The 40,576-nt window shown below is 70.7% G+C and carries 33 protein-coding genes, 1 pseudogene and 1 riboswitch; of the genes and pseudogenes, 12 read left to right on the top strand and 22 right to left on the bottom strand.

Annotated elements, in window-relative coordinates:
- The 3 genes from ND747_RS09315 to ND747_RS09305 form a co-directional block, all read right to left on the bottom strand.
- The coding region (locus ND747_RS09315; protein ID WP_374216196.1) for a hypothetical protein at nucleotides 1-3,083 on the bottom strand (3,083 nt) is incomplete at its 3' end.
- The gene (locus tag ND747_RS09310; protein WP_251733089.1) at nucleotides 3,083-3,910 is read right to left on the bottom strand and encodes an HNH endonuclease signature motif containing protein; all 828 of its coding nucleotides are present in this window, start codon (nucleotides 3,908-3,910) and stop codon (nucleotides 3,083-3,085) included. The genes ND747_RS09315 and ND747_RS09310, both read right to left, overlap by 1 nt.
- A gap of 96 nt (nucleotides 3,911-4,006) precedes the next feature.
- A complete protein-coding gene (locus tag ND747_RS09305; RefSeq protein ID WP_251733088.1) occupies nucleotides 4,007-5,911 on the bottom strand; it encodes an HNH endonuclease in 1,905 nt (634 codons plus the stop codon).
- A gap of 437 nt (nucleotides 5,912-6,348) precedes the next feature.
- Here ND747_RS09305 and ND747_RS09300 point away from each other — a divergent pair, with 437 nt between their 5' ends.
- On the top strand, nucleotides 6,349-6,801 hold the full coding sequence (locus ND747_RS09300) for a dCMP deaminase (RefSeq protein WP_251733087.1): 453 nt from the start codon (nucleotides 6,349-6,351) through the stop codon (nucleotides 6,799-6,801).
- A gap of 139 nt (nucleotides 6,802-6,940) precedes the next feature.
- On the opposite strand, the gene ND747_RS09295 is transcribed toward ND747_RS09300, so the two are convergent.
- Both ND747_RS09295 and ND747_RS09290 read right to left on the bottom strand, forming a co-directional pair.
- Nucleotides 6,941-7,210 (bottom strand): hypothetical protein, encoded by a 270-nt coding sequence (locus tag ND747_RS09295; RefSeq protein ID WP_251733086.1) that lies wholly within the window; start codon nucleotides 7,208-7,210, stop codon nucleotides 6,941-6,943.
- Nucleotides 7,207-8,148: a helix-turn-helix domain-containing protein gene (locus tag ND747_RS09290; RefSeq protein ID WP_251733085.1), complete on the bottom strand. Its 942-nt coding sequence runs from the start codon at nucleotides 8,146-8,148 to the stop codon at nucleotides 7,207-7,209. Before ND747_RS09290 ends, ND747_RS09295 begins: the two co-directional genes overlap by 4 nt.
- Nucleotides 8,149-8,278: 130 nt before the next feature.
- On the opposite strand from ND747_RS09290, the gene ND747_RS09285 reads away from it, so the two are divergent.
- The gene (locus tag ND747_RS09285) at nucleotides 8,279-9,928 is read left to right on the top strand and encodes an MFS transporter (protein ID WP_251733084.1); all 1,650 of its coding nucleotides are present in this window, start codon (nucleotides 8,279-8,281) and stop codon (nucleotides 9,926-9,928) included.
- A 7-nt stretch (nucleotides 9,929-9,935) separates the two neighbouring features.
- Here ND747_RS09285 and ND747_RS09280 read toward each other — a convergent pair whose 3' ends face one another.
- The 3 genes from ND747_RS09280 to ND747_RS09270 all read right to left on the bottom strand — a co-directional run bounded on the left by ND747_RS09280 (nucleotide 9,936) and on the right by ND747_RS09270 (nucleotide 13,152).
- Complete coding sequence (locus ND747_RS09280; RefSeq protein ID WP_251733083.1) at nucleotides 9,936-10,805, bottom strand: hypothetical protein; 870 nt, start codon at nucleotides 10,803-10,805, stop codon at nucleotides 9,936-9,938.
- Between the two features lie 113 nt (nucleotides 10,806-10,918).
- On the bottom strand, nucleotides 10,919-11,863 hold the full coding sequence (locus ND747_RS09275; protein WP_251733082.1) for a methyltransferase domain-containing protein: 945 nt from the start codon (nucleotides 11,861-11,863) through the stop codon (nucleotides 10,919-10,921).
- Between the two features lie 215 nt (nucleotides 11,864-12,078).
- Nucleotides 12,079-13,152: an alpha/beta hydrolase gene (locus tag ND747_RS09270; protein ID WP_251733081.1), complete on the bottom strand. Its 1,074-nt coding sequence runs from the start codon at nucleotides 13,150-13,152 to the stop codon at nucleotides 12,079-12,081.
- Between the two features lie 175 nt (nucleotides 13,153-13,327).
- Between ND747_RS09270 and ND747_RS09265 the strand changes: the two genes are divergently transcribed.
- Together ND747_RS09265 and ND747_RS09260 are read left to right on the top strand one after the other, a co-directional pair.
- Entirely contained in the window at nucleotides 13,328-13,969 is a 642-nt protein-coding gene (locus ND747_RS09265) for a TetR/AcrR family transcriptional regulator (protein WP_251733080.1), read from the top strand.
- A 244-nt stretch (nucleotides 13,970-14,213) separates the two neighbouring features.
- A complete protein-coding gene (locus ND747_RS09260; protein WP_251733079.1) occupies nucleotides 14,214-15,932 on the top strand; it encodes an MFS transporter in 1,719 nt (572 codons plus the stop codon).
- 717 nt (nucleotides 15,933-16,649) lie between these two features.
- On the opposite strand, the gene ND747_RS09255 is transcribed toward ND747_RS09260, so the two are convergent.
- Nucleotides 16,650-18,164, bottom strand: a complete 1,515-nt coding sequence (locus ND747_RS09255; protein ID WP_251733078.1) for an alpha/beta hydrolase domain-containing protein — start codon at nucleotides 18,162-18,164, stop codon at nucleotides 16,650-16,652.
- A 304-nt stretch (nucleotides 18,165-18,468) separates the two neighbouring features.
- On the opposite strand from ND747_RS09255, the gene ND747_RS09250 reads away from it, so the two are divergent.
- The 3 genes from ND747_RS09250 to vanX are packed head-to-tail and all read left to right on the top strand — an operon-like array spanning nucleotide 18,469 to nucleotide 21,179.
- On the top strand, nucleotides 18,469-19,533 hold the full coding sequence (locus ND747_RS09250) for an NAD(P)-dependent oxidoreductase (protein ID WP_374216195.1): 1,065 nt from the start codon (nucleotides 18,469-18,471) through the stop codon (nucleotides 19,531-19,533).
- Between the two features lies 1 nt (nucleotide 19,534).
- On the top strand, nucleotides 19,535-20,578 hold the full coding sequence (vanA, locus tag ND747_RS09245; RefSeq protein ID WP_251733077.1) for a D-alanine--(R)-lactate ligase: 1,044 nt from the start codon (nucleotides 19,535-19,537) through the stop codon (nucleotides 20,576-20,578).
- Nucleotides 20,571-21,179: a D-Ala-D-Ala dipeptidase VanX gene (gene vanX, locus ND747_RS09240; protein WP_251733076.1), complete on the top strand. Its 609-nt coding sequence runs from the start codon at nucleotides 20,571-20,573 to the stop codon at nucleotides 21,177-21,179. Before vanA ends, vanX begins: the two co-directional genes overlap by 8 nt.
- Before the next feature lie 74 nt (nucleotides 21,180-21,253).
- On the opposite strand, the gene ND747_RS09235 is transcribed toward vanX, so the two are convergent.
- From ND747_RS09235 to ND747_RS09215, 5 genes are all read right to left on the bottom strand, one after another.
- Nucleotides 21,254-22,402 (bottom strand): HAMP domain-containing sensor histidine kinase, encoded by a 1,149-nt coding sequence (locus ND747_RS09235; protein WP_251733075.1) that lies wholly within the window; start codon nucleotides 22,400-22,402, stop codon nucleotides 21,254-21,256.
- Complete coding sequence (locus ND747_RS09230; RefSeq protein WP_251733074.1) at nucleotides 22,395-23,090, bottom strand: response regulator transcription factor; 696 nt, start codon at nucleotides 23,088-23,090, stop codon at nucleotides 22,395-22,397. The genes ND747_RS09235 and ND747_RS09230 overlap by 8 nt, the downstream gene beginning before the upstream one ends.
- Before the next feature lie 181 nt (nucleotides 23,091-23,271).
- Entirely contained in the window at nucleotides 23,272-24,108 is an 837-nt protein-coding gene (locus ND747_RS09225; RefSeq protein WP_251733073.1) for an ABC transporter permease subunit, read from the bottom strand.
- Nucleotides 24,105-24,974 (bottom strand): ATP-binding cassette domain-containing protein, encoded by an 870-nt coding sequence (locus ND747_RS09220; RefSeq protein ID WP_251733072.1) that lies wholly within the window; start codon nucleotides 24,972-24,974, stop codon nucleotides 24,105-24,107. Before ND747_RS09220 ends, ND747_RS09225 begins: the two co-directional genes overlap by 4 nt.
- Nucleotides 24,971-25,411: a GntR family transcriptional regulator gene (locus tag ND747_RS09215; protein WP_251733071.1), complete on the bottom strand. Its 441-nt coding sequence runs from the start codon at nucleotides 25,409-25,411 to the stop codon at nucleotides 24,971-24,973. Before ND747_RS09215 ends, ND747_RS09220 begins: the two co-directional genes overlap by 4 nt.
- Nucleotides 25,412-25,730: 319 nt before the next feature.
- Between ND747_RS09215 and ND747_RS09210 the strand changes: the two are divergent.
- Both ND747_RS09210 and ND747_RS09205 read left to right on the top strand, forming a co-directional pair.
- Nucleotides 25,731-26,270, top strand: a pseudogene (locus ND747_RS09210) (hypothetical protein); the annotation flags it as partial.
- Between the two features lie 390 nt (nucleotides 26,271-26,660).
- Entirely contained in the window at nucleotides 26,661-27,137 is a 477-nt protein-coding gene (locus ND747_RS09205) for a MarR family transcriptional regulator (RefSeq protein WP_251733069.1), read from the top strand.
- A gap of 49 nt (nucleotides 27,138-27,186) precedes the next feature.
- On the opposite strand, the gene ND747_RS09200 is transcribed toward ND747_RS09205, so the two are convergent.
- From ND747_RS09200 to ND747_RS09185, 4 genes are all read right to left on the bottom strand, one after another.
- Nucleotides 27,187-28,323: a Fic family protein gene (locus ND747_RS09200; RefSeq protein WP_251733068.1), complete on the bottom strand. Its 1,137-nt coding sequence runs from the start codon at nucleotides 28,321-28,323 to the stop codon at nucleotides 27,187-27,189.
- Between the two features lie 116 nt (nucleotides 28,324-28,439).
- Nucleotides 28,440-29,630: a cytochrome P450 gene (locus tag ND747_RS29745; RefSeq protein WP_308204593.1), complete on the bottom strand. Its 1,191-nt coding sequence runs from the start codon at nucleotides 29,628-29,630 to the stop codon at nucleotides 28,440-28,442.
- A complete protein-coding gene (locus ND747_RS09190) occupies nucleotides 29,605-30,885 on the bottom strand; it encodes a type III polyketide synthase (RefSeq protein ID WP_285900240.1) in 1,281 nt (426 codons plus the stop codon). Before ND747_RS09190 ends, ND747_RS29745 begins: the two co-directional genes overlap by 26 nt.
- Before the next feature lie 191 nt (nucleotides 30,886-31,076).
- Nucleotides 31,077-32,744, bottom strand: a complete 1,668-nt coding sequence (locus tag ND747_RS09185; RefSeq protein ID WP_251733066.1) for an aldehyde dehydrogenase family protein — start codon at nucleotides 32,742-32,744, stop codon at nucleotides 31,077-31,079.
- 393 nt (nucleotides 32,745-33,137) lie between these two features.
- Here ND747_RS09185 and ND747_RS09180 point away from each other — a divergent pair, with 393 nt between their 5' ends.
- The gene (locus ND747_RS09180) at nucleotides 33,138-33,563 is read left to right on the top strand and encodes a nitroreductase/quinone reductase family protein (protein WP_251733065.1); all 426 of its coding nucleotides are present in this window, start codon (nucleotides 33,138-33,140) and stop codon (nucleotides 33,561-33,563) included.
- A gap of 54 nt (nucleotides 33,564-33,617) precedes the next feature.
- The gene (locus tag ND747_RS09175) at nucleotides 33,618-34,850 is read left to right on the top strand and encodes an SDR family NAD(P)-dependent oxidoreductase (RefSeq protein ID WP_374216194.1); all 1,233 of its coding nucleotides are present in this window, start codon (nucleotides 33,618-33,620) and stop codon (nucleotides 34,848-34,850) included.
- Nucleotides 34,851-35,172: 322 nt separating this feature from the next.
- On the opposite strand, the gene ND747_RS09170 is transcribed toward ND747_RS09175, so the two are convergent.
- The 3 genes from ND747_RS09170 to ND747_RS09160 form a co-directional block, all read right to left on the bottom strand.
- Entirely contained in the window at nucleotides 35,173-36,084 is a 912-nt protein-coding gene (locus tag ND747_RS09170) for a CbtA family protein (protein WP_251733064.1), read from the bottom strand.
- 17 nt (nucleotides 36,085-36,101) lie between these two features.
- Nucleotides 36,102-36,314 (bottom strand): CbtB-domain containing protein, encoded by a 213-nt coding sequence (locus ND747_RS09165; RefSeq protein WP_251733063.1) that lies wholly within the window; start codon nucleotides 36,312-36,314, stop codon nucleotides 36,102-36,104.
- A gap of 56 nt (nucleotides 36,315-36,370) precedes the next feature.
- A riboswitch (cobalamin riboswitch) is annotated at nucleotides 36,371-36,450 on the bottom strand.
- 102 nt (nucleotides 36,451-36,552) lie between these two features.
- The gene (locus ND747_RS09160) at nucleotides 36,553-37,212 is read right to left on the bottom strand and encodes an MOSC domain-containing protein (RefSeq protein ID WP_251733062.1); all 660 of its coding nucleotides are present in this window, start codon (nucleotides 37,210-37,212) and stop codon (nucleotides 36,553-36,555) included.
- A gap of 661 nt (nucleotides 37,213-37,873) precedes the next feature.
- Here ND747_RS09160 and ND747_RS09155 point away from each other — a divergent pair.
- Complete coding sequence (locus tag ND747_RS09155) at nucleotides 37,874-39,712, top strand: DUF4407 domain-containing protein (RefSeq protein WP_251733061.1); 1,839 nt, start codon at nucleotides 37,874-37,876, stop codon at nucleotides 39,710-39,712.
- Nucleotides 39,713-39,736: 24 nt separating this feature from the next.
- Here the strand turns inward: ND747_RS09155 and ND747_RS09150 are convergent.
- Nucleotides 39,737-40,576: hypothetical protein (locus ND747_RS09150; protein ID WP_374216193.1), on the bottom strand; the 840-nt coding region annotated here is incomplete at its 5' end.

The raw sequence follows: 40,576 nt of genomic DNA, 5'->3' as shown, positions 1-40,576 counted from the left end.
GCGCGGGCCAGCCGCACGGCCTCGCCGGCCGCGCCGCCGGCTGTGCCGGCCGGCGGGTCGCCGGTCGGGATGAGATCGGCGAACTGGAACTCGGCACCGGCGTCGAGCAGCAGCGCAACACCCCGCCCATCCCCCGCGGGCAGTGGCGCGACCACCACAGCCGCGCTGCCAAGCCGGGACGCCTCACCCACGAGCACCAGCGCGTCGCCGGTGAGGTCGACGTACAGCGCGCCGCGCAGGACATCGGGCGTGATGAAACCGGCCGGGACGGGAATCGCTCCCCAGGTGCCCGCGGCGGTGTATCCGTCCGCGACGGTGGCGACCGAGATCGCACTCACCGCGCTGCCGGTGCCGCCGGCTCCCGTGCCGCCGCCAGCAGTACCGGTGTCGGCGATCGTGGGGGAGACGGTCGTGGGGGAGGCGGTGGGGTCGGTGCCGATGATGGCGAGCAGTTCGGCGGTGGGACCCGTCGTGGGTGAGTCGGCCAGCCGGACGGTCGCGGAGAGCGTCGGCAGGGACGCCAGGGCAAGGATCCCGGTGACGATCAGCTCGGCCGATCGGTCGCCGCCGACCGCAGCGGCGCCCGTCGAGACGGTGCCGGCGGGAGGGGCGGTGCCGGCGGGAGGGGCGGTACCGACGGGAGGGGCGGGAGGGGCGGTGTCGGCGGGAGGGGCGGTGCTCGGGGGACGGGGGCCGACCGTCAGGCTCATCGCCAGTCCCAGCATGGTGGCGGGCCGGCCGGAGATGGTCGGGCCCCAGGTCGCCGTGCTCGCGAGCAGGGCGGTGGTGGCCAGGGACGCGGGTGCGAGCGTCACGGCCGCCGCCGTGATCGCCAGCTGGGGGAAGCCGGCGGGCAGTGGAAGTCCCGTGGCCGGCAACAGGATCGCAAGCAGCCCGGTCAGGGAGATCTGCTCGCCGTCGGCCAGCCTGAGCGAGACCCACCAGCCGTCGTCGGACGGCGCGACCGCACCGCTGTTGTCCGCGGTCAGCAGGAACCCGGCGCCGCCCAGCTCGATCTCCGCGGCCAGCCGCAGCCCGACCGAGGACGCCGGACCGCCCCCGGCGTCGGCCTGGTCGTCCGGGATATCAGGGTCATCCAGGACATCGGGGTTGTCCAGGACATCGGGGTTGTCCAGGACATCGGGGTTGTCCAGGACATCGGGGTCGTCCGGGTCGTCATCGATGTCGTCCAGGCTGCCGGCCTCTTCGTCGGCCGGGTTCTCGTCGGTGTCGGCCAGGCCGGCTGTGCCGGTTGCCGCCGGGTCGTCGGGAGCGACGGGGGTGCGGTCGAGCTCGATGTCCAGAGACAGATCGGTCACGGCGAGGACGCCGGGGATGATCGTCCAGGTGTCGTCGAGGGCCACGTCGGCCCAGACGGTGGTGATCTGGCCGGCGGCGAGGTCGTAGTCGACGTCGAAGCCGACCAGGCCGATGTCGGTGACGATGGACAGGCCCGGTGGCAGCAGTGCGTCGAGCCCGTCGTCGGGCAGGCCGACCAGGGTGAGCAGCGCGGGCAGGCCGAGTGCCGACTCGGCCGCCAGCGACACGGTGCAGACCTGAGTGCCGGCTTCGCGGGTCACCAGGAGGGCGAGCGGGGCGTCCCCGATCGTCGCCTCGACCCGCAGCTCCCCGCCGACGGTCCGGGTCGCGTCGTCCAGCGGAGACATGACCGTCACGAAAGCTGCCAGCGTCACCACCGTCAGGCCGGGCAGGAACGGGAACGTCCAGGTGGCGCCCTCGGGCAGGGCGACGGCGACCGAGGCGTCGACAAGAGCCGGGACGGCCGGGTCGACCGTCACGGTCACCTCGTCGAGCACCAGCGAGCCGAGGGTCGCGAGACTCGGCGGCAGGTAGGGCCCGAGGTCGTCGATGCCCAGCAGGTCACCGACCGCGGACGCGATGGCGCCGAGCCCCGCCAGAGCGAGCGCCGGTTGGGCGGACAGTCGCACCAGGCCGGGCCCCAGTGGCACCTCGGCCTGGACGCCCACGCCGGCCAGCGTGATCGTGCCGTTGAGGACCCCGGTGAACTGCCAGTCCGACTGGGCCGTCGAGGCGGCCACCCGTAGCCGCAGGGCGTCCAGGCTCAGGACCTCGGGCACCAGGTTCCATGCCGAGGCGGTGGCGAGCTCCACCGTGGCGGCCACCACCGAGCTGGGTGCCGCGGCCGGCGAGGCATCGGTGCCGGCGGAGCCGAGACCGGGGGCGGGGGCCACCAGGGCGTCCAGGGCGGTGAGCCGGAAACCGTCGGGGAGGCCGACGGGCAGGGCGGCGGCGAGGCCGGGGCCGACGACCGCCGCGAGCAGGCCGCCGGCGAGGTCGGCGAGGTCGATGCCGCTGCCGGCGCTGTTCGTGATCCGCCAGGGTACGAACGGTCCCGGAAAGGCGAGTGTGACGTCGAGTCCGGTCGTCGGGCTGGCAGGTCCGGCGGCCAGCCGTCCGCGGATCACCGGCTCCTGCGCCCAGCCGACCCGGCCGTCCCCGGCCAGGTGCAGGACCGTTTCGAAGCGCGCGTCCGTCAGCGTGAACGCGCCGCCCAGCGGTGCCGCGCCGGCCGGCAGCGCGGCCACCACCCGCACAGCCCGAACCGGGTCTGCCGGGTTCGCCGCGGTCTGCGGCGCCGCTGTCGGGACGGCGATGGCGAGGGGGGTGACCGTGACCGTGGGCAGGGTCAGGTCGGGCAGCGCGGTTGCCGGGACGTCCGCGCCGAGCCAACCGCGGGCGGCCAGCTCGCGCAGCATTACCGGACCGGTGGTGGCCGACAGCGCCGTCGTGGTGACCAGAGCAGCCGGCGTGGTGACCAGAGCCGGCGCCGAGCTCGGGGCGCCGGCCGGTGGAACGGTGGCTGTCACGGTGATGACGACGGTGACGACCGGCGTATCGGCGGCAGCGTCGGACCCGGTGGCAGGCAGAGCAGCACCACCACCCGCGGTGAGCGGGCCACCGGAGGCCGACGGGACGGCGGGGAGCGTGCCGGTGATGGTGACCGTGCTGGGGGTGACGGTGACGGTGGTGTCGGCCAGGCGCAGCGTGCTCGGGTCGAGGGCGGCGAGGGCGGCGAGGTCGGTCAGGGCGAGGAGGTTCATCAGGTCCGTCCGCCTGGAAGGCCGGTGTGGCCGGTGGGAATCGGGGCGAAGGCGGCCTGGTTCGCACCCCAGTAGGTGCCGGGGAAAGTCCGCACGAACAGGCGCAGGAGCAGGGCGTCGATGCTGGTCGTGAGCATGCCGGCCTGGGTGAGCCGGGCGCGGAAGACCGTCATCCACACCGACCAGAAGCCGAGGCTGGTGGCCGTCGCCACGATCTGGTCGATGAGCAGGCCGGCCAGTTCGCCGTCGTAGGCGGCGAGCGTGTTGCCGAACGAGGCCAGGTCGTTCGCGAGCCGCACGGCGACCCGCCAGGTGGTGGTGCGGTTGTCGGCGCGCCGGTCGGGGACGGCCGGATCCTGGCTGCGGTCGATGTCGAGTCCGACGAGGGCCAGCGTGTTCGCCGGGCGGTCGCCGTAGGTGGTGGGTGCGGTGGGGGAGACCCGGACCCGCGCGACCTCGTTGCCGACGCCGGCACTCGCGTCCCAGTAGTACTGGTAGGCGGACGAGCTGTCGCGGGTGATGTCGCACGGCCAGAGGTAGTCGTCGAGATCGCTGGCCTTTTCCGTCTTCGCGCCCTTGCGGGAGTTGCAGTTGACGCAGGCGAGCAGGAAGTTGTCCCACTCGGTCTCCAGTGTCGCGTCCTGCGACTTGGACATGATGTGCTCGACCGCGGCGTTTCCGGCGAGCGCGACCTCGCAGTACGAGCAGTACTCGCCGATCTGACGCAGCAGCGCCCCGCCGAGCACGTGGTACGAGTACACCGTGTAGTGAGCACGGGGCAGGACGGAGTCGAGGGCCGTTTGGGGCTCTCGGTAGACCGGTCGCATCGGGTGACGTCCCTCGGGTGGAGTCGGCGCGGGGTGAAGTCGTTGCGGGGCGAGCTCGGCGCGGCCAGACCCACAGGCGGTGGGGCCGGCAGGCGGTCAGGCGGGGAAGCGGGTGCCGGGGTAGTCGGTGCGCAGCCGCTCCCGCAGGTCGTCGCGGACGCGGACGCTCGGAGCGTCGGTGGCGGTGGCGAGCATCTTGGTGACGACGTCGCCCCACAGCGTCCAGCAGCCGGTGGCGGCCGCGGTGTCGGCGACGGCACGCAGCACCATCTGGTAGCCGGCGTCCTGGGTCAGGTCGCCGTGCGCAAGCTGGGCGGCCCGTACGGCCCGGCGGATGCTTTGGGTGGCTGTCCACCAGGTGAGGGTGCGGCGGAACACCCGCCGGTCCATGGTCCGTTCAAGGTCCTTCGCCCGGGTCGACCCGGCGTTGTCGACACGAACCCGGGGGTCGCTGTTGAGGTCGAGTAACCGGACGGTGCTCCGTCGCCGCAGGTCGAGTGCGTTGGTCAGCGCGTTGGTGGGAGTGGCGGAGAGCAGCCGCAGCTCGATCGGGGCCTCGGCGACGGCGCGGACCTCAAGGTCGATCTCCGGCTGGCCGCCGGCCAGGGGCGCGTCCCCGGCACTCAGCCGCACCCAGTAGCGATCCGTGATCGTCACGTCGTATTCGGATGGTGGGGTGCCGGCACTGTGGGGTGCCGGCACCGCCTCGATGCTCGGAAAGAAGCGATGCCCGAGCGTGGTTGTCTCGGCCGCGGCGAGCACCCCGTGGGTGACGTGCCTGCGCACCGTCCCGCCGGGGGTGGCGATGGTGTGCTCCCAGTCGGCGGTGCCGTAGGTGACGCTGGTGGACTGGGGGCCGAAGGAGAACCGGTAGGTGACGCTGTGGTCGAGCCGGAAGCGCAGGGTGGCGCCGGCGCCGGTGGGCGCCTCCGGGACGGACCAGGTCCCGAACTCCGCGATCTGCCGGCCGACCTCGCGCAGCGTGTCCGGCAGCCCGCCGACCGCCACGGACTGCGGTACCCCGCCGTTCCAGGTGGTGGCGGAGAAATCAGCGAGCCCGGTGACCTGAGCGGTCGTCAGGGCGAAACGGCTGTAGGCGGTGGCCGACGTCTCGGCCATCAGCGTGCCGTTGTCGGCCCGGCGCACGGTGAGCAGGTTCTGGCTGATCAGGGGATAGACCTCGGTGTCGCGCAGCGCCTCCTCGAAGACGAAGGTCTGGTCCAGGCGCACCACCCGGCTCAGTTCGTAGCGGAACTCGGTGCCGGCGTTGACGTAGTCGGTGTCGGCCGGGGTGCGCAGGGTCGCCACCGCCGCGGCCCGGGCGGCCTGCGCCGTGGTGGTGAACGTGGCGTTGGCGAACTCCTCGTAGGCCGGCCGGCTGCCCTTGGCCGAGTTGCACGCCGCGCAGGCCAGCAGGAAGTTCGTCCATTCGGCGCCGTACTCGGGAAACGACGACCGGGCGACGGTGTGCTCGATCGCGAGCCCCGAGGTCATCGGCATCTCGCAGTAGGAGCAGTACTGCCCGATACCGGTGATCAGCGGGCCCCGGGCCTTCGGATATCTGCGGGCGACGCGATCGGCGTGCCGCTTCATCGCGGCCTTCGCCTGGGTGCGGTAGTACGCCTCGACCGCGCTCCAGGCGGCGATCTGCGGCCGGAGCTGGGCGAGCTCCTTCGCGGTGAGCATGCCGATCGCGGCGCCGGCCGGGGTGGGCGGTTGGGTCCCGATCTTCGCCGCGAACCCGTCCAGCTGCCCGACGAGCTGGTCAAGGTTCTTGCCGTTGGCCTTTTTCAGGGCCGTCCGGCCCACCTTCCGATTGGCTTTCTTCTGCCCGGCGGTAGCCTTCGGTAGTGCACGGACGACGGACTTGTAATATTCCCGTCGCCGGGCTGTGCGGAGCAGCCGGATGTACGTCTCCTGCGCGGACTCGCACTCGTCCTGAATACCTTCCTGCACGGTGCGGTACGCATCAGGAAGAGCCGGACGGGCAACGGGACGCACAGCGTCATCCTTTCGGAACAGGGAAAGGGGCAGCATGGATCGCCGCTGCCGCCGGCGCGGACGGGCGCGTCGGATCGCGGAGCGGAATTCAGGAGAAGATGGGCGGTCGGATGTCACCCCCTGTGTCTCACCCGAACCACGGAAAACATATCGCCCACCAGGGGGCGCCGGCAAGAAGCAGTTCCTGCGGCGAGTGTTCCCGCGTCACCCGCCTCGTGCCGGTTTTCCTCCCGGCTGCCCCCGGACGGCTCGCAACGCGTCTCGCCCGCCGCCGGCTCTGGCCACGGCCGGCCACACGCGTCGCGGGATGTAATGGGACTAATTGGAAATATAGATATCAATCAGGTATTCGCCGAGGTTGGGGACGTGGTCGCCGGCTGGCAGACTGCCCCCCAGGTACGCGAGTGCGGCCAGGTGCGGGAAGGACGGGTAACGCCATGCCCCAGCTCGACGACCACGGGTGGATGACCCGGGCGATCCAACTCGCCCACCGCTGCCCACCCGCCACCGGCGCCTACTCGGTGGGGGCCGTCCTCGTCGACGAGGACGGCGAGGAGATCTCCTCCGGCTTCTCCCGCGAGGTCGACGACGCGGTGCACGCCGAGGAGTCCGCCCTCGCCAAGATCGATCCGAACGATCCGCGGCTCGCCCTGGCGACGATCTACAGCACCCTCGAACCCTGCTCCCAGCGCACCTCCCGGCCACGCAGCTGTACCCAGCTCATCCTGGCGGCGAAGATACCCCGGGTGGTCATCGCCTGGCGCGAACCCAGTCTCTTCGTCGCCGACTGTCAGGGCTACGAGCTGCTTACCGCAGCCGGTGTCACCGTCGTCGAACTGCCCGAACTCGCCGAGCAGGCCCGCGCGATGAACGCCCACCTGTGGGTCTGAGCGCCGCGAGGACGCCTGGTCTGGCTGCTGTGCGGGGAAGGGAGCCGAACCCGTCCGGTGCGGCGCCGGCCGCGAGCCGGGCTCGGGATCGAGGGTGCAGGCGGGCAGCGGACTGTGGGTCCTCAGGGTCCTCAGGTCCTCAGGTCCTCAGGTCCTCGGGCGTCCAGGCGGATGTGGCGTGGCTGGACGGCGAGCTGGTGCCCCTGTCGGACGAGTCGCGGGACGTGTCGGGACTGAGTGTGAACCCGGCGTGGGTGGCGATGCCGTCCGCCACGGCGGAGATCGACAGGGCGTCGGTGCGGAGATGGCGGGCGAACTCGGGGGCCCGCAGGGCGTCGAGGGAACGTTCGAGCTGGCGGCCGCTGTAACCGCGGGAGGTTTCTCCGCGCCGGTGGCTGCGGCGCATCATCGCGGCGCAGGCGTCGGTGCCGCTGCCGGGAAAGCCGCGGGAGCGTGGGCGGAACCCGCGGGGGTGGGGGAGGAGACGCAGTCGGTGGCGGTGGACGTGGCGGGGGCGTGCAGGCTGGCGAGCAGGGCGAGACGCTCAGCGCTCGTCGAGCCGGGTTCGGGGGTCAGCAGGGCCAGCCGCTGGCCCGGGTCGTCCTGCAGCCGCAGGATCTCCTCGGCGAGCGAGAGCTCACCGACGAGCGGGTGGCGCAACTCGCGCCGGCCGGGACCGCAGTCGCGCACCCCGTGGCGCGCCCAGGTGGACGCGAAGTCCGCGCTGTTGACGCACAGCTCGCCGATCAACGAGGTGAGCGCCGCGTCGTCGGGATGCTGCCCGCTGGCCAGCCGCAGGTAGCTGACGACGTCCTCGACCTTGCGCCGCCAGTGGACGTACAGGTCCCGGGTGTGCGCGTCGAGCAGGATCAAACGGGCCATGTTCGGCCGGGTGGCGCACTGCGACGGCGCGGCGAAGTCCAGGTGCGAGGCGATCAGCGCATGGCCGAGCCGGTTCCAGGCGAGCACGTCGGTGCGCCGGCCGATCACGAGCGCCGGAACGTCCCGCATCGTGCCGATCAGCTGCAGGACGGCGGGTCGGACCCGTTCGGGGCGGGTCGAACGTCGCGCGGCCCGGGCCGGCCGGGCGAGTGAGCGCATGTGCGCCTGCTCGTCGTCGCTGAGCAGCAGGACACGGGCCAGGGAGTCGAGTACCGCGTCCGAGGCGTTGCGGCTCTGCCCCTGCTCGAGACGGGTGTAATAGGTGACGCTGACCCCGGCGAGCTGCGCCAGCTCCTCGCGCCGTAGCCCGGGCACACGCCTGCGGTCGCCCGGCCGGCTCAGCCCGGCGTCGGCCGGGGTGAGCCGAGCGCGGCGGGAACGAAGGAACTCGCCGAGTTCGGTCATGGCGGCTATTGTCCCCGACCACCTGGCCGGACAATCCGTCCCAGGGTGACCCTGCCGTTGCCACCCTTCGCAGGGATGGCAACCGCAGGGGCGTGGCTACCATGCCGATCCGGCGGCAGTGTGCAAAGGCATGACGGAATCCTCCTTCGCCCCGCGGACGGCGGGATCCGGGTCGTCCGGCCCTGGCCCGGCCGCGCCGGCGACCGCCGGCCCGGCAGCTGGAGTGCCGGCGGCCCGGCCGCACACGGCACAGCTGCCGAGCGCCGAGCCGCGGATGACCCGACGCCAGCAGCTCGCCCTGGTTCTGCTGCTCGGTAGCCAGTTCATGCTGGCGATCGACTTCTCGATTCTGAACGTGGCGCTGCCGTCGATCGGTAGCGGCGTCGGCCTCGGCGACGGTGACCTGCAGTGGATCGCGACGGCGTTCGCACTGCCGTCCGCCGGGTTCACGTTGTTGTTCGCCCGGGTCGCGGACCTTTCCGGCCGTCGCCGGCTCTTTTTGATCGGCCTGGGCCTGCTCGTGATCGCGTCCCTGCTCGGTGGGCTGGCGCAGTCCCCGGCGGAACTGCTCGCCGCCCGGGTCGGGCAGGGGCTGGCGGCGGCGATCGCCGTTCCCTCGGCGCTGTCGCTGCTGGTCACGACCTTTCCGGACGGCCCGGTGCGCCGCCGCGCGCTGAGCCTCAACGGTGCCCTGCTGCCCGCCGGATTCACCGTCGGCGCGCTGGTCGGCGGGCTGCTCACCGGCTACCTGAGCTGGCGCTGGGCGTTTCTGGTGAACGTGCCCGTCGCCCTGGCCATCCTGGTGGCGACGCCGCGGGTCATTCCGCTCGACCGCGGTACGTCGGGGCAGCGCCTGGACATTCCGGGTGCGCTCACGGTCACCGCGGGTCTCGTCGCCTTTGTCTACGGGGTTTCCCGCGGCGGCGAGGACGGCTGGTCGGATCCGTGGGTGTGGGTCGCGATCGGCCTCGGCCTTGCCCTGCTGGTCGCCTTCTGGCGGATCGAACGGACCAGCCCGCATCCGCTGGCCTCGTTGGACGTCCTGCGGCTGCGCCATGTCGGCTGGGGCAATGCCGGCGGCTTCGGCGTGTTCGCGCTGGGCAGCTCGATCGTGTTCATCATGACGCTCTACCTGCAGCAGGTGCTCGGCTATTCGGCGGTCACCACCGGTCTCATCTTCGGGGTTCCCGGGGCCGCGGCGTTCACCGCCGGAATGGTCTCGCCCCGGCTGCTCACGGTCATCCCGTCGAAACCGCTGCTGGTGGTCGGCCTGGTCCTGCAGGGGCTGTGCGCGCTGGCGCTGGTGTTCGTCGGGCTGGACCGCGGTTCGCTGACGCTGGTTCTGATCGCGTCGGTCGTCGGCTTCTTCGGCCACGCCTGTGGCATCGTCGGCTATCTGATCACCGCCACCTCCGACCTGCGTGACGACCAGCAGGGCCTGGCCACGGGCCTGACGACGCTGACGCAGCAGGTCGCGCTCACCCTGGGCATTCCCGTCCTGTCGGCGGTCGCGAACGCCCGTACCAACACGCTGCGCGCCGACGGGGACCACTCCCCGGCCGACGCCATCCTCGGCGGTCTGCACCTGGCGCTCGGCGTGAACGCCGCTGTCACCGCCGTCGTGGCCGTCCTGGTCACCGTCTTCCTCGTACGCCCCGGTCGCCGGCGGCGCATGGACCGTGCAGACCGTGCAGATCTGACGGACCTGGCGCAGGACCGCGTGGCAGCGCCGGCACAGGGCGCCGGCCTGCCGGCAGCCGCGGGATCGTCCCCGGCGTAGGCGGCGCTCAGCTGCCGGCGGCGGTCGACGACCGCGGGCTGTCGCCGGCGGCGTCGGGATCGGTGTCCGGCCGTGCGTCCACCTCACCGGCACCGCTGGTGATCAGTACGAAGGCGGCCAGGACGGCGACGACGAAACCGGCGACCGCCAGCGGCGCGAGGCCCGCCCGGGCCCCGTCGCCCAGCAGGAGCGTGCCGGCCAGGGCAGGGAGCAGCGTCTCTCCCGCGCACTGGCCGGCCATCGCCGTGGTGACCGCCCCGCGCTGCAACGCGACGGCGAACAGGGCCAGCCCCAGCCCGCCGTAGGCCAGCAACGCCCAGGCCGCCGGGTCGCTCGCCACGTCCGACCACGGCCTGGCCTCGATCAGGCGGGCGCACAGCGCCGTCCCACCGAAGGCCAGGCCGGAGAGCAGCCCGAGCACCGCGCCCGCCCGGTGTCGTCCGGCCCGCGACGCCAGGCCGATCAGCACGACGATCACCGCCACCCCGGCGGTGATCCCCCAGGAGACGGCGGCCGAGGCCGGATGGGCCCGGCCCGGCTGCGCGGTCAGCGCCAGCAGCACCATCCCGACGCCCAGCGCCACCAGGGCGACCACCTCCCGACGGGGCGGTCGGGCACCAAGCGTGGCCATGGCCAGCACCGCCGTCACCCCGACCGAGCCGGAGAGGATGGCCTGAACCGCGAACAGGGGCAGCCCTCGCAGCGCGAGCAGCGACAGCAGCCAACCCAGCAGATCCAGCCCCAGCCCGGCCAGGTAGGGCAGCTGGACGACCAGCCGGGCCAGCGCCGAGGGGCTGAACGCCGCGACCGCCGCACCGCCCTGCGCGGACGACGGCGGCCTCGGTGCCGTCCGGGCCGCGCCGACGGACTGAAGCACCGCACCGGTTCCATAACACAGCGCACAGGCGAAGGCAGCCAGAGCGGCAGGCAACATCCCGAAGACGCTACGCCGTCACCGGCCGCCCGGCCGCGGGCCCCCTGAGTGCCGTGCTACCCGATCCGGCGGTGAACGTGGTGAATGAGCCGGGCTATGCCACGGTAGGGGTCCTGGGCGCCGGCCACCCACTCGGCGTCGACGACGGAGTCCACGTCCGGCCCCGGCGGGATGTCGCCGAGATGGTCGGTGAAGGTCCTGATGCCGTACCAGGCCAGCGACCGGGTCCCGGCGGCGGTGAGGATCCCGGCGACGTTCGCCGGATCGTCACCGGGTGGTAGCGGCAGCGCCGGCGGCCGATCGGGCCCGACGCCACCGGCACCTTGGCGGCGTCCCGTCTCCTGGACGTCCTCGGTGGCTGCGGCGGCCCAGGGATCGCCGAGCATCGCGGTGGTGTCCTGCCAGCGACCCTGCAGGCCCGCCCGCAGGGCGAGCGCCGGGCCGTTCTTGCCGACCACGGAGACGATCCCGCCGGGCCGAGTGAGTTCGACGAGGACGTTCAACAGGGGCGCCGGCTCGGGGACGAACATGATGACGCCGTGGCAGAAGGTGGCATCCCAGCCGGTCCCCACCAGGTGGACGGCATCGCGCCCGTCTCCCTCGACCAGCTCGACGCGCCGCCGGACCGACGCGGGGGCGTCGGCCAGACCGCGCCGCGCCGCGGCCAACATCCGTGGGTCGGGCTCGCAGACGGTCACGTGGTACCCGCGCCGGGCGAACTCCATGGCCTGCACGCCGTTGCCACCGCCGATGTCCAGCAGTCGCGCGGGCGCGGGCGGCAGGTGTTCGATCAGTGCACGGGTGACCAGCCGCTGGCGGACGATTCCGCGCAGGGTGGCCGTGTGCGCCACATAGTCGGCGGTGTCCGTGTAGTCGGCCGCGCCCGGGCCGTCGACGACGGCAAGCACCCGGGGCTCGCCGTCGGACGCCGACGGACGGCTCGGTGGAACGCGGTGGTCGAGAACGGGCGTGCTGAGATCGCTGGCCGAGGACGGCTGCATCAGGTGGTGCTCCTTCCGGTCCCTGAAGACATGTCCTGTTCAGCGGTGTCGCGAACCTCTTTCGCGCCGTCCCCGGCATGCTCCAGGTCACCTGCCGGACCCCGTCGCGGCGACGGCTGTTCAGGTCCGGTTCGGGCGCCGGCCATGATGGCCCCCCGGCGAGCACCGTGCCAGGTATGCCCTGAAACGGTCGCCGAGCCGGCGGGCGGACTCGGCTACGAAGCCGTCGGTGAACGGGTGGTCCGGACGAGCCGGGCGATGTCTCGTCGGGCCCGTCGGCCTTCCGCGATCAGCGGCAGAAGGGGGTAGGCATGCTGCATGCCGTCCGCCTCATGGAGCGTGACGGGCTGGTCGACCTCGTCGCACCGGTGGGCGAGCTGGTGCGCGTCGGTGTTGAGGATGTCGGCGGTGCCGGTGAACACGTCGATCGGGGCGAGACCGCGCAGGTCTGCGAGCAGGGGACTGACCCGGGCGTCGTGCGGGTCGAGTGGGCCGGCGTAGAGCCGGCCGGCCTCGGCCAGACCGTCGACTGCGAGCATGCGGTCCTGGGCGTCGATCTCGCGCTGGCGTGGTTCGGAGACGGTGATGTCGAGCCACGGGGAGATCAGCACGATGCGGGCCGGTTGCGGGTCGCCACGATCGCGTAGCTGCTGTGCGACGGCGAGGGCCAGGCCGCCACCGGCGCTGTCACCCATGAGGGTCACCGGCCCGTGGCCGGAGTGCACGAGGGTGGCGAGCAGATCCGTCATCGCGGGGACGGTGCGCTCGGCCGTCACCTGCGGGGCGAGTGGGTAGATCGGCACCTCCACCTGGGCCGGTGCCGCCAGCGCCAGACGTCGGACGAAGGCCCAGTGGGACAGGCCGATCTCGTAGATGTAGGCGCCGCCGTGCAGGTACAGCACGCGGTGCTCCACGCGGTGTGTCGGGGGCGCGACGGTGTAGACGGGAGCACCGGCGACCTGGCGAACGCTCAGGCGGATGCCCCGCGCCAGGGTGCGCGGCGGCGCGTAGGCCGTGGGGCGCAGCGCGAGCTGCTCGACGCGGGCGCGGGTGCGCTCGGCAGTGCTGAAGGATCGCTTGGCACCGGTCCGGCGGATACCCGCGTTGACGACGGCGTTGACGACAGAAGAACGAACGTTGATGACGACCTCGCTTCGGGCCTGACCGGGTGATGCGGGTGTGCGGCGGCTCCAGCTGGCGGCGCAGAAGAACCGGGTGGGCCGGTCGCGCGGAACGGGACGCCGGCGTTCGGGCCCCGGCCGGTGGTCGCGCCCCGGGTCGTCGAACACCGGCCCCTAACTTACGTTGCGTAAGTTTCATGTTTCGGCCTCGTGGCGAGCCTTGTCAAGGACGGCTGAACGAACGTGCGCCGGGCCGGGTTGACACCGTCTCCCACCTGCGAGGCAGCCCGCGAGCTGTAACGTGATCGGAGGAGGGGCCGCCGCGGATGACAGGAGACACCACGTGAGCCTGGCCGCAGCCCAGGGCGAGCGACCGCGGCGCCCGCGGTTGACCGGCTCCGCCCGGGAGCGGCAGTTGCTCGACGTGGCCGAACGGTTGTTCACCGAGCGCGGCTACGAGGGTGTCTCGATCGAGGACATCGCCCGGGCGGCGGGTGTCAGCAGGCCCGTCGTCTATCAGCACCACGGCTCCAAGGACGGCATCTTCGTCGCGTGCGTGCGGCGCGCGCGCCAGGATCTGGAGCGACGCCTGTGCGAGGCCGCCGTCCAGACCGACGACTGGGCGCAGCAGATCGAGGCCGGAGGCCGGGTCTTCTTCGAGCTGGTCGCGGCGGACCCCGAGCGGTGGGTGCTGCTGTTCACGACGTCCGCGAGCCAGAACGGTGAGTTGTCCGATCAGCTCGGGGCACTTCGCTTCCAGACGATCGCCGCGATCGCTGACCAGTTGAGGTCGCACGTCGCCGACGCGGTGGAAGAGGATCTCTTCGCCTTCGCCTATGCGGTGTCCGGGGTCGGCGAGCAGCTCGGGCGATGGTGGCTGCGGTATCCGGCCGTCTCGGTGGATCAGGTGGTCGCGCACTATCGGAGGCTGGTCTTCGGGATGGCCCAGGCGATGCTCGCGGACCAGCTCAGTTCGTCCGCCTGACTCCTGCGCCTGGCTCCTGCGCCTGGCTCCTGCGCCTGGCTCCTGCGCCTGGCTCCTGCGCCTGACCCGGGTCGCGGGTCGCGGGTCGCGGGTCGACCGAGCAGGCCGAAGCCCAATTTTGGCGAAAAATCTACACATCGTAAGTTACACGTTGTAGCCTGACGTCCCTCGCGCCGAAATATGGCGTGCGTCACATCAGGCGCTGACCCCCGAGGCGCCCGCGCAGCCACAGGAGGGTCCGCACATGCACGAAACAACGACAGTGCCGGCGGCGGTGTCCAGCCGGAGGACTCACCGCGTCCTCGACCGGCGGCTGGCGCGCTATCCCGGGCAGCACAGCCGCCTGCTCTACCTCGCGATCACCGTGGTGGTCACCGTGATGCTGTACTACGAGCTGTACGTGGGGGGCTCGGTGGCGACCCAGGTGATCGCCGAATTCGGCTTCACGTTCACCGAGTACATCCTGATCCTGGTGGTCGGCAGCGCACTCGGGGCGTGCGCGTCGTTGCTCGCCGGGCTGGCCGACCGGTGGGGCCGCGCGAACCTCATCATCGGTGGTCTCCTGCTCACCGGGTTACTTGTCGCGCTGGGTGTTCCCCACGCGCCGAACAAGCTGGTCTACGCGATCGTCTTCGCGGCACTCAGCATCGTCGAGGGGATCGTGCTGGTGGCCACCCCGGCGCTGGTCCGCGACTTCTCCCCCCAGGTGGGCCGGGGCGCCGCCATGGGGTTCTGGACCCTCGGCCCCGTTCTTGGCAGCCTGGTCGCCTCCGTCGTGTCAAGCCGCACCCTGGGCGACCACCCGGACTGGCGGTTCCAGTTTCACGTCTGCGGCATCGCCGGCCTCGTCGTCTTTGCGGTCGCTTTCGTCGGCCTGCGGGAGCTGACTCCCGGACTGCGCAACCAGCTGATGGTGAACCTCAAGGACCGGACACTCGTCGAAGCGCGCGCGGCGGGGCTCGACGCCGAGACGGCGCGCCACGGGCACTGGCGCCAGATGCTGCGGCTGGACATCGTCGGCCCCGCCCTCGCGATCGCCCTCTTCCTGGTGCTGTACTACATCGTCACCGGCTTTCAGGTGGTCTACTTCGTGACCGTCCACGGCTATACCGAGCAGAAGGCCAACGCGCTCGCCAACTGGTACTGGCTCGCCAACGCGGTCGTGCTCGTCGGCGCCGGTGTGCTGTCCGACCGACTGCGGGTACGCAAACCGCTGATGGTCGGCGGCGCTCTCGTCTGCGCCGCGAGCACCGCCGTCTTCGCCGTCGTCAGCCGCGATCTGTCCACCAGCTACTACACGTTCGCCCTGATCTTCGTGGTCGCCGCGGTCGGCGGTGGGACGGCCTACGTCGCCTGGATGGCGGCCTTCACCGAGACGGCGGAGAGGCGCAACCCGGCCGCCACCGCGACCGGCCTGGCCATCTGGGGCTGGACGGTGCGTGCGGTCGTCGCCGTCTCCTACGTGCTGCTCCTGGTGGCCGTTCCGGCCACCTCCACCCTCATCGACCACGGGCAACGAGCTCAGGAGATCCAGACGCGCTATCCGGCGCAGGTCGCGACGATCAGCGCCGTTGACCCCACCACCCTGGCGGCCCTGCAGCGCAACACCCGTGCGCCCGAACCCGCCGTCCTGTTACGGGCCGAGACCCAGATCGTCGCCGCTGGGCTGGCCCCCGACAACGCCGGAGCACTACAGCGGCTGCTGCAGCTCACCACCCAGCCGATCCCCGCGAACGACATCGAGTACCTCGGCCGGCACGGAGCCGAAGTGCGGCAGGCACTCCGTGACAACCCCAGGCAATGGGCGCGCTGGTGGTGGATCTGCTTCGCCACCCAACTGGCCTTCCTGCCCTGTGTCTTCGTCCTGACCGGCCGATGGAGCCCCCGCAAAGCCCGCCACGACGAAAGCGAGCACGAGCGCCGCGCACAGCGCGAGCTCGCCGCCCTCCAGCGGTTGGTCTGAGTCGAGACGCCCGGTCTCCGATCGGCGGACCGCCGCGCCGATGTTTCCCCGCGTCCGGCCGGGGATCCGGAGCCCCCGACGAGCCGGGACCGGAAAACCAGCAATGTGACAGTCCCTGCCTCCGCGCGTCCCTGCCTCCGCGCGTCCCTGCCTCCGCGCGTCCGTAGGTCCGCGCGTCCGTAGGTCCGCGCGTCCGTAGGTCCGTGCGTCCGTAGGTCCGTGCGCCCCCGCCTCCGTGCGTCCGTGCGTCCGTGTCCGCGTTGGCCGGCGACCATTGCGCCAAGTCACGGATTGCTGCCGAGGCGGAGTGAAGATTCCGGCCGGCCAATCCTTCACCAAGCCTCGGCAAGAACGGATCATGGCTTTCGGTCGCCTGCGGCCGAGCAGTTTTCGTCACAGGAAGTGGCGTGGTTGGCGCGGAAGGTATCGATCGGCGGGTGTCGGGGGTGGATGGGCGTGAGGGTGTGCTGGCGGGACGTCCACCGAGCCCCAGGGTGGTCACTCTCCGGCATGTCTGCGCGGAACGTGATGAGACGCCTACATTCTGACGAGCCGGGAGCACCGGTCGGCCCGGACCTGCGGACCGTGGAGTTGCCGCGGCCGACGTACGCGGCTGGAGGCCCGCCGGAGTACGGACAGGCTGGAGGTGCGCCGGAGCACGGACAGACCCGACGAGCCGGCCGGGCCGTGGGACGGTCCGGCCGGCGGTGGGCGGGGTCAGGAATGGATCAGATCCGGCTGGGCGTAGGCCAGCAGGGCGGCCTTGTCCTGCGGCAGGGCGTAACCGGCGATGATCGTCGCGGCGGTGTCGGCGGCATAGCGTGCCTGGTAGTCCGAGCGGGACGGATAGAGCGCAGCCAGCCGCTCGGGGGTGAACTGCTTGGTCGAACCAAAGAACACGCAGGTCAACGAGGTGCTCCCGGGGATACCCGACAGTGTCGCGACCGGCACGTCGACCGGTGGCGTGCGGATCCCGCCCAGGGCGATGCCGTCGGAGTTCCGCGCGAGCTGCGGCGGCGTGCTCTGGGTGAGTTCCAGGCGGGGCGCCGGGGCCGGCGGATGACCGGTGGTCACCCAGGAGGTGAGGGCCCGTAGCGCGGCCTTGACGACGATGTGCATCGCGCCGTTGTTGACCGGCGTCCCACAGTTGAACGACGAAGCGGCGGAGCCGAGCAGATGGGCGTCGGCATGGGCCGTTCCGGCGACCTCCCAGAGCCGGTAGTGGGGATTGTCGGGTTGACGGGCGGCGAAGGTGCCGGCCAGGGCGACGTCCGTCTCGGTCTGGGCGCCCAGCACCGGGGCGGCCTGGTCGGTGCGGAACAGGACCGGGCCTGCACCGAAGGTCTTGGTGGGATCCGCGTTCTCGCCGGGACCCGGAGGCGGCAGCGCACTGGTACCGCGGCTGTGCACCAGGAATCCGTCGAAGGCGTGGCTCAGCGGCTGGACCCCGTTGTAGTAGGTGACCAGCGCACTTGCCGACTGGGAGTCGCCCACCGCGATCAGGTGGCCCGGCCGCTGACCGGCCAGACCCGCACCACTGCGTATCGCCTTCGCTACCTGCGTGAAGATGTCGAACGAGAATCCGTCACCGGGATGGGACAGCGCGCCGTAGCGCGCCGGGTCGATCTCCTTGAGGCCCCGCCCGGGCGCCCCGAACAACGCCGGGCCGCCCTCGATGCCGATCCGCTGGGCAGAGACACCCACCCAGATCTCACCTTGGCGGGTGATCTCCTCCTGCGTCGACGCCCAGTCGGGATTCGTGTCGCTGCCCCCGCTGACGTTGAGCCATTCGACGACGACGACCGGCTTGACCGCGGACGTCTTCTTCGGCTGGCGTACGAGGACCCGGGTCCGGTAGGGCGCGCTCCCGTCGGGCGTGAACGTCCAGCGTCCGTCTCCGCCGACGGCACCCACGGGCTGGTAGGACGCGGCGGTGCCCGCGGCGGTGTACTCGTTCTGGACGTATCCGACCTTCGCCAGGTCCGGCGCGGTCTCGGCGAGGTAGGGGCCGTTTCCGCCGGTCAGCGGGGTCAGGGCCGCGGCCGGCCCAGCTGGGGGCGGCGGGGACGCGGACCCGCCGGGTAAGTCCGCCGCGACCGCGGTGCCCGACATTGTTGCCGCGAGTGCGAGCGCACCGAGCAGGGGAGTGGTTCGTTGCCACCAACGTCGACCCGGGAGCAGGGCGCCGCCGCCCTGTTCGTCGGCTGTGCGTCGAACCGTGGAATCTCGCATAGACCGGTCACCACCATCTGGTCGATTCCTGAGCGTCTCTGGATGTCCACATCCGGAGACGACGCATGGGCCGGGGTCGGGGGCATGTGCAGGCTAGACAGCCCTGATCGCCCACTGCCTCGTCTTGACCCCGAAAGAGGTAGGAGGAATCGGCGCGCTCCGGTGGGCCCAACGCGAGCACCGGCCACCTGTTCGGCCACGTCGTGATCGTGGTGAGCCGGCCCGTCGCCGGTCCACACCATATCGCCGGCATATCGAAACCCGCATACGTGCCGGTAACGCCAGGCCCCCTTGACTGGCGGACATGAGCCACCGTGCACCAGCACCAACAGAACCGGCCCGAACAGCGTCCCCCCGCACCCGATCAGCGGCTTCCGTACCCATCACACCTGCCACATCCGGGCCGGCACCTGGAATCACGGTCTATGGCTGCGACCGGGACGAGGCCGTGCTGTTCCGAGAACTGGCGGCCCGCTTCGGCGTGGTGGTGACCATCACCGAGGTGGCGGTGTCCGAAGCCACCGTCGGCCTGGCCGTCGGGAACCGGTGCATCAGCGTCGGACACCGGGCGCGGATCGCGCGTCCCACTCTGCTCGCCCTGGCCCGGTCCGGCGTGGAGTACATCTCTACGAGGAGCATCGGATGCAACCACGTCGATGTGGAATATGCCGAGAGTGTCGGCATCACGGTCGGCAACGTCGCCTACTCGCCCGACAGCGTGGCCGACTACACGCTGATGTTGGTGCTGATGGCGGTGCGCGATGCGAAGTCGATGGTCCGTCGCACGGACGCTCAGGACTACCGGCTCGGTGAGACACGTGGGCGGGAACTACGCGATCTGACCGTCGGAGTGCTGGGAACAGGACGCATCGGCACGGCAGTCGTCGCCAGGCTGCAGGGCTTCGGTTGTCGAACAGTGACGCATGACAGCAGCCCGGCGACCGACACCGACCAGGTTTCCCTCGACGCCCTGCTGGAGCTGAGCGATGTTGTCACGCTCCATACTCCGTTGAACGCGGACACGTACCACATCCTCAACCGTGAACGTCTGGCGCGGATGAAACCCGGCGCGTTCGTCGTCAACACCGGGCGCGGTTCACTTCTTGACACCCGAGCGCTTGTTCTGGAGCTGGAGAGCGGCCGGCTGGGCGGCGCCGCACTGGACGTCCTCGAAGGAGAGGAGGACATCTTCTATACCGACCACGGCGGCGGGCCGATCGGGAACGAACTGCTGCAGCGGCTGCAGCGGCTGCAGCGGCTGCCGAACGTGCTGGTCAGTCCGCACACCGCCTACCGTACGGACCGCGCCCTGGGCGACATCGTTCGCAACAGCCTGCTCAACTGTCTGAGCTTCGCGAGGGGAAAGTGACATGGGTAGGCTGAAGATGGGAATCGTGTTCGGTGGCTCCACCGAAGAACATCCGGTCTCCGTCCGGTCCGCACAGGAGGTCGCCCGGCACCTCGATCCCGAGAAATACGAACCGTTCTGGATCGGAATCACACGCGACGGCGCGTGGCGGCTGTGTGACAGCCCGGCCGCGGGTTGGGAAGGCGGTGCCTGCCGTCCGGCCGTGCTGACACCGGACCGAAGTATCCACGGACTGCTCGTCCTCGATCGGGGACGGTACGAAGCGGTCGCTCTGGACCTCGTGCTGCCCGTTGTGCACGGTCGGCTTGGTGAGGACGGTGCGCTGCAGGGCCTGTTGGAGCTTTCTGGCATCCCCTACGTCGGTTGTGACGTGCAGAGCTCTGCGCTGTGCATGGACAAGTCTCTTGCCTATCTCGTCGTCAGCGGTGCGGGCATCGCCACGCCGAACTTCTGGCCGGTCGCGGCGAACACGGATCCCGACCCCGACCAGGTCACCTACCCGGTCTTCGTGAAGCCGGCCCGCTCGGGGTCGTCCTTCGGTGTCAGCAAGGTGACCCGGCGGGAAGAACTCCTGCCGGCGGTGGCGACCGCGCGACAGTACGACTCGAAGGTGCTGATTGAGGAGGCCGTCGTCGGCAGTGAGGTCGGATGTGCCGTCCTGGGGGAAGGTCCGGAGCTCACCACGGGCGAGGTGGATCGAATCTCCCTGAGTCACGGCTTCTTTCGAATCCATCAGGAGAGTGAACCCGAAAGCGGTTCCGTGAACTCGACGCCAGTCGTTCCCGCTGACATTCCGGCGGAGTCGCGCCAACTTGTCCAGGAAACAGCGAAAGCCATCTACGGTGTCCTGGGATGCCGGGGCCTGTCGCGAGTGGACATGTTTCTCAGGGCGGACGGAACGGTGGTCCTCAACGAGGTCAACACGCTGCCCGGGCTGACCTCGTACAGCCGCTATCCGAGAATGATGGCAGCCGTCGGACTGTCGCTCACCGAAGTGATCGACCGAATCGTGTCGTCGGCGCTGGCCAGGAAATCCCATGGATGAAAAGCTCGTTTTTGTGGACGAGTTCGTGCCCGGCATACGCTGGGATGCGAAGTATGCCACCTGGGACAACTTCACGGGCAGACCCGTGGACGGATACGTGGCAAACAGAGTTGTCGGCACGAGGGCCCTGTGCGCGGCCCTGGCGGAAGCGCAGCATGAGGCCGCCTCTCTGGGCTACGGCCTGCTGCTCTGGGACGGGTACCGCCCGCAGCGCGCCGTGGACTGTTTTCTGCGCTGGTCGGAACAGGCGGAGGACGGTCGGACGAAGCTGCGGCACTACCCGAACATCGAGCGACCCGAGATCCTTGAGCGGGGATATGTGGCCGCCCGGTCGGGTCACAGCCGGGGCAGCACCGTCGACCTGACGCTCTATCACCTGGCCACCGGTGATCTCGCTCCCATGGGTGGTGGCCACGATCTGATGGATCGGATCTCGCATCACGACGCCGGAGGAATCACACCGGTCGAGGCGCGAGGCCGGCAGCACCTCCGCGCCATCATGGAGCACTGTGGTTTTCGCCGGTACAACCGTGAGTGGTGGCACTACACGCTGAACGACGAACCCTTTCCGGACACGTACTTCGATGTCCCCATCAGGTGACGGCACCCGGCCGAGAACAGGCGGAAGGAGACCGGAAGCCAACCTCGGCGGTCGCGGCAGCGGTGATGGCGGCGTCACCTGGCCGTGTGCGGGGGCGCGGTGGGCGCGATGGGAAGGTGCACGGTGACACGGAGCCCCCCGTCGGCTCGGGGTGCGAGGGTGAGGGTCCCGTCGTGGGCCTGGACGATGCTCCTGACGATTGCCAGGCCGAGGCCGACACCTGCGTGGTCGGCGTGGGTGCGTCCAGTGCCGCGTTGGAACGGCTCGACCAGTGTGGCAGCCAGCTGCGGGGTGAGCCTTTCGCCGGTGTTTTCGACAGTGAGTCCGACCGTCGTCGGGTGCACGCTGGTCGTGATCCACACGGTGCCCTGTTCGGGCAGGTTGTGCACGATCGCGTTGTGCACGAGGTTCGTGGTCGTCTGCAGCAGGAGCGCATGCGAGCCGATGGTGGTGGCCACGTCGCCGGAGGTCTCGATCGTGACACCGTGTTTTTCGGCGAACGGCAGCAGCGTCTCCGTCGCTTCTTCCGCGGTCAGGGACAGGTCGACCTGTTCCCGGGTGAAGGTTCGCGCCTTGGCGCGGCTGAGTAGGAGCAGCGCTTCGGTGAGGTCGATTGCCCGGGTGTTGACCAGACGGAGACGGTCGACCAGTTCGCCGGTGTCGCGGTGCGGATCGTTACGGGCCACGTCGAGCAGGGTCTGCGTGATCGCCAGCGGGGTGCGCAGTTCGTGGGAGGCGTTGGCGGCGAATCGCTGCTGTTCGGCGTCGTGCGCCTCCAGCCGCGCGAGCATGGCGTCGAAGGCGTCGGCGAGTTCGCGGAACTCGTCCCGGCGGCCTTCCAGCTGGATCCGGTGGGACAGCGATCCGTTCGCGGCCAGCCGGGTCGCGTTGGTGATGCGCCGCAGGGGCGCGAGCATGCTGCCCGCGAGGATCCAACCGCCGAGCAGGCTGAACATCAGCAGGAACGCCAGCATGGCGGCGGCCTTCGGGACGAAGGCCTGCTGCAGGTCGGAGCGATCGGGTACGAACGGCCGGTCGGGCACGAACGTCAGCGGGCCGCGCCGCATCCCCGGTTCGGGCGGTGCCGTGTAGATCGTCTCGGGCACGTAGCGCAGCAGGAACACCCACACGACCGCGAGCAGCAGGACGCCCGCGAGCATGAGGAAACCGGCATAGCTGAGGGTGAGCCTGAGACGAATACTCGGACCGGGGGCCCTATCCATGGTTTCCGCCTGCCCGCCCGGTGCCGGGTGGTGTGTCGATGCGGTATCCGACGCCAGGTACGGTGGCGATGAGCCAGGGTTCGCCGAGACGTTTACGCAGGGCCGAGACGGTGATGCGCACGGCGTTGGTGAACGGGTCGGTGTTCTCGTCCCAGGCTCGTTCCAGCAGGTTTTCGGTGCTGATGACCCCGCCTTCGGCGGCGACGAGAACCTCGAGCACGGCGAACTGTTTCCTGGTCAGTGCGACATAGCGGCCGTCGCGGTAGACCTCCCTGCGAAACGGGTCCAGCCGCAGCCCGGCGATCTCCCGCACGGGTGGCCTGCGGTGCGCGCGCCTGCGGTCGAGCGCCCTGAGCCGGAGTACGAGCTCCCGCAGCTCGAACGGCTTCGTGAGGTAGTCGTCGGCGCCGATCTCGAATCCGGTGACCTTGTCGTCCAGCCGGTCGGCAGCCGTGAGCATCAGGATCGGCAGGCCGTTACCGGAAGCGACAATGCTTTCGGCGACCCTGTCGCCGGAAGGCCCGGGAATGTCCCGGTCGAGGACGGCTATGTCATAGGCGTTGATGTCCAACAGCTCCAGCGCGGCGTCACCGTCACCGGCGATGTCGGCCGCGATGGCTGCCAGGCGCAGCCCGTCGCGGATTGCCTCGGCCAGATAGGGTTCGTCCTCGACGATCAGTACACGCACGTTCCCGAGGCTACGAGCCGGCGCATATCGCCGGCATACCGAAACCGCGTGCGCGCCGCCATCATCGCGCCGCGCATCGGCCGTCCGTCGACGCGCGGCTGACCCGGCACGTTCGGCCCGGCATCGGCATGTCCGCGCCGATGCCGGGCCGATGCCGGGGCAGGTGGCGTGCAGGCGTGGATCAGGGCGTCCGGTGACGGATGGCACGCCAGCCGAGGGCCACACACGTGCCGGCCAGCACGAGCTGGACGGTCAGGAACGTCAGTTGCAGCGGCCAGAACTGGCTCGCGGGATGGTAGGTGTTCCCGTGCAGGATCCAGCCGTCACGGGGAACGCTGGGCCGAGGCCCGGTGTCCTGGCTGGTGGGGGTCAGCGTCTGGACGGCCCGTCCGGTGACCAACAGCAGGATGAGGAAACCGGCCAGGGCGATCCCGACGGCGGGCAGTGTGCGGCGCAGCCAGGCGCCGGCGGCCACGGCGAGGGCGAAGCACAGCAACGCCTCACCGGCCGGGGCCAGGTCGATGGAGAAGAACCAGGGCCAGCGGGAGCTGGTCAGTCCGCCTTCGGTGAGGGGGCGTTGGAGGCGGTCCGCGGCGAATCCGGCGACGGTCGCGGCGACGGCGATCCCGGCTGCCGCGGTGACCACCTTGGACAGGTACCAGCGGCGTCGCGACACCGACTGGGTCCAGGCGGCCAGGTGCGTGCGCTGTTCGAGGTCGCGCGCGACGAGCGGCGCACCGATCAGGGCGGCGATGACGGCGAGCAGCAGCGGAACGCCGAACTCGAACAGGGGAATCGCATAGTTGAACCGAGCACCGAACTGGTCGACACCGGCACAGTGGGAGCCACGCAGGGCACCCGGATCGAAGCCGGCCCGGATGCAGCCGGCGGCCCGGAACGGCTCGAGGGCGTTCGTGGCCCGCAGCCCGGACCAGAGCATGAGGCCGCACAGCGCAGCCACGGTGAGCAGCGCCCACAGCGTGGGGCCGCGGTGTTGGCGCCAGGCGAGCCAGGTCATCGGACGCTCTCCTGATGATCGGGGGACGGCTGTTCGAGGTAGCCGAGAACCAGTTCGTCGAAGGTCGGCAGCGTCTCGTCCAGACCTGGACCGAGGGCGGCGGCCGGGTCGCAGCGCAGCAGGGCCGTGGTCCGGCCGGCGGCGTCGCGGGCACAGATGACCGGCGTGGCGCGGGGCTCGGGCCAGCCCTGTGGCCCGGAGACGATCCGATGGGACTCGCGGAGGTCGTCGATGTCACCGACAAGACTCACCCGCCCGTCGCGCAGGACGATCAGATGATCGCAGATCCGCTCGAGTTCGGCCACGACGTGGGAGGAGAACACCACGGTGGCCCCGGAGTCGGTGCAGGCGGCGAACATGGACGCCAGGAACTCCCGGCGGGCGACCGGATCGAGGTTGGCCAGCGGCTCGTCCAGGAGCAGCAGGTCCGGGTGTTTCGCCAGGACCATGGTCAGCGCGAGCTGGGCGCGTTGCCCGCCGGAGAGGGTCTGCACGCGGGCCCGTGGCGCGATCTCGAGCTGGCTGATCCGGCCGCGTGCGAACGGTGTGTCGAAATGCGCGTTGAGGTGGCGGCCGGCCTCGAGGATCTCGGCGACCCGCAGCCGGGGCCACAACGGTGCGTCCTGGGCGACGAACCCGATCCGCGCCAGGCTCCGGGCGGGTGCCGCCCCGGCGACGTGCACCGATCCCTCGCTCGGTGCCAACAACCCGGCCGCCGTGTGCAGCAGGGTGCTCTTGCCCGAACCGTTCGGGCCGACCAGTGCCACGACCCGACCGGCCGGCACCTCGAGGGTGCACGCGCGCAGTGCCCAGCGCGACCGCCCGTACCGGTGACCCAGTCCGTCGGTGGCCAGCGCCGCCGTCATGCCGCGCCTCCCGACGCAACCGCGCCGGTGCTGCCCGGACGGCTGTCCGTGCGGACAGTGTCGCGGGCGACCGGCTCGTCCAGCGCCAGTGCGACCAGGGCCCGGATCTGTTCGGTGGACAGTCCGTGCTGGCGGGCCCGACCAACCCAGCGGTGCAGGGAGGCCAGCAACGCGGGTGGAGCGGTTACCGCCGGCAGGGGCGGCGAGGGCGCGACGAAGGTACCCACCCCCTGCCGGCGCACGATCAGCCCGGCATGCTCGAGCTCGCCGTAGGCCTTCACGACCGTGTTCGGGTTGACCGCGAGCGCCTCGACCACCTCCTTCACGGTCGGCAACCGCTCGCCCGGGCTGAGCCGACCGAGCATCACGTCCCGTTGGACCTGCGCGACAAGTTGCCGGTAGATCGGCACACCTGACCCGGCCTCGAGTCGGAACATCCACACCTCCTTGATTACCGGTCTACTAGAAGACTAGTAGACCGGTAATCAAGGGCAACAGTCAACCCGGTCGTCGGGTCGCCTGTCGGCATGCTCCGGCCACACTGCGCACCTGTCGCCGAAGGCGCGTCGTGTTTTGACGGGGTCCCGACGGAAGGCTAGGGCTGCGAGCTGGAGCATGCCCGTGGGCCGCCGCCCACCGGACCGCCGAGCACGGCGACGGGGTGGGCGGGCGCCGCAAGGCACCGGCCGGACCCCTGACCGGTCCAGACTCTGTCGCCGGCAGGCCGACCAGCCGACAGCAACCCAGAGGAATCTGATGGGTTTCAACCGGCTGATCGAAAAAGGCATCCCATTTGATGACCGGGTACGCACCTGGTCGTCATTAAATACTGTTCCCTACGATAAAAACGACATACATCCGTATACCCGGTGCCGGGTCATCGTCATGAACGGCGCCGAGTTCGAGGCGGTGGCGTTCAGTCACCAGTTCAACCGTCACACCGACGTGCCCGAACTGAAAGCCGCGCTCGCCCAGACCTGGGCGATCGAACAGCAGCAGCGGGTGGTGAACTGGCTGATCCCCGGCGAGGAAAGCACATTGGTGGTCACCCTCGGCTACGAACAGGAGGCTGTGGACCTCACCGCGTGGCTCGCCCGCTCAGAACCGGACCCGTATCTGAAGCTCACGTACGACTTCGGGCTGCTCGAGGACTTCGATCACATCTACCGCTACGCGAACCTCTATGAACTGCTCGAAGGCAAGCGGGCCGAGGACGTCGTGAACCGCCTCACCGAGGTGATGCCGGGACGGCCGACGGCCAACGAACACCGCGACCCGCGGGGCAGCGCGAGGCGGTGTGGTCGGCAAGCCGTTCGAGCTCGTGGGCCTCCCGCGGCTGCCCGCAGCTACGGCAGATGTCCACCCGCGGGGGCGTGGGGCGCACCGGAGCGTCGAGTGAACCGAGCTGCGCCGGCCCCATGATCCTGAACAGGAAGCGGTAGAAGCGGCCGGGACTGCCCGCGGTCACTGCGCCCGCCGCGTCCACGCTGTCCGCTGAGCCGACCGTGTGGTCCTGGACCTTCATCCGTCGCCCTCCCTCGTCGACCGCTGTCGACCGCTGCGCCTGCCGCATCGCCGGCCGAAGCTTGGTGCTCTATTGATTAGTGCACACATGAATCGTACGCGATCGCTTCGTTGGCTAGCCAGGTATCCTGGCCATGACACACGCCACGGAGGGAGCGGCCCGTGCTCGAGGACAGCGCGCCTGTCGGTGAGGACCTCGGGGAGGATCCCCTCGCGCTGGAGCGGCAGGTGTGTTTTGCCCTGTCGGTTGCCTCCCGGCTGGTGATCGGGGTATACCGACCACTGCTGGAACCACTCGGCCTGACGCACCCCCAGTACCTGGTGATGCTGGCCCTGTGGGAACGCTCGCCGCGCTCGGTGAAGGACCTCGGTGGTGCCCTGCTGCTGGACTCGGCCACGCTCTCCCCGCTGCTCAAGCGGCTGGAGTCGGCGGGCTACGTGTCCCGGCGCCGGGCCGCCACCGACGAGCGCCTGCTGACGCTCGAACTCACCCCGGCCGGCAGTGCGTTGCGGCAGGAGGCGCTGAAGATTCCCTACGCCGTCGTCGATCGCCTGGGCGTCGAGATCGCCGACCTGCAGGAGCTGCACGGCGCACTCACCCGGATCATCGGAGCCGCCCGCCAGGCACCGGCACGCTGACACCCGCGAGGGCATCGGATCACCCCGGTGATGTGGGCGGTGGTTCCCGTCAGATGGTGTAGGGCTTCCTCAGGGTCATGGGCGTGCGGGCGAGATCAAGTGCTGGTTGGGGGAAACGGGGGCCTGCGGTGTAGTAGCGGGCTCGGGTGCGACCGACCGGTGCCAGGATCTGGGCGGTGGTGAGGTCGCGGAGATCTCGTTGGGCCTGTTGCAGGCTCAGGCCCTCGGCGTGCTCGTAGCGTGAGCGGCGCACCCGCCCGGCCATGGCCACGTCGTGCAGGGCGGTGACCACCCGCTCGTCCAGCCCGGTGCGCTCGGTGAACGCGGAGAGCGCGGCCCCCACCCGTCCGGAGCGGTCGAGTCGGCCTGCAACGGTCTGGGCCTGCTGGTGGTAGGCGGTCAGACTGAACCGGATCCAGCTGGAGACGTCCTGGTCGGGAAGGTAGTTCGGGCCCCGGTCGGCGAGTTCGCGGTAGTACTCCCAGGTGTTGCCGGGGCGGCCGAGCCATGCCTCGATGGAGGAGAACTCCGGGGCGAGGACGCCCTCGCGTGCGATCATGAGCGTCTGCAGTGAGCGGGACATCCGGCCGTTGCCGTCGGCCCAGGGGTGGATGGACACAAGATGTAGATGCGCCATGGCCGCCCGCACCAGTGCAGGGGTTTTGTCGTCGGTGTTGAGCCACTCGACGAGTTCCGCCATCAGCGCCGGAACGGTCTCGGCATCCGGCGCTGTATAGGCCGCAATGCTGGGGTCGCGGGCATCGGTGACGTATACCGGACCGCGGCGCCACTGCCCGGCCGGCCGGTGCATAGTGTGCCGGTGGCCCTGCAACATCCAGTGCAGCGCGTTGAACAGGCCTTTGCCGTAGCGGAAATCCTCGGCGTCGTGAAGCGTCTGGAGGTAGGTCATCATCCGCTGATAGGCCAGAGTCTCCTCGCGGTTCTCGTCGGAGACCTCGACATCCCGCTCGCCGTCCATCAGGTCCTCGACGTCGATGGTGGCCACCTTGAAGCCCTCGATGGAGTTGGAGGCGGCGACGGCGTCGGCGGTCAGGAACTTCCGGAGCCCCACAGTCCATCTCGCCGGCGCAGCCTGGATCTGATGGCGCAGCGACTCCCGCATGCTGTCGATCTCGCCGAGAACCTGATCATCGGTAGCCCGGAGGGCGGGTGTGGGGTAGAGCACGCATCAACGATAGATTGACGCAGTCATAGTGTCAATCCGTCGCGGTGGCTGTGGAGGTGTTCCGGCGTCATCCGGTTCGGTGGCGTCGATGTCATGGCCGGTGGGCCATGAGGGTGTCACCAGGTGATGGGGAGGCGCTCGGGGTAGCGCCAGATGGAGCCGGTGTGCCAGGGGATCTCGTCCGCGGGGATGGCCAGGCGCAGGGTGGGGAAGCGGGCCAGCAGGGTGGCGAAGGCCAGGCGCAGGACCGCGCGGGCCAGGTTCGCGCCGAGGCAGTAGTGGAGGCCGTGGCCGAAGGCGAAGTGGGTGGTGGGCGGACGGTCGAGGTCGAGGTCGCCTGGATGGTCGAAGACCGCGGGGTCGCGGTTGGCGGCCAGGTAGGAGACGTGCACGGCCTCGCCGGCGCGGATCGTCACACCACCGAGTTCCACGTCGGTGCGGGCGATCCGGGCGATGCCGACGCCCTGGCGGAACGGGATGTGACGCAGGACCTCCTCGAGGGCCTGGTCGAGCAGTTCGGGGTGGGTGCGGACCCGGGCGAGCTCGGCCGGGTGGGTGAGCAGGGTGTAGAGGATGTTGCTGAGCTGGTAGGTGCTGGTGTCGTGGCCGTTCACGGTGAGCACGAGGGCCATCACGCCCAGCTCGGTGTCGTCGAGGGCATCGGTGCCGTCCGCGCCGTCGCGGGCGGTGGCGAGGGTGCTGATCAGGTCGTCGCCGGGGTTGTCGCGGCGGCGGATGGCGAGCTCGCTGAAGTAGGCGCGCAGGGATGTCTTGGCCGCGCGGCTGGCCTGCGCACCGGCGCTGGTGGACATGAGGTCGAGGACCCGGCGGCGGATCTGTGGCCGGTCGTCCGGGGAGATCGCCAGCAGCTCGCAGATCGTGTCCAGGGGCAGCCGGGCGGCGAACTGCCGGGTGAACTCCGCCGGCGGGCCGGCGGCGGCGAGCTCGTCGAGCAGGCCGTCCACGATCGTCTGGATCCTGGGTGTCATCCGGGCGATCTGCTCGGGCGCGAGGGCCTGGGCGGCCAGACGGCGCAGTCGGGTGAGGTCCGGCGGGTCCAGATGGTTGATCGCGTCGGGTTGCGCGATCGGTTCGGGGGTCATCCGCGGCAGGTCCCGGCCGACGGTTGCGGCCCGGCTGAACCGCGGATCGCTGACCACCCGTCGGACGTCGTCGTAGCGCGTCACCAGCCACGCCCAGCCCGTACCGTGCGGCATCGTGATCCGGGTGATCGGCCGCTCGTCGCGCAGCCGCTCCAGCAGCGGGTCGGGCTCGAGCGCCTCACCGTGGTCGAACGGGCAGTGCACCACGTCGGCCCGCGCTGGGTCGGCCCGCGTTGGGCCGGCCGGTGCCGGGTAGGTCCGCGAGGTGGCGGACACCGTCGTGGCGGACACCGTCGTGGCGGACGGGGGCGGGCCGGCCGGTGCTGTGGGGTTCGGCTTCACGCGGGTTCTGGCGGGCATGCGCGCGTCCTTCCTCGGAACGGTCGTCCAGGGGGCGGTCGGGGCAGCTGGTCCAGGTACCGATGCAGGTCTCGGCCGTGATGCCCGGGCCGAAGCCGGCAATCATGCCGCGGGCACCGGAGTTGAGCGTGTCGTCGTCGAACATCCGGCGCAGCGCGTCGAGGACGACGGCGCTCGCGATGTTGCCGTAGTCGGTGAGGGTCGCCCGGCTGTGCCGAAAGGCCGAGTCCTCGACGTCCAGGATGGCGCCCAGATCGTCGAGGATGCGCGGGCCGCCGGCGTGGATGATGTAGAAGTCGAGGTCGCCGGCCTCCCAGCCGTGGCTGCGGGCCAGGGTGTGCAGCGCGGGGGCGAGCATCGCCATGGTGGTCGGGACCCGCCGGTCGAGCTGGAAGTGGAAGCCCGTCGACCGCACGGCGTAGGAGATCCAGTCCTCGGTGTCCGGCACCAGGTACGAGCCGTTGCGTTCCAGTTCGACCCCCCGCAGCCCCGGCCCGCCCCCGCCGCGCACCACCGCGGCGGCCACCGCGTCGCCGAACAGCCCGTTGGCCAGCAGGTTGCCGACTTCGACATCGTCCGGCTGGTAGCACAGCGAACAGAACTCACAGGCGACGATCAGCACGTTCGCGTCCGGGTAGGCGAGGCAGAAATCGGCCGCCCGGTTGATCGCGGCCCCGCCGGCGGCGCAGCCCAGCTGCGCGATCGGGATCTGCCGGGTGTCGGACCGGAACCCCAGGTTGTTGATCATCCAGGCGGTCATCGACGGCATCAGGAACCCGGTGCAGGACACGAAGATGATCGCGTCGATGTCGGCGGCACCGACCCCGCCCGAGTGCAGTGCTCCCCACACCACCGGCGGTACGCGGCGCCGCGCCTCGCGGGCATACACGAGGTTGCGGGCCTCGAACCCCGGATGCTCGAGCGTCCGCGCGATCGGCTGGACGAGATGGCGCTCGCGCACCCCGGTGTGCGCGATGAGCTGTAACACCAGCTCCAGGCGGGGGTGGTCGGCGTGCAGCCGGTGGGCCAGGTCCAGGGTCTGCGCCATGGTGATCACGTGCTCGGGCACCGCGACGGACGGGCGGCAGAGAATCGGCATCCGGACGCCTTTCTGGCAGCTGCGTCAACCCGGCACGTTCACCGCGGTGTCCGCGTCCGTGCCCCAGGTCGGATACCTACCCGGCCGTCGCTACGTGTACTCACTTCGTTGCTTCATGTGTCGAACGGCCTGCGGTCGGATCCCCGCAACACCCGAAGACCGGTCAGCCGTGGACATCACTCGGCGCGGGGTCAGACGAAGTCGATGTTCTGCGCGAGGGGGAGGGCGCCGGAGTAGTTGATGGTGTTCGTGGCGCGGCGCATGTAGGCGCGCCAGGCGTCCGAGCCCGCCTCGCGACCGCCACCGGTGGTCTTCTCACCGCCGAACGCGCCGCCGATCTCCGCGCCGGACGTGCCGATGTTGACGTTCACGAGGCCGCAGTCCGATCCGTCCGCGGCCAGGAAACGTTCGGCCTCGCGCTGGTCGGTGGTGAAGATCGACGAGGACAGGCCCTGCGGGACGTCGTTGTGCAGTGCGATCGCCTCGTCCAGGGTGCGGTAGGTCAACAGATAGAGGATGGGGGCGAAGGTCTCGGTGCGCACGATCGCGGTCTGTGCCGGCATCCGCACCAGCGCCGGCTCCACGTAGAACGCGGACGGGTCGGAGTCGGCCCCCTGCGGGGCTTCGGCCCTGCCCGGTCCGCCCGGTCCGCCCGGGGTGACGGATGTGCCCGTGATGCTGGATCCGGCCGAGGTGCTGGATCCGGCCGAGGTGTCTGTGGTGGCGGTGATGGTGGGGCGGCGGTCGCCGCCGGTGAGGATCGTGCCGCCGTCCGCGACGGCCTGCCGCAGGGCCCGGGCCATACCTTGGTGGGCGTGCCCGTCGATCAGCGGGCCGACGAGCGTGCCCTCGGCGAACGGGTCGCCGATCGGCAACCGCGCGTATGCGGCGCACAGTCGGGCAGCGAGCTCGTCCGCGATCGACTCGTGGACGATCAGGCGGCGCAGCGTGGTGCACCGCTGACCGGCGGTGCCCACGGCGGCGAAGACGACCGCGCGGGTCGTGAGGTCGAGATCCGCGGACGGCGTGACCACGGCCGCGTTGTTCCCGCCGAGTTCGAGGATGACCCGACCGAACCGGGCAGCGATCCGGGGGGCGACCTGCTCGCCCATGGCCTGCGAGCCGGTGGCGCTCACCAGCGGCACCCGCGGACTGTCGACGAGCACCGCCGCGTCCGCCGCGCTGGCGGGGACCAGCACGTTCAGGTTCGCCGGCGCACCGACGTCGGCCGCTGCCCGGTCGAACAGGGCCGTGCACGCGGCGGCGGTGAGCACGGCACGCGGCGACGGCTTCCACACCACCGTGTTCCCGCAGACGGCCGCCAGCGCCACGTTCCACGACCACACCGCCGCGGGAAAGTTGAACGCCGAGATCACGCCGACCACGCCGAGGGGATGCCAGGTCTCCATCAGCCGGTGGCCCGGCCGCTCCGAGGGCATGGTGCGTCCGGTGAGCTGACGGGACAGCCCGACCGCCAGATCGCAGATGTCGATCATCTCCTGGACCTCGCCGAGCGCCTCGGAACGGATCTTGCCGACCTCGATGCCGATCAGATCGGCCAGGTCGGCGCGGCGCCGACCGACCAGTTCGCCGAACCGCTTCACCAGCGCACCCCGGGCGGGTGCCGGCACCATCCGCCAGCGTCCGAACGCCTCGTGCGCCGCGTCGATCGCCGCGGCCACGTTTCCTGCGTCCGCGGTGGTGACGTCGAAAAGCGCCTCCCCGGTGATCGGCGTCCGGATCGTGAGCGCGCCCGTGCGCGGCGTGGTGACGCCGCAGCGGTACAACGCGGCCAAGGCGCGTTCGCGCAGCTCACGGGTGTCAGGTAGCACCACGGGGCCGGCGGCGACCGGGCTCATGGGCGGCGTCCCTTCACGACGGCTGGCCGACTCGGTGCACGTCCCCGATCCTCGCCTGCCGACGGCGACCCGGCATCTCCGTTCGCCTCGTCAGCCGGGTGGCGTCATCCGAACGACATCGTCCGGACGGGGAGGGTGGGTGCCCGAACAGGACGAGACGGACGGTCGGCGGGGACGAGAGCGTGCGGACGAAAGCGTGCGTCCGGACGGAACAGAGGTGACCGACCGGACGGGGCGAGACGGACGGTTGGACCGGGCACGGGCGGGGTGAGCTGGGAAGGACGGGCGGGGGCCCGCGTTCGGGGGACGCGAACGAGACAATTCGTACCCGTGTCGGGCGGCGGCCGTAAGGATCGGTTGAATGTTGCGGTGAACGGTGGAGGAGGTTGGGAGATGGCGAAGGGTCAGAGGTTCAGACTGCTGAACCGGGCTCATGGCGTCCTTGTCCGGGTGACCGGGGGGCGCCTGGGCTGGCGGGCCGGTGGCATGCCGGTGCTGGAAGTGATCACCACCGGTCGGCGTTCGGGCCGTCCGCACACGCTGCGGCTGACCTCGCCGGTGCGGGACGGGTCCACGATCGTCCTGGTGGCCTCCCGTGGCGGCGACGACCGGGATCCCGACTGGTTCCTGAACGTCTGCGCGAATCCGGACGTCCAGGTGCGGGCGCGAGGCGAGCAGTGGCGGTCGATGCGGGCCCGGCAGGCGACCCCGGACGAGCGTGGCCAGCTGTGGCCGCAGGTTGTCACGAACCGGTGGTATCGCGGCTACGAGGCGAAGACCGAGCGGGTGATCCCGCTCGTCCTCCTGGAGCCCGCCTGAGTGGTCCCCACCAACACCACACACGATGGGACGGGCGCATGATGGAACGGGCAGATGGCAGGACGGCGGGACGACAGGCGGCCGGGCCCCATGCGTGATCATGGCCAACAGGCCGTCGGCTGGGGCCTCGCCGACGTGCCCGACCTGCATGGACGGCAGATCGTCGTCACCGGCGCCGATTCCGGCATCGGTTTCGAGATCTCCCGGGTGCTCGCCGGCCGCGGCGCCACCGTCATCATGGCCTGCCGCGACGTCGCGTCGGCCGAGGCGGCCGCCGCCCGCATCCGCGCGGACGTTTCGTCCAGGGCGGCCCCGGCAGCCGGCGCGAACGCCGCGAACGCCGACCTGGTCGCTGCTGCCGCGATGCCCGTCACGGTGTCCGCGGCCAGGGGATCCGCCGGCCGCGAGCGACCGTCCGGTGTCGGGTGGCCGTCCGCGGCCGTGGGACGGGCTGGGGCCGCAGGATCATCCGGCCTGGCCGGCCCGACCGGTATCGGGGGACGGCGCGATGTCGCGGCCCGGGCGGACGTTCGGGTGCAGCGACTTGATCTGGCGTCGCTGACCTCGGTTCACGCGGCGGCCATGCAGATCCGGGCCGCGTGTCCACGGCTCGATCTTCTGATCAACAACGCGGGGGTCATGCGACCGCGCGTGTCCGCTACCGAGGACGGGCTCGATCCGACCCTGGGCATCAACTATGTCGGCCATTTCGCCCTCACCGGCCTGCTGCTCGACCGGCTGCTCGCCACCCCGCACTCGCGCGTCATCACTTTGAGTAGCCTTGTTTACCGGATTGGTCGAGTCCGACCGGCTGCTCGTGGTTTCGTCCGCCGCGACCCCATGTGGGCGCCGGGCAGCAGGGCGGCGTACCCGACCTCCAAACTGGCCATGCTGATGTTCGCCATCGAACTGCAGCGCCGTCTTGGCGCGGCGGGCGCCCCGACCATCGCGGTGGCCGCCCATCCTGGTGTGGCGCGGACCGGCCTGGTCCGCGAACTGCCGGTGGTCATGCGCGCCTTCATGACGGACCAGATGGCTCCGGTGATGGGCTGGCTCATCCAGGATGCGCAGACCGGGGCGCTCGCACCGATCCGGGCCGCCGTGGACCCCGGCGTGCGCGGCGGCGATTTCTATGGCCCGAACGGGCTGTTCGGTAGCACTGGCTCGCCAGTACCCACCCGGGCGGGCCGCACCGCCCGCAACCGTGACCTCGGCCGGCTGCTGTGGGCCGAGTCCGAGCGGATCACCGGCGTCCGCTACCCGCTCGGACCCCCCGCCACCCCCTGACCCACGCCCGCCTGACCCACGTCTGTGCCTGACCCACGTCTGTGCCTGACCCACGTCTGTGCCTGACCCACGTCTGTGCCTGACCCACGCCCGTTCGGCGGTTCGGCGAGGGCGCCCGCGACGGCCACCGCGCCCACCTCCGGATGCCGACGTCCATCGCCGTCCGAGAGCAGGCGCGACCATGACCGCGATGGCCGCCGGCTGGCCGCTGACATGTGGAGGGTTGTTCGGGGATCAGGGCCCGATTTCCCGAACAACCCTCCACCTGACGATGGCGCCGCAGTTTCCTCGCGGATATGGGTCTCGCCAGGGGCCAGAGCACCTAACTCGCGGTGGACGCGGCGGCGGCCGAGGGGCGGTCGGCGGCAGCCGCCCCGGTGACGGGACGCGGAGCGCGCACCCGGGCGGGGGCGCCGGCGAGGCGTTCGGCGAGTGTGCCGAAACCGAAGCCGATCGTCAGCCACAGGATCAACTGGCTGATCACCGAGTAGAACCGGAACCGGAACAGCAGGTCGGCGTCGAAGCCGGGGTACACGATCACACCCCGGGCATCCCGCAGCGGCTGCGGTGTCTCCGTGGCGAAGGTGCCGTACTCGGCCTTGTTCGACGCCAGGTGCCCGAACGACGGCAGCAGCCCCATCGCCACGCCGACGAGCACGAAGAACACGACCGCGCCGAGCAGGCTCGCGTTCCAGGTGCCGACCCGCCCGGCCAGCCATCGCCCGGCGATGACGGCCAGCACCAGCGAGATCACCGACACCGCGACCATCGTCACGTACAGCGCGCTGCGGGCGCCGATCGTCTCCTCGTGGCCGATCGCCGGCGGGTTCGCCGGGTACTTGGCGAACGGCACCAGGTACAGGCTCACGAATCCCGCCCCGGCGACCAGCGCGGCCAGCACCCGCGGCCGGATCTGCGGGTAGCGCCGGGAGACGAGCAGGTAGGCGACGACGAACAGCCCGCCGAGTGCCAGCCCGAACACGGCCATGCCCACCCCGATGCCGAGGTTGCGCTGCACCGAGCGGCTGAAGACCTCCGCTGCCTCGTGCCCGCCCGCGCCGCCGTGCCCGAGGCCGGCGGCGTGGTCGAGAGCGTCCTGGGCGGCGTCCCGGCCGCTCTCGTAGTCGATCGCGTCCTGGATGAACGGCTCGGCGAAGATGCGGGCGAACACGAACGCCAGCAGCCCGCCGAGCAGCCCCACACCCAGGCCGCGGTAAATGTGGCGAAGCTCCACCGCGGCAGCCCTCCCGCTCAGTGGCAGGGGAAGCCGAGGAAGTGGCGCGCGTCGTGGACGAACTCGTGGATGTGCGTGTCCGACCCGAACAGCGAGGTCGCGCCCTGGTCGACGCCGATGAAGTACAGCAGCGCCAGCGACAGCAGCGCGGTGAGGCCCAGCGCCAGCCGACGGGCGGTCAGCGGGAACGTGACGGAGTGCTGCCGTGGCTCGACGACAGGTGTGGTCATGAAGGATCCTCCTGGGGGATCGTGCGTCCCGGATGTTCGGACTCACCTGCGCTCGGGTCTGGCTTGCGGCCCCTCCGCGGAGGTGCGGACGGACCGGTCACAGTGGCGCGACCGCGCCGGATTTCCACCGGCTTCCTTACACAGGCGCTCGAAGTATGCGGTTAACCCAGATCATTGTCAACGCACCCAACGGACGCACCTCCTGTGCATCTACCGGTATGACCCCAGATAGTGCGCATCAGCAGGTGGAGGTGGAGGTGGAGCCGGGTCGGGCGAGGCGGCGGTGCACCCGGTCGCTGATGTCGGTGGCGAGGACGTCGGTGACGTCGCCGAGGTCGGGCAGGCGCTCGGGCTCGGTCGTCAACGCGCGGAACACCAGGCCGACGGTGATGTCGTGGCCGGGTCGGTGCGCGACGGTGATCGGATCACCGGCGGTGACCGCACCCGGCGTCCGCACCCGCAGGTAGGCGCCCGGCGTGGCCCGCTGGGTGAACCGGGCGATGAGGTCGGGGACGTCCCAGAACCCGGCGAACACCCGGCAGGGGACCCGTGGCGCGGACACCTCGAACACCGCCGAGCCGATCGCCCACAGCTCGCCGATTCGGGCGCCGGTGACGTCGAGGCCCTCCGTGGTGAGATTCTCGCCGAAGGTGCCGGGGCGAATCCGCCGGCCCAGCGATTCCTTCCACCAGGCGTAGTCCTCGTGGGCGAAGGCATATCCGGCTCGGTCGACGCCGCCGTGGAACCGCCGGTCACAGACGGTGTCCCCACTGAGGCCCGCGGGCCCCGCGTGCACCGGGCCACTGACCGGGCGCTTGTCGATGCCGCTGCGGCCCATCCGGCCCGTCCAGGCGCCGTCCCGAACGATGGCGAGGTTGACCGTCAGCAGACGTCCCATCGGCCAGCCCACCGTCCCAGGCCCACAGCGGATCATGAACGTCCACCCGCGGCGAACCTATCACCGGGCGGACGTATCGGTTACTCGTGATCGCGGCAGTGGTCCTCGGTACGCCGCCGCGGCGCCTGACTGGCCGGGCGGCGCAGGCCCGTGCAGCGCGCCGACTATCTGTCCCACCCACTCCCGCGAGACGTTGCGGCCCGGGCTGGCGGCGAACAAGGATGTTCGCGAATAGCCGGCACGCCTGCACGCATACCCGCGGGGGTCATGTCCATGGCCAGCTGGTGGTGCCGGCCCAGGACTTCGGCGAGCCCCGCGCGGTGGACAACGCGTCGGGAGGTCGCGCTCTGCGGGAAGGCCTTGATCGATCTTGTCGATGGCAGGGTTGGCTCGATGGATGAATGCGCTGGTCAGCGTCCCGTGCGCCAGGGTGATGCGGGAAGAGCAAGGGTATCGGTCCGGGTTTTGTGGGGCTGGGTGAGGTCTTTGGGCGGGCCGCTGTCGATCCTGCGGCGCGGAGCGTCGTTCGTCGGTACGGACCTGGGAATCGCCCGGGTTGGGGCGGGTCGGTGGGGAGTATCGTGCGGGGGCGGCGCCGTTACGGGGGATGCGGTGGGCGGGGGAGTCGGGTATGTGGGGGATCGGTACGGGGGTTCGCGGGATGCCGGGTGTGGTCGGCGGGTTCGTCCGCGCGCCGTTTCACGGCATGGGTCAGTTCATGCTGTGGTTGTCCACGGCGAACCTGAAGGTTCTCGAGCGGTTTCCGTCCGACCGGCCGAAATATGTCGGCCTCGGCAGCGCGGTGTTCATTACCTCGGCCATGGCGGCGATCTCGAGTGGTTTCGCCCTGCGGATGGGGCTGGATCTGCCGATCGTGGTGTGTGTCGTCCTCGGGCTGCTGTGGGGCTGCGCCATCATGGGGTTCGACCGGTGGTTGCTGGCGACGGCGGGGCGGTCCAACATCTGGATGCTGCTGCCCCGGGCGGCGCTGGCATTCCTCATCGGGCTGGTGGTGTCGACACCGTTCGTGCTGCGCATCTTCCAGCCGGAGATCATGCAGCAGGTCGCGCTGATCCAGGCCGAGGCCGCGACCAGCCAGCAGGCGAGCTGGAGCGACCCGAACAATCCCATCGTGCGTCGCATCGGCCAGCTGAACGGGGACATCACCCGGCAGACCGTTCTGGTCAACACCGATGGTGGTGCCACCGTCGAGAACGACGAGACGGTGCGCTCCCTGGTCGCGAAGCTGAACCCGGACATCGACCCGATGCGGACCTACAACCGGTATCGGCAGCAGGTCAACTGCGAGGAGTCCGGCGGCACCGACTGCGGTGACGGGGTCGGCTCGGGGCGCCCCGGAGACGGTTTCCGTACCGAGCGGGCGAAGCAGCGCGCCGACGAGTACTACCGCACCTACGTGCAACCCCTGGAAACCCAGCTGACCACGGCTCGGGAAAACGCGGCGAAGGCGCTGCCCGTCCGGCAGGCAAAGGCCGTGCAGGATGCGAAGGAGCAGATCGGAAGGGACCAGAAGGAACTCGCTCCGCTGGTCGAGCAGCGTGACCGGCTGCGCAACGCGTTCGACACGTCGAACCGGGAGAACACCGGCCTGCTGATCCGGATGCAGGCGCTCGGTGACCTCACCAAGCGCAACGCCACGATGCGCACCACGCACTACACCCTGTTGGCGTTCATCACTGCCATCGACTGCCTGCCGATCCTGTTCAAACTGTTCATGCTGCTGGGCCACCGCAACCGCTACGAGGAGGGTCTGGAGGCCGAGGAACGCGAGCATCTGGCGATCTCCCGCCAGCACAGCCGCCGACTGCGGGCCGAGCAGACGATTTACCAGACGGACACGTTGCGCGAGGTCCAGGCCGCCCGGGACGAACGTGACGAGGCCGTCGAAGAGCTGGCCCGCCGCACCGTGCGCGACCAGGTCGAGATCGCCGAACGTTCCCTCGACCGGTGGAAACGCGAGCAGCTGGACCGGGTCGACTCCGACCCGAACTACCTGCACGGCGGGCAGGTCCCCGTGCCGAGTGTGCTGCCGGCCTACCAGCGGCGCACGAGCGCCGACGATGTGCCCGGCCCGCCCCAGCCGCGGCAGTGGCCCCCGCCCGGTCAGGTCCGCAACGACCGGCGCTTCGGACGCCGCCAGTCCGACCGCGACCAGGACCAGGACCGAGACGGCGATCAGGAGCGTGGCCGGGACCAGGTCCGTGAGCCCGTCCCCGACCACGCGCGCCGGTTCGGGGAATCGGGCCGGTCCGGGCGCTTCGATCGATCGTCCGGACGGACGCCGGCGCAGGGGTGGTCGCCGGACGAGGACGAGCCCACCGTGGTTCCCCACGGCGCCACGGGCAGATCGTCCGACCCGGGGCCAGGGTGGAACCCCGCGAACGGACGCATCGGTGAGCCCCAGGCCCACCCGGACGACCCGGCGGACGAGACGGTCGTCGTCGCGCCGCCGGGCGAGCAGGTCGGTGACCTGTGGTGACGGGCAGCGGGGAGCGGGGTGTCGCTAGCGGGTGGGGCGGGTGTTCGGGCCGTCCACGTAGGATCTGATCAGGTCGGTCCACGTCTCGTGGGTCCGGCGCAGGCGCCGGCCCTGGCCGGTCCGGACGTTCAGATACCGGCCGATGGTGTCCCGTAGCCCGGACGGCACGCGATGCACGCGCACGACCATCATGGCCAGCAGATCCAGGATCTCCTCCTGCGCGTCCGGCCTGGTCGGCCAGCCGGTGCGGTCCAGGGAGGCGGCGAGGCCGTCCAGCACCCGGCCGGCAGCCTCGACGGTCCGCAGGTCAGGGGTGTACCGCTCGACCATCAGGTCGAAGTCCTCGAACAGGGCCGACCCGTAGGCGGACCGGTAGTTGCTGGTCATCCGGGTAACCAGCGGAAACACCGGTCCGGCGCCGAGCAGCAGACAGGCGAAGTCGAGGTGGGCCTCCTCGTTGCCGTCACCGGCCGTGACCCGGCCGATCTCCTCGGCCCAGCCGGTCTGCTCCGCCGCAGACAGGGTGCCGAGCACGGCCACCCGGGTGAGCCAGGTCCACAGCGGTGGCCGCAGCTGCCGGCCGTGCCCGGTCAGCCGGGCGAGGCGGACCGCCGCCAGCGCGTACCGGCTGTCCGCCCACAGCTCGCGGCCGGTGCGGGCGAGCTCGGGGAAGTTCACCGTCCCCGGCCGGCCGGCGAGTACGTCGGTGAACGGACGGACGGCCTCGACGAGCTGCGTCGCCCCGGTGAGCCAGCCGAGCCAGCCCGCCGTGTGCGCGGCCGCGGCGAGGCCGTACAGCAGACCGACGATCTCGCGGTGCCGTTCGTCAACGGTAAGATCACCCTTGACCGAACCCTCGGCGGC

The sequence above is a fragment of the Frankia sp. R82 genome, from assembly GCF_023716925.1.
GTDB lineage: Bacteria > Actinomycetota > Actinomycetes > Frankiales > Frankiaceae > Frankia.
This window is presented reverse-complemented; position numbering and strand designations above follow the sequence as displayed.

What these genes read in the sequence shown, in the direction of transcription:
- ND747_RS09310 (WP_251733089.1), bottom strand. Translation starts at nt 3,910, where the DNA reads ATGCGACCGGTCTACCGAGAGCCCCAAACGGCCCTCGACTCCGTCCTG.
- ND747_RS09300 (WP_251733087.1), top strand. Translation starts at nt 6,349, where the DNA reads ATGCCCCAGCTCGACGACCACGGGTGGATGACCCGGGCGATCCAACTC.
- ND747_RS09295 (WP_251733086.1), bottom strand. Translation starts at nt 7,210, where the DNA reads ATGATGCGCCGCAGCCACCGGCGCGGAGAAACCTCCCGCGGTTACAGC.
- ND747_RS09290 (WP_251733085.1), bottom strand. Translation starts at nt 8,148, where the DNA reads ATGACCGAACTCGGCGAGTTCCTTCGTTCCCGCCGCGCTCGGCTCACC.
- ND747_RS09285 (WP_251733084.1), top strand. Translation starts at nt 8,279, where the DNA reads ATGACGGAATCCTCCTTCGCCCCGCGGACGGCGGGATCCGGGTCGTCC.
- ND747_RS09275 (WP_251733082.1), bottom strand. Translation starts at nt 11,863, where the DNA reads ATGCAGCCGTCCTCGGCCAGCGATCTCAGCACGCCCGTTCTCGACCAC.
- ND747_RS09260 (WP_251733079.1), top strand. Translation starts at nt 14,214, where the DNA reads ATGCACGAAACAACGACAGTGCCGGCGGCGGTGTCCAGCCGGAGGACT.
- ND747_RS09255 (WP_251733078.1), bottom strand. Translation starts at nt 18,164, where the DNA reads ATGCGAGATTCCACGGTTCGACGCACAGCCGACGAACAGGGCGGCGGC.
- ND747_RS09250 (WP_374216195.1), top strand. Translation starts at nt 18,469, where the DNA reads ATGAGCCACCGTGCACCAGCACCAACAGAACCGGCCCGAACAGCGTCC.
- vanA (WP_251733077.1), top strand. Translation starts at nt 19,535, where the DNA reads ATGGGTAGGCTGAAGATGGGAATCGTGTTCGGTGGCTCCACCGAAGAA.
- vanX (WP_251733076.1), top strand. Translation starts at nt 20,571, where the DNA reads ATGGATGAAAAGCTCGTTTTTGTGGACGAGTTCGTGCCCGGCATACGC.
- ND747_RS09235 (WP_251733075.1), bottom strand. Translation starts at nt 22,402, where the DNA reads ATGGATAGGGCCCCCGGTCCGAGTATTCGTCTCAGGCTCACCCTCAGC.
- ND747_RS09225 (WP_251733073.1), bottom strand. Translation starts at nt 24,108, where the DNA reads ATGACCTGGCTCGCCTGGCGCCAACACCGCGGCCCCACGCTGTGGGCG.
- ND747_RS09220 (WP_251733072.1), bottom strand. Translation starts at nt 24,974, where the DNA reads ATGACGGCGGCGCTGGCCACCGACGGACTGGGTCACCGGTACGGGCGG.
- ND747_RS09215 (WP_251733071.1), bottom strand. Translation starts at nt 25,411, where the DNA reads ATGTTCCGACTCGAGGCCGGGTCAGGTGTGCCGATCTACCGGCAACTT.
- ND747_RS09190 (WP_285900240.1), bottom strand. Translation starts at nt 30,885, where the DNA reads ATGCCGATTCTCTGCCGCCCGTCCGTCGCGGTGCCCGAGCACGTGATC.
- ND747_RS09185 (WP_251733066.1), bottom strand. Translation starts at nt 32,744, where the DNA reads ATGAGCCCGGTCGCCGCCGGCCCCGTGGTGCTACCTGACACCCGTGAG.
- ND747_RS09180 (WP_251733065.1), top strand. Translation starts at nt 33,138, where the DNA reads ATGGCGAAGGGTCAGAGGTTCAGACTGCTGAACCGGGCTCATGGCGTC.
- ND747_RS09175 (WP_374216194.1), top strand. Translation starts at nt 33,618, where the DNA reads ATGGCAGGACGGCGGGACGACAGGCGGCCGGGCCCCATGCGTGATCAT.
- ND747_RS09165 (WP_251733063.1), bottom strand. Translation starts at nt 36,314, where the DNA reads ATGACCACACCTGTCGTCGAGCCACGGCAGCACTCCGTCACGTTCCCG.
- ND747_RS09160 (WP_251733062.1), bottom strand. Translation starts at nt 37,212, where the DNA reads ATGGGACGTCTGCTGACGGTCAACCTCGCCATCGTTCGGGACGGCGCC.
- ND747_RS09155 (WP_251733061.1), top strand. Translation starts at nt 37,874, where the DNA reads ATGCCGGGTGTGGTCGGCGGGTTCGTCCGCGCGCCGTTTCACGGCATG.